Source organism: Planctomycetota bacterium (assembly GCA_035574235.1).
Classification (GTDB): domain Bacteria; phylum Planctomycetota; class MHYJ01; order MHYJ01; family JACPRB01; genus DATLZA01.
The window spans coordinates 1-55,656 of the sequence record DATLZA010000075.1; the positions used below are offsets into that span (position 1 = coordinate 1).

The 55,656-nt window shown below is 69.3% G+C and carries 51 protein-coding genes (1 of these 51 only partly in view); 31 read left to right on the forward strand and 20 right to left on the reverse strand.

Going from position 1 to position 55,656, the window contains the following annotated elements:
* Window positions 1-326: 2-C-methyl-D-erythritol 4-phosphate cytidylyltransferase (locus tag VNO22_06050; protein HXG60912.1), on the reverse strand; the 326-nt coding region annotated here is incomplete at its 3' end.
* Window positions 327-399: 73 nt separating this feature from the next.
* Here VNO22_06050 and VNO22_06055 point away from each other — a divergent pair.
* The gene (locus tag VNO22_06055; protein ID HXG60913.1) at window positions 400-1,290 is read left to right on the forward strand and encodes an MBL fold metallo-hydrolase; all 891 of its coding nucleotides are present in this window, start codon (window positions 400-402) and stop codon (window positions 1,288-1,290) included.
* Between the two features lies 1 nt (window position 1,291).
* Here the strand turns inward: VNO22_06055 and gspK are convergent, their stop codons facing one another.
* Window positions 1,292-2,293, reverse strand: coding sequence for a type II secretion system minor pseudopilin GspK (gene gspK / locus VNO22_06060; GenBank protein HXG60914.1), 1,002 nt, complete (start codon window positions 2,291-2,293; stop codon window positions 1,292-1,294).
* 94 nt (window positions 2,294-2,387) lie between these two features.
* Here gspK and VNO22_06065 point away from each other — a divergent pair, with 94 nt between their 5' ends.
* Complete coding sequence (locus tag VNO22_06065) at window positions 2,388-3,194, forward strand: hypothetical protein (GenBank protein ID HXG60915.1); 807 nt, start codon at window positions 2,388-2,390, stop codon at window positions 3,192-3,194.
* A gap of 27 nt (window positions 3,195-3,221) precedes the next feature.
* Window positions 3,222-4,178, forward strand: a complete 957-nt coding sequence (locus tag VNO22_06070; GenBank protein HXG60916.1) for a metallophosphoesterase — start codon at window positions 3,222-3,224, stop codon at window positions 4,176-4,178.
* Here VNO22_06070 and VNO22_06075 read toward each other — a convergent pair.
* Entirely contained in the window at window positions 4,175-4,597 is a 423-nt protein-coding gene (locus tag VNO22_06075) for a hypothetical protein (protein ID HXG60917.1), read from the reverse strand. The genes VNO22_06070 and VNO22_06075 overlap by 4 nt on opposite strands.
* Window positions 4,594-5,349 (reverse strand): nucleotidyltransferase family protein, encoded by a 756-nt coding sequence (locus VNO22_06080; GenBank protein ID HXG60918.1) that lies wholly within the window; start codon window positions 5,347-5,349, stop codon window positions 4,594-4,596. Before VNO22_06080 ends, VNO22_06075 begins: the two co-directional genes overlap by 4 nt.
* A 90-nt stretch (window positions 5,350-5,439) precedes the next feature.
* On the opposite strand from VNO22_06080, the gene VNO22_06085 reads away from it, so the two are divergent.
* Genes VNO22_06085 through VNO22_06105 form a run of 5 tightly spaced genes read left to right on the forward strand, consistent with a single transcriptional unit; the run spans window position 5,440 to window position 10,864 of the window.
* Window positions 5,440-5,844, forward strand: a complete 405-nt coding sequence (locus VNO22_06085) for a PEGA domain-containing protein (protein HXG60919.1) — start codon at window positions 5,440-5,442, stop codon at window positions 5,842-5,844.
* A 4-nt stretch (window positions 5,845-5,848) separates the two neighbouring features.
* Window positions 5,849-7,249 carry a UDP-N-acetylmuramoyl-L-alanine--D-glutamate ligase gene (gene murD / locus VNO22_06090; GenBank protein ID HXG60920.1) on the forward strand — a complete coding sequence of 467 codons (1,401 nt, stop codon included), beginning with the start codon at window positions 5,849-5,851 and terminating at the stop codon, window positions 7,247-7,249.
* Window positions 7,250-7,272: 23 nt separating this feature from the next.
* Window positions 7,273-9,270 carry an NAD-dependent DNA ligase LigA gene (ligA, locus tag VNO22_06095; GenBank protein HXG60921.1) on the forward strand — a complete coding sequence of 666 codons (1,998 nt, stop codon included), beginning with the start codon at window positions 7,273-7,275 and terminating at the stop codon, window positions 9,268-9,270.
* Window positions 9,271-9,307: 37 nt separating this feature from the next.
* A complete protein-coding gene (locus VNO22_06100; protein HXG60922.1) occupies window positions 9,308-10,270 on the forward strand; it encodes a branched-chain amino acid transaminase in 963 nt (320 codons plus the stop codon).
* Window positions 10,271-10,324: 54 nt separating this feature from the next.
* Window positions 10,325-10,864, forward strand: coding sequence for a Uma2 family endonuclease (locus tag VNO22_06105; GenBank protein ID HXG60923.1), 540 nt, complete (start codon window positions 10,325-10,327; stop codon window positions 10,862-10,864).
* 11 nt (window positions 10,865-10,875) lie between these two features.
* Here the strand turns inward: VNO22_06105 and VNO22_06110 are convergent, their stop codons facing one another.
* The 3 genes from VNO22_06110 to VNO22_06120 are packed head-to-tail and all read right to left on the reverse strand — an operon-like array spanning window position 10,876 to window position 14,582.
* On the reverse strand, window positions 10,876-11,502 hold the full coding sequence (locus tag VNO22_06110) for an ABC transporter ATP-binding protein (protein ID HXG60924.1): 627 nt from the start codon (window positions 11,500-11,502) through the stop codon (window positions 10,876-10,878).
* Window positions 11,499-12,635 carry an FtsX-like permease family protein gene (locus VNO22_06115; protein ID HXG60925.1) on the reverse strand — a complete coding sequence of 379 codons (1,137 nt, stop codon included), beginning with the start codon at window positions 12,633-12,635 and terminating at the stop codon, window positions 11,499-11,501. The genes VNO22_06110 and VNO22_06115 overlap by 4 nt, the downstream gene beginning before the upstream one ends.
* A gap of 15 nt (window positions 12,636-12,650) precedes the next feature.
* Complete coding sequence (locus VNO22_06120) at window positions 12,651-14,582, reverse strand: HEAT repeat domain-containing protein (protein HXG60926.1); 1,932 nt, start codon at window positions 14,580-14,582, stop codon at window positions 12,651-12,653.
* Window positions 14,583-14,650: 68 nt separating this feature from the next.
* Here VNO22_06120 and VNO22_06125 point away from each other — a divergent pair, with 68 nt between their 5' ends.
* Complete coding sequence (locus tag VNO22_06125; protein HXG60927.1) at window positions 14,651-16,204, forward strand: VCBS repeat-containing protein; 1,554 nt, start codon at window positions 14,651-14,653, stop codon at window positions 16,202-16,204.
* A 72-nt stretch (window positions 16,205-16,276) separates the two neighbouring features.
* On the opposite strand, the gene VNO22_06130 is transcribed toward VNO22_06125, so the two are convergent.
* Window positions 16,277-16,771 carry a bifunctional nuclease family protein gene (locus VNO22_06130; GenBank protein HXG60928.1) on the reverse strand — a complete coding sequence of 165 codons (495 nt, stop codon included), beginning with the start codon at window positions 16,769-16,771 and terminating at the stop codon, window positions 16,277-16,279.
* Between the two features lie 127 nt (window positions 16,772-16,898).
* On the opposite strand from VNO22_06130, the gene VNO22_06135 reads away from it, so the two are divergent.
* The 3 genes from VNO22_06135 to VNO22_06145 all read left to right on the forward strand — a co-directional run bounded on the left by VNO22_06135 (window position 16,899) and on the right by VNO22_06145 (window position 20,506).
* Window positions 16,899-18,482 carry a hypothetical protein gene (locus VNO22_06135; GenBank protein ID HXG60929.1) on the forward strand — a complete coding sequence of 528 codons (1,584 nt, stop codon included), beginning with the start codon at window positions 16,899-16,901 and terminating at the stop codon, window positions 18,480-18,482.
* Between the two features lie 70 nt (window positions 18,483-18,552).
* The gene (locus tag VNO22_06140) at window positions 18,553-19,800 is read left to right on the forward strand and encodes a serine/threonine-protein kinase (GenBank protein ID HXG60930.1); all 1,248 of its coding nucleotides are present in this window, start codon (window positions 18,553-18,555) and stop codon (window positions 19,798-19,800) included.
* A 13-nt stretch (window positions 19,801-19,813) separates the two neighbouring features.
* Window positions 19,814-20,506 (forward strand): hypothetical protein, encoded by a 693-nt coding sequence (locus VNO22_06145; protein ID HXG60931.1) that lies wholly within the window; start codon window positions 19,814-19,816, stop codon window positions 20,504-20,506.
* A 5-nt stretch (window positions 20,507-20,511) separates the two neighbouring features.
* Here VNO22_06145 and queA read toward each other — a convergent pair whose 3' ends face one another.
* Window positions 20,512-21,462, reverse strand: a complete 951-nt coding sequence (gene queA, locus VNO22_06150; protein ID HXG60932.1) for a tRNA preQ1(34) S-adenosylmethionine ribosyltransferase-isomerase QueA — start codon at window positions 21,460-21,462, stop codon at window positions 20,512-20,514.
* 53 nt (window positions 21,463-21,515) lie between these two features.
* Here queA and VNO22_06155 point away from each other — a divergent pair, with 53 nt between their 5' ends.
* Window positions 21,516-22,304, forward strand: coding sequence for a hypothetical protein (locus VNO22_06155; GenBank protein HXG60933.1), 789 nt, complete (start codon window positions 21,516-21,518; stop codon window positions 22,302-22,304).
* A gap of 14 nt (window positions 22,305-22,318) precedes the next feature.
* Here the strand turns inward: VNO22_06155 and alr are convergent, their stop codons facing one another.
* Both alr and tsaB read right to left on the reverse strand, forming a co-directional pair.
* Window positions 22,319-23,458, reverse strand: coding sequence for an alanine racemase (gene alr, locus VNO22_06160; GenBank protein HXG60934.1), 1,140 nt, complete (start codon window positions 23,456-23,458; stop codon window positions 22,319-22,321).
* Between the two features lie 129 nt (window positions 23,459-23,587).
* On the reverse strand, window positions 23,588-24,286 hold the full coding sequence (tsaB, locus tag VNO22_06165; protein HXG60935.1) for a tRNA (adenosine(37)-N6)-threonylcarbamoyltransferase complex dimerization subunit type 1 TsaB: 699 nt from the start codon (window positions 24,284-24,286) through the stop codon (window positions 23,588-23,590).
* Between the two features lie 138 nt (window positions 24,287-24,424).
* On the opposite strand from tsaB, the gene VNO22_06170 reads away from it, so the two are divergent.
* The 3 genes from VNO22_06170 to VNO22_06180 are packed head-to-tail and all read left to right on the forward strand — an operon-like array spanning window position 24,425 to window position 26,803.
* Window positions 24,425-25,051 (forward strand): isoprenylcysteine carboxylmethyltransferase family protein, encoded by a 627-nt coding sequence (locus VNO22_06170; protein ID HXG60936.1) that lies wholly within the window; start codon window positions 24,425-24,427, stop codon window positions 25,049-25,051.
* Window positions 25,015-25,641: an RIO1 family regulatory kinase/ATPase gene (locus VNO22_06175; GenBank protein ID HXG60937.1), complete on the forward strand. Its 627-nt coding sequence runs from the start codon at window positions 25,015-25,017 to the stop codon at window positions 25,639-25,641. Before VNO22_06170 ends, VNO22_06175 begins: the two co-directional genes overlap by 37 nt.
* 22 nt (window positions 25,642-25,663) lie before the next feature.
* Window positions 25,664-26,803, forward strand: a complete 1,140-nt coding sequence (locus VNO22_06180; GenBank protein HXG60938.1) for a transcription antitermination factor NusB — start codon at window positions 25,664-25,666, stop codon at window positions 26,801-26,803.
* Here the strand turns inward: VNO22_06180 and VNO22_06185 are convergent.
* Complete coding sequence (locus VNO22_06185; GenBank protein ID HXG60939.1) at window positions 26,800-27,486, reverse strand: hypothetical protein; 687 nt, start codon at window positions 27,484-27,486, stop codon at window positions 26,800-26,802. The genes VNO22_06180 and VNO22_06185 overlap by 4 nt on opposite strands.
* A gap of 33 nt (window positions 27,487-27,519) precedes the next feature.
* Window positions 27,520-28,773, reverse strand: coding sequence for a PHB depolymerase family esterase (locus tag VNO22_06190; GenBank protein HXG60940.1), 1,254 nt, complete (start codon window positions 28,771-28,773; stop codon window positions 27,520-27,522).
* A gap of 59 nt (window positions 28,774-28,832) precedes the next feature.
* On the opposite strand from VNO22_06190, the gene VNO22_06195 reads away from it, so the two are divergent.
* Both VNO22_06195 and VNO22_06200 read left to right on the forward strand, forming a co-directional pair.
* Window positions 28,833-29,705 carry a DUF58 domain-containing protein gene (locus VNO22_06195; protein HXG60941.1) on the forward strand — a complete coding sequence of 291 codons (873 nt, stop codon included), beginning with the start codon at window positions 28,833-28,835 and terminating at the stop codon, window positions 29,703-29,705.
* Window positions 29,702-31,519 carry a VWA domain-containing protein gene (locus VNO22_06200; GenBank protein ID HXG60942.1) on the forward strand — a complete coding sequence of 606 codons (1,818 nt, stop codon included), beginning with the start codon at window positions 29,702-29,704 and terminating at the stop codon, window positions 31,517-31,519. Before VNO22_06195 ends, VNO22_06200 begins: the two co-directional genes overlap by 4 nt.
* Window positions 31,520-31,535: 16 nt before the next feature.
* On the opposite strand, the gene VNO22_06205 is transcribed toward VNO22_06200, so the two are convergent.
* From VNO22_06205 to VNO22_06220, 4 genes are all read right to left on the reverse strand, one after another.
* Window positions 31,536-32,462 (reverse strand): carbon-nitrogen hydrolase family protein, encoded by a 927-nt coding sequence (locus VNO22_06205; protein HXG60943.1) that lies wholly within the window; start codon window positions 32,460-32,462, stop codon window positions 31,536-31,538.
* A 23-nt stretch (window positions 32,463-32,485) separates the two neighbouring features.
* Window positions 32,486-33,913, reverse strand: a complete 1,428-nt coding sequence (locus tag VNO22_06210; GenBank protein HXG60944.1) for an MFS transporter — start codon at window positions 33,911-33,913, stop codon at window positions 32,486-32,488.
* Between the two features lie 84 nt (window positions 33,914-33,997).
* Window positions 33,998-34,960, reverse strand: coding sequence for a hypothetical protein (locus VNO22_06215; GenBank protein HXG60945.1), 963 nt, complete (start codon window positions 34,958-34,960; stop codon window positions 33,998-34,000).
* 58 nt (window positions 34,961-35,018) lie between these two features.
* Window positions 35,019-35,816: a dienelactone hydrolase family protein gene (locus VNO22_06220; GenBank protein HXG60946.1), complete on the reverse strand. Its 798-nt coding sequence runs from the start codon at window positions 35,814-35,816 to the stop codon at window positions 35,019-35,021.
* Between the two features lie 152 nt (window positions 35,817-35,968).
* On the opposite strand from VNO22_06220, the gene VNO22_06225 reads away from it, so the two are divergent.
* From VNO22_06225 to VNO22_06285, 13 genes are all read left to right on the forward strand, one after another.
* Window positions 35,969-37,321, forward strand: a complete 1,353-nt coding sequence (locus VNO22_06225) for an orotidine 5'-phosphate decarboxylase / HUMPS family protein (GenBank protein HXG60947.1) — start codon at window positions 35,969-35,971, stop codon at window positions 37,319-37,321.
* A 12-nt stretch (window positions 37,322-37,333) separates the two neighbouring features.
* Entirely contained in the window at window positions 37,334-37,825 is a 492-nt protein-coding gene (locus VNO22_06230; protein HXG60948.1) for a UvrB/UvrC motif-containing protein, read from the forward strand.
* A complete protein-coding gene (locus tag VNO22_06235) occupies window positions 37,822-38,874 on the forward strand; it encodes a protein arginine kinase (protein ID HXG60949.1) in 1,053 nt (350 codons plus the stop codon). Before VNO22_06230 ends, VNO22_06235 begins: the two co-directional genes overlap by 4 nt.
* Before the next feature lie 63 nt (window positions 38,875-38,937).
* Entirely contained in the window at window positions 38,938-42,573 is a 3,636-nt protein-coding gene (locus VNO22_06240; GenBank protein HXG60950.1) for a hypothetical protein, read from the forward strand.
* Window positions 42,570-43,208, forward strand: coding sequence for a hypothetical protein (locus tag VNO22_06245; GenBank protein ID HXG60951.1), 639 nt, complete (start codon window positions 42,570-42,572; stop codon window positions 43,206-43,208). The genes VNO22_06240 and VNO22_06245 overlap by 4 nt, the downstream gene beginning before the upstream one ends.
* Window positions 43,205-44,251: a hypothetical protein gene (locus VNO22_06250; protein HXG60952.1), complete on the forward strand. Its 1,047-nt coding sequence runs from the start codon at window positions 43,205-43,207 to the stop codon at window positions 44,249-44,251. Before VNO22_06245 ends, VNO22_06250 begins: the two co-directional genes overlap by 4 nt.
* 242 nt (window positions 44,252-44,493) lie before the next feature.
* Complete coding sequence (locus VNO22_06255; GenBank protein HXG60953.1) at window positions 44,494-45,552, forward strand: YdjY domain-containing protein; 1,059 nt, start codon at window positions 44,494-44,496, stop codon at window positions 45,550-45,552.
* A gap of 3 nt (window positions 45,553-45,555) precedes the next feature.
* Window positions 45,556-46,497: a hypothetical protein gene (locus VNO22_06260; protein HXG60954.1), complete on the forward strand. Its 942-nt coding sequence runs from the start codon at window positions 45,556-45,558 to the stop codon at window positions 46,495-46,497.
* Window positions 46,494-47,699, forward strand: a complete 1,206-nt coding sequence (locus VNO22_06265) for a prenyltransferase/squalene oxidase repeat-containing protein (protein HXG60955.1) — start codon at window positions 46,494-46,496, stop codon at window positions 47,697-47,699. The genes VNO22_06260 and VNO22_06265 overlap by 4 nt, the downstream gene beginning before the upstream one ends.
* Before the next feature lie 71 nt (window positions 47,700-47,770).
* Window positions 47,771-49,000: an inositol-3-phosphate synthase gene (locus VNO22_06270; GenBank protein HXG60956.1), complete on the forward strand. Its 1,230-nt coding sequence runs from the start codon at window positions 47,771-47,773 to the stop codon at window positions 48,998-49,000.
* 90 nt (window positions 49,001-49,090) lie between these two features.
* Window positions 49,091-50,335 carry a formylglycine-generating enzyme family protein gene (locus VNO22_06275; GenBank protein HXG60957.1) on the forward strand — a complete coding sequence of 415 codons (1,245 nt, stop codon included), beginning with the start codon at window positions 49,091-49,093 and terminating at the stop codon, window positions 50,333-50,335.
* On the forward strand, window positions 50,332-51,585 hold the full coding sequence (locus tag VNO22_06280) for an SUMF1/EgtB/PvdO family nonheme iron enzyme (protein ID HXG60958.1): 1,254 nt from the start codon (window positions 50,332-50,334) through the stop codon (window positions 51,583-51,585). The genes VNO22_06275 and VNO22_06280 overlap by 4 nt, the downstream gene beginning before the upstream one ends.
* A gap of 20 nt (window positions 51,586-51,605) precedes the next feature.
* On the forward strand, window positions 51,606-52,820 hold the full coding sequence (locus tag VNO22_06285; protein ID HXG60959.1) for a PQQ-binding-like beta-propeller repeat protein: 1,215 nt from the start codon (window positions 51,606-51,608) through the stop codon (window positions 52,818-52,820).
* A 10-nt stretch (window positions 52,821-52,830) separates the two neighbouring features.
* On the opposite strand, the gene VNO22_06290 is transcribed toward VNO22_06285, so the two are convergent.
* The 3 genes in view from VNO22_06290 to VNO22_06300 are tightly spaced (at most 50 nt apart) and all read right to left on the reverse strand, a layout consistent with a single transcriptional unit that may run on beyond the window.
* On the reverse strand, window positions 52,831-52,989 hold the full coding sequence (locus VNO22_06290; GenBank protein HXG60960.1) for a hypothetical protein: 159 nt from the start codon (window positions 52,987-52,989) through the stop codon (window positions 52,831-52,833).
* Window positions 52,990-53,020: 31 nt separating this feature from the next.
* A complete protein-coding gene (locus VNO22_06295) occupies window positions 53,021-54,802 on the reverse strand; it encodes a hypothetical protein (GenBank protein HXG60961.1) in 1,782 nt (593 codons plus the stop codon).
* A gap of 50 nt (window positions 54,803-54,852) precedes the next feature.
* A protein-coding gene (locus VNO22_06300; GenBank protein ID HXG60962.1) for a cell division protein FtsA crosses the window boundary here: on the reverse strand, window positions 54,853-55,656 show its 3' portion. The gene runs 204 nt beyond the window's last position; only the last 804 of its 1,008 coding nucleotides appear in the window; the start codon falls outside the window, past its right edge — the gene reads right to left on this strand; its stop codon occupies window positions 54,853-54,855.

A 55,656-nucleotide genomic window follows, 5' to 3' on the forward strand; every position in this document is an offset into this window, starting at 1 on the left:
GCCGCGTCGTGCACGAGCACCAGCGGACACGCCGCCGCCGCCAGCCCCGCCCGCACCGAATCCTGCCGCCGCCGCCCTCCCGCCACGATCCGCGTCACCTTGCGACGGCGCAACCGCGCCCCCCACAGGCGCTCCACACGCGCCCTCCAGCCGGGCGGAACCACGAGCACGATCTCCCGCACGAACGGCAGCGACGCGAACGTCTCCACGCTGTGCTCGAACATCGGCCGCCCCGCCAGGGAGACGAGCGCCTTGGGCACGCGCGCGCCCAGACGCTCCCCCCGGCCCGCCGCCGCCAGGATCACGCTCGCCGCCGGAATCCGCATCCGCCCCATTTAGGCTCCCGCCGCGTCCCTTGACAACCGTTTTTCCGGTGGAGTATCCTTCGCCTACCCTTCCATGAAACTCAAATTCTGGGGCGTCCGCGGATCCATTCCGTGCCCCGGCCCCGCCACCGCCCGCTTCGGCGGCAACACCTCCTGCATCCAGGTCCTCGGGGGCCCCGACGTCGTCATCCTCGACGCCGGCACCGGCATCCGGGAACTGGGCCAGGAACTCGTGGCCCAGAAACGGCCCCTTCGCATTCACCTTTTCCTCAGCCATACCCACTGGGACCATATCCAGGGCTTCCCCTTCTTCGCCCCCATCTATGTTCCCGGCAACGAACTTTTCGTCTACGGCCCCCGCGCCCTGGAAAAATCCCTCGAGGACGCCCTCATGTTCCAGATGCAGTACAGCTACTTCCCCGTCCGGGGCGTGGAGCTGGCCGCGCGCGTCAAGTTCACCGAGCTCGAGGAAGAGACCTTCCGCATCGGCGACTTCGAAGTCTCCACGAAGTCCATGAACCACCCGATCCGCGTCCTGGCCTACCGGTTTTCGCGCGGCGGAAAGTCCGCGATCTACACCGGCGACAACGAACCCTACTACGACGTGCCGGCCGACCGCCCCGGCGGCCGCGAAACGTCCGTCCGCCGCCGCGCCGACTTCATCCAGGAATGCAACCGCAAGGTCGTGGACTTCTGCCGCGACGTGGACGTCCTCGTGGCCGACGCGCAGTATACGGACGAAGAATACGAGTCCAAGCGCGGCTGGGGCCACAGCTCGATCTCCCACGTTCTCGCCCTGGCCCGCGAGAGCGCCGCGCGCACGCTGGTGCTCTTCCACCACGAGCCGACCCACGACGACAAGACCCTGGCCGCCCTCGAGCGGGAAGCCCGCCGCCGCGCCGTCCGCGACCGGATCCGCGCCAAGGTCGTCATGGCCCGCGAAGGGATGACCCTGGAGGTGTGAGCTACCGCTCCTCGGGCGGCCGCGCGGTCACCAGATCGTTCATCCGCCGCGACGCCAGGAGCTTCAGCGACCCCGGCCGCTGCCCCTGCCCCGCCGCTCTCTGCACGACGTAGAGCCACGCCTTCTCCACCCGACCCACCCGGCTGCGCGCGCGCACCTCGAAGACGGACGAGCGTACCGCGAGGAACCCCTGAAGGGACGAGAAGATCTCGTCGGTCATCCCCGAAACCTGCTTGAGGTCCTCGACCCGGCGGAATTCCTGGGGGCGCCCGTCCGCGCCCCGACCCGTCCGCCACGCCGCGATCGCCGCCGCGACCGGAGCGGTCATCTCGTCCGACAGCGCCCGCAGCACCTCCGGCGGGGCGGTGTTGACGTTTACGCTCCAGGTTCCCTGCGCGGGCCACACCGTGACGAACTCGAGAAGCCCCCGGGGGGCGTCTTCCTTCTCGGGAACGCCGTAGAGCACTTCGGGGCCGAGCCCCTCGATCCGGAGCAGCTCGTCCACGTCCATGAGGCGCCGGTTGCGCGCCCGCGTTTCGAACCCGCCGCGGCCGTCCGCGTCCACATAGTCCACGATCCGGTCGGCCACGTCCGCCGGATGCCCCAGAAGCTCCACCAGCCGCCGCAGGGCCGCGACGACGGGGGCGTTGGGCTCCCCCTTGTCGTTGACCAGAGCCGAGAGGTTGAGCGCCCGCTCGGCGTCGCGGATCGACACCTCCACCTGCGCCCGCCCGACTTCGATCGAAAGCGGCGCCGCCCATCGCTCGTGTAAAGTGTCCGCCTCCGCTCCTTCCTCGAGGTCCGCCTCGAGCAGGAGCCGCGCGTGGGCGTACCCCGAGCGCGTCCCGTAGGTGTTCTGGAGATCCGCCAGGTGATTCTCCGACACGGTCCGGTTGTGCACCGAGGTGGCGCTCATCTGGGTCACGACGAGGGCCAGGACGATGAGGACCAAAAGGGCCAGGATGAGGGCGATCGCGCCCTCGTCGCGGCGGCGCCGGTGCATGGAGTTTAAACGTCCTGGCCGGGGGGCGGTTTGGACGTTGACAACCCGTCCCGGTGTGTTAGAGTTATCTCGCATACTCGTCTAGGGAGGGACTATGATCCGGTCCGGCGTTCGGCGGTGGGGGGTGTTGGCGCTGTGCTCGGCCCTGGGGGCCTGCACCTACTGGCACGGCGACCTCGAACGCCTGGCCGACCAGAGCGGCCGCAACTTCAAGATCGCTCCGGACAAGGTCTACAAGCACACGACCCTCGGGGCGATCGCGGCTCATCCCTCCAGTTTCAAGCTCATGGACGTGGAATTCGACGCCGTCGTGAACCGCCTGGACGAACAGATCTTCGTCTCGTTCTACAGCACGTTCCGTCCGGAAGACTACTTCGGTTTCTCGGCATGGCCGGCGGAGGCGGAGCTGTGGGTCCCGGAACAGCGGCTGCGTTCGGTGCCCACCCTCTATATGAACAAGGACAACCAGGACATGGAGGAGCTGCTCTCGCTGCGTCGCTTCGCGCTGGTGCGGCTGCGCGGCCGCGTCATGGGGGACTTCGAGCAGCGTCCCTTCGTGGAGGTTCATTACGTGGACGTCCTCCATCCGGCCGCCTACAGCGAGGCGACCCTGGCGGACGTGGGCGCGGGCTTCGCGGCCGTCTCGGACGGGAAATCCGACGAGGCGATCGCGCGCCTGGAGCGCGCCCTGGAGGGTCTGCTCCACGGTCCCGTGCGCGGCCGGGCCAACCTGGAACTCGCGCGCCTCTACGAGGCCCGCGGCGACTATGGCCGCGCGGCCGCCCGCTACGAGGACGTCCTCTGGACGGACCCGTACAACGACGAGGCTTGGGAGGGCTGGACCCGCTGCACGGAGGCCGCCGAGCGTCAGCGCCGCGAAGCGGCCGCCCAGCAGCCCTAGGCCCGAAGTCCGGCCGTAGATGCGGTGGTGCCCCTCGACGCGGCGATCCTGCTGTGCTTTCTCGTCGCCGCCCCGCTGGCGGCCGTTGTCGTTCTGGCGACCTTCCTCTTTCGCGCCTTGGCCCGACGCCGGGGGTGGATTCCCGCGGACCTGAGATCCTGGATCGACCGTCCGGCCGCCTGGATCTCGTCGGCGGCGACCCTCCTGGTTTTTGCGGGTGCGACGGCATACGGGGCGGCGATCGAGCGCGATTGGGTCGAGACCACCCGCACGGAGATCCGGGCGGGCCGCGCCGTCCTCGGGCACGAGCGGTTCCGGATCGTCCACCTCTCGGACCTGCACCTGGAGCGCCTGGGGCGTCGTGAAGAGCGCGCCGTCGAAGCGGTCCGGGCGGCCCGACCTCACCTCGTCCTTCTGACCGGCGACTGCATGAACGTCCGAGAGGCGGGTGGGGAACTGCGGACGTTTCTGGAGCTCCTGAAGGCGGAGGCTCCGTTCGGGGTCCTCGGAGTTCCGGGTCACCGGGACTTGAAGTTTCCGGTGCGGGATCTCTTCGGGCGGGCGGGCGCCCGGCTGCTGGAGGACGACACGCATCTTCTGACGGGGAAGGGACGGCCGCTGCGGCTCGTGGGGCAGTCCGTCTACCCGGGCAAGAGGCTTCGCGAGCTTCTGGCGGGCCTCGAGGACGACGCCTTCACGATTTACCTCCATCACTCTCCCGACGGCGCCGATGAGCTGGCGCTGCGGGACCCGGGCCAGCGGGTGGATCTCTTTCTGTGCGGCCACACGCACGGGGGGCAGATCGGCCTCCCCTTTTGGGGGGCGATTCTGACGTTCTCCCGGCACCACAAGCGGTACGAGCGGGGGCTCTACCGGGTCGGGGACGTGCCCATGTATGTCAACCGCGGGCTCGGCACGGAGGGAATTCCGGTGCGGTTTCTGGCGCGCCCGGAAGTGGCGGTGATCGATCTCGTGGCCGATTAGCCCGCTCCGCGGGCCGCGCGCTCGTCCGCCAGCCGCAGCCGCAGCCGGTCCACGTAAAGCCGCCAGGCGGTTTCCCGAAGCTGCTCCCGGACAGCCGGTTCGGGGCGCCGGGAGAGTTCCGCCAGGCGCGCCTCCAGCGCGGCGATCCGCTCCCGCAGCCCGGCGCGCAGGCGCTCCAGGGTTTCGCCGTCGGCATGGCTCAGGACCGTGTCCCTCCAGGCCTCGACCTCCGGGGGCGTGAGCGCCGCGGGCTCGTGGCGGGGCGGGTGGAAGACCTCCGAGAGCTCCAGGCGCCAATCCTCGTAGGTCTTTTCCTGAAGCGCTTCTTCCTGGCCGCTCGTGTCCCACGGATTGGGGCGGTCGTAATAGCAGCCGCCGAGCGCGGCGGCCAGGAGGATCGGCGCGGCGGTCGTTCTCATGACGGCCCCCGGGTCAGCATCATTTCGTTGGCGGCGTTGTAGGAATCGATGTCGCCGATATCGAACCAGCTTCCTTCCACCACATATCCATAGACGGGGATCCGCGGGTGGAGCCATTGCAGATAATAGCCGGGAGCGTCCTTTCCTTTGCCCTCGTCGAGGAACTCCTGGAAGAGCGGAAGGTGGATTTTGGGGAAGTAGTAGACGCCGATCGAGATCAGGGTCGTCCGGGGCTTCGGGGGCTTTTCCTCGAAGCCGACGATTCTCCCGTTTTTGTCGATTTCCACGGCGCCGTAGAGAGAAACTTTCTCCTTGCGCCCCAGATCCTTCAGGCACACCGCGGCCCCCCGCGACCGGCCGAACGCCGCGAAGTCCTGAAGCGAGAACTCGAAGAGGTTGTCTCCGGCGATCACGAGGAGGTCGTCTTCGACTTTGGCGTTGCGGATCACGAACTGGATGTCCCCGATGGCGCCGAGGCGGTCGTCGGGGCTTTGGGTGAGGTCGTCGTAGATCTCGACGGGCACGGGGAAGGCGCGCTGCTCCTGGTAATCCCGGAGCCAGCCGTAGTAATGCGCCGCGAACCGGTGGTTGGAGACGACGTAGATCCGGTCCAGATCCTTGACTTTGAAGACCTGCTCGCAGATCCGGGTGAGGATCGGCACGCCGGCCACGGGGAGCAGAGGCTTCGGGCGGTCCTTCGTCAGAGGATAGAGGCGGGTGGCGTATCCTGCGCCAAGGAGGAGGGCTTTCATAAACTCAATTATCGCACCCCGTCTTGGGAGGCGTCAACATCGCGCGCGGCCGGTTGCGCCGGCCGCCGGTTTCTGGTTCAATCGGGGCCCATGGCCCGCCGCTCCTGGACGCCGGTGGCGTTCGTTCTTCTCTGCGGCTGCGTGGAGCGCACGATCTACGTCCGCAGCGACCCCCCGGGGGCGGTGGTGTATCTGGACGACCAGCGGATGGGCGTGACGCCCTGCGAGATCCCCTACGTCTGGTACGGCAAGCGCGAGATCGTCCTGGAGCTTCAGAAGTACCGCCTGGTCCGCGAGATCGTGACGCTCAACCCCCCCTGGTGGCAGTATTTCCCCCTGGACTTCATCACGGACGTCCTGGTGCCCTTCACGATCCGGGACCGGACGGAGCTGTCGTACGTTCTGGAGCCGGCGGCGCCCACCGCCGAAGAGCGCGAGGAGATCCGCGCGCGCGCCCGGGAGATGCGCGAGAAGGCGGGGGTTTCGCCCCGGTAGCCCGATGGCGCTTGCGTTCATTCCGGATATTCCGCCCCTGGAGGGCCGGCGCGTCACCGTCATGGGGCTGGGCCTCTTCGGCGGCGGCGTGGGCGTGGCCCGCTTCCTGGTCCGCCGCGGCGCGCGGGTCACCGTGACGGACCTCAAGACCGAGCACGAGCTGCGCGAGTCGGTGGCGGAGCTGCGGGACCTTCCGGTGCGCCTGCGTCTCGGGGGGCACGACGAAGCCGATTTCCGTGACGCGGACCTCGTGGTCGTCAATCCCGCCGTTCCCGAAAGCTCGCCGTGGCTGCGCCTGGCGCGGGCGCTCGAGACGGAGATGAATCTCTTCTTCAAGCTCTGCCGGGCGCGCACCGTGGTGGGGGTCACGGGTTCCAACGGCAAGACCACGACGACGACGCTCCTCGGAGAGATCCTGCGGCGGGGCCTGCCGCGCGTGTGGGTGGGCGGGAACATCGGCGGATCGCTCCTGGAGCACGTGGACGAGATCGGGCCGGACGACCGGGTGGTTCTGGAGCTTTCGAGTTTCCAGCTCGAGAACCTCGGCGTTCTGCGCCGGAGTCCTTCGGTGGGAGCGGTTCTCAATCTCTCGCCCAACCACCTGGACCGCCACGGGACGATGGAAAACTACGCGGCTGCCAAGCGGCAGATCGTGGCCCACCAGCGGGAAGGGGACGCCAAAGTCCTCAACGCGGACGATCCGCTCGTGAGGGAATTCCGTTCCGCCTCCCCCTCCCGCACGTACTTTTTCAGCCGCCGCGAGCGGCCCGCCCGCGGGGCGTTCGTTCAGGGGGACCAGATCCTCTTTTACACCACGGGCGCGCGGTTCGCGATCGACGTCTCGCGGCGCCGCCTTCCGGGCGCCTTCAATCTCGACAACATGGCGGCCGCGGCGGCCGCCTCCTTCGCCGCCGCGGGCGGGCGCTGGGAGGGCTGGCGCGAGGCGTGCGAGGAGGTTTTCTCGACCTTCCCGGGGGTGGAGCACCGGCTGGAATTCGTGGCCGAAAAGCGCGGCGTGCGCTACTACAACGATTCCAAGGCCACCGACCCGGAGGCGACGGTGGCGGCGCTGGAAACCCTGCCGGGACCGTTCGTCCTCATCCTGGGCGGATACGACAAGAAGACGCCGTTCGACGCGCTGGCCCGCGCCGTGGCGGAGCGGCCGGTGCGCGCCTGCGTCCTGATCGGCCAGACCGCGCCCGCCCTGGAAGCCGCTCTCCGGGCCCAGGCGCGCGTTCCGGAGATCGTCCGGGCGGAATCCCTGGAGGAGGCGGTCCGGGTTCCGGCCCGTCCGGGAGAGACGGTGCTGCTCTCTCCCGCCTGCGCCAGCTGGGACATGTTCCGCAACTTCGCGGAGCGCGGGCGGGCGTTCAAGGCGCTGGTGGCGGCGCTGCCGGACGGATGAGTCCAGCGAGATCGAGGATATCCATGCCGGACCTTCCCCCCGACCTCCGGGCGCGCTATGACGATCTGCGCCGCCGGATCGAGCACCATAACTATCGTTACTATGTCCTTTCCGATCCGGAGATCTCCGACGCCGAGTACGACCGCCTGTACGACGAACTGCGCGCGCTCGAGGAGCGGCACCCGGAGCTGAGGACGCCGGACTCGCCCACTCAGAAGGTGGGAGGCAGGCCGCTCGAGAAGTTCGAGAAGGTGGAGCATCGGCTTCCCCTGCTTTCCCTCGAGAAGGCCTACACGGTCGAGGACGTGCGCGCCTGGATTCAGCAGATGGAGCGGGAGCTCGGAGGGGCGCCGGGCGCCTGGCGTTTTACGGCGGAACACAAGATCGACGGCGATTCGCTCTCGCTCGTCTACGAGCGGGGCGTCCTGGTGACGGCGGCCACGCGGGGGGACGGCCGCGTGGGGGAGAACGTCACCCACACGGTGCGCACGATCCGCTCGGTTCCGCTGCGGCTCGAGGGGGCGCCGGAGCTTCTCGAGGTGCGCGGCGAGGCGTACATCCGGATTTCCGACTTCAAGGAGCTCAACCGCCGGCAGGTCGAGAAGGGCCTGCCGCCCTTCGCCAACCCCCGGAATCTCGCGGCGGGTTCGATCAAGCAGCTCGATCCGGCGGTGACGGCGTCCCGGCCCCTGCGGTTCATGGCCCACGGGGTCGGCGCCGTGCGCGGGGTCCGTTTCCGCGATCACGGGGAGGCGATGGAGCGCCTGCGGTCGCTGCGCTTTCCGGTCGTGCCCTTCGAAGTGACGGATTCCGTGGAGGGCCTGGAGGCCTACTGGAAGCGGACGCTGGCGGAGCGCGACGCGCTCGATTACGAGATCGACGGCGTGGTCGTGAAGGTTTTCGATTACGGCCTGCGGGAGGCGCTCGGGGTACGCTCCAAGAGTCCCCGCTGGGCGGTGGCCTGGAAGTTTCCCGCGCGCGAGGAGACCACGCAGGTCCTGGCGGTGGACTGGCAGGTGGGCCGGACGGGGAAGCTCACGCCGGTCGCGCGCCTGCGGCCCGTGCCGATCGGGGGGGTCACCGTGGCCAACGCCACGCTCCACAACCCCGCGCAGATCGAGAAGCTGGACGTGCGGATCGGCGATACGGTGCTCGTCACCCGTTCGGGGGACGTCATTCCGTACGTCGTCAAGGTGATCCCCGCCCGCCGGCCGCCGGACGCGCGGCCGATCGAGGCCCCGAAGGCCTGTCCCGTCTGCGGCGGCCGCACGGTGCGCACGGAGGCGGACGTCTTCTGCTCGAACTCCTTCGCCTGTCCGGCGCAGCTCAAGGGGGCGATCGACCACTTCTGCTCGCGTGCGGCGATGGACATCCCGGGCCTGGGTCCGGAATGGATCGACCAGTTCGTGGACCGGGGCCTGGTGCGGTCGCTGCCCGATCTCTACGAGCTGACGCGCGAGAAGCTCCTGGGGCTGGAGCGCATGGGGGAGAAGCTCGCCGGCAACATGCTCGAGGCGATCGCGCGTTCCAAGAAGACGACGCTGGCGCGGTTTCTGAACGCGCTCGGGATCAAGCACGTGGGCGAAGCCACCGCGCGGGCGCTGGCGGATCATTTCGGCTCGCTCGAGAAGCTCATGGAGGCTTCGGAGGAGGACCTCCAGGGGGTTCCGGACGTGGGGCCCAAGGTGGCCGAATCGATCCGCGACTTCTTCGCGGACGCCCGGAACCGCGAGGTGATCCGGCGGCTTCGGGCGCACGGGATCGAGTTCGAGCGGCCGCGCCCCAAGAGCGATCGCCTGGCCGGGGAAGTGGTGGTGTTTACCGGCGGGCTCGAAACGCTGACGCGCGACGAGGCCAAGCGGCTCGTCCTGGAGCACGGCGGGCGGGTGGCCGACAGCGTCTCCAAAAGCGCCACGCTCGTGGTGGCCGGGGAGGGGGCGGGGGCCAAACTTGACAAGGCGCGCAAACTTGGTATAAGGGTGGTGGACGAACCGGCCTTCCTGAAGCTCGTGGGGAGATGATTCCAGGGAAGGCCTTTTTTTGTCGGCGGAGACGGCCGTGGTCCAGAAGCTGAGCGTCATCTGGATGGACGGGAAGCTCGTGCCCTGGGACGAAGCGCGCGTCCATGTGCTGACCCACAGCCTGCATTACGGCCTGGCGGCCTTCGAAGGAATCCGCTCCTACGAGACCCACGACGGCCGCTCGGCGGTCTTCCGGCTGGCCGACCACCTGCGACGCCTGGCCGACTCGTGCCACATCGGCCAGATGAAGCTGCCCTATACGCTCGACGAGCTGGCGGCCGCCTGCAAGGAGACGCTGGCGGCCAACGGACTGCGGGCCGGATACATCCGGCCCGTGGCCTACATCGGAGAGGGCGTCATGGGGGTCCATCCCCAGGACAATCCGATCCGGGTCTTCATCGCCACCTGGTCGTGGGGCGCCTATCTGGGCGAAGAGGCGCTCAAGAAAGGCATCCGCGCGAAGATCTCCTCCTACACCCGCTTCCAGCCCAACACGATCATGACCCGCGCCAAGCTCACCGGCAACTACGCCACCGGCATCCTGGCCAAGCGGGAGGCCAAGGCTCTGGGCTTCGACGAGGCGATCATGCTGGACACCGAGGGCTATTGCGCCGAAGGGTCCGGCGAGAATCTCTTCATCGTGCGGGACGGCCGGGTGAAGACCGCGCCGCTGACGTGCGTGCTCCCGGGGATCACGCGGGACACGATCCTGCGCCTGGCCGCCGACGAGGGGATCGAAGTCGTCGAGCAGCGCTTCAGCCGCGACGAGCTGTACATCGCCGACGAGGCCTTCTTCACGGGCACGGCCGCGGAGGTCACCCCCATCCGCGAAGTGGACGGGCGGACGATCGGCTCCGGCGCGCCGGGTCCCGTCACCCGCCGCCTCCAGGAACGCTTCTTCGACGTGGTTCTGGGGCGTCACCCCAAGTACGCCGGTTGGCTCGACTACTACGAAGTCGGCCCTTCCGCGCGGAAGTCCGCGGCCAAGGCCCGGGCGTAAGGGCGGTCCCCGGCCGCTTTGACACCGCGCCGCCCGTTCGCTTATCATGGGACCATGACGGCCGCCGTCCGCAAGCTCACCTACGAGGACTTCGCCCGGATCCCGGACGACGGGTTCCGCCACGAGATCATCGAGGGGGAAGAGTTCATGACGCCGGCTCCCACGCCCGAGCACCAAACGGTGCTTCTGAACGTCCTCGATCTGGTGAGGAGCCACGTCAAGGCCCGCAACCTGGGAAAAGTTTTCGTGGCCCCGACGGACGTGGTCCTTTCCGAGCACGACATCGTGGAGCCCGATCTTCTGTTCATTGCGAGCCACCGCCTTTCGATCGTGGGGTCCCGGAACATTCAGGGGGCTCCGGATCTGGTGGTGGAGGTGACGTCGCCTTCGACGGCGGCGCTCGATCGGGGTCCGAAACTGGAGCTTTATCGGCGCTCGGGAATCCGGGAGTACTGGATCGTGGATCCCGCGCCGCGCACGGTGGAGATTCACGAATTCGGCAGCCCTCGCCGCACCCGGGTGTACCGGGAGGATCAGTCGTTCGCCTCCGAGATCCTTCCGGGACTCACCGTGCGCGTCGCGGACTTCTTCTGACGCGTCCCCGTTCAGACCAGCCGCCCCGCCTCCATCCGCAGGATCCGGGAGGCTCCCCGAAGGATCGCTTCATCGTGGGTAACGACGAAAAGCGCGCCTCCGCGGGCCGCCCGCCGAAGGCACTCCATGACCCGCTCGGCGTTCGCCCGGTCGAGGGCCGCCGTGGGCTCGTCGGCGAACACCACGGCGGGCCCGTGCACCACGGCCCGCGCGATGGAGACGCGCTGGCGTTCCCCGGCGGACATCCGCCAGGGGAACGTGTCGCGGCAATGGGCCACCCCGAGCTCCTCGAGGAGGCGCTCCGCCGGGCCCTCGCCCCCCGCGCGGACGTTCTCCAGCGCCGTCAGGTAAGGAATGAGGAAGGGGCTCTGGAAGACGAAGCCGAAGTGCGTCCGCCGGAGCGCCGCGCGGCCGTCGGCGTCGAGCGCCGCGGTGTCCATGTCGCGGAAGAGCACCCGTCCCTCCGTGGGGATCTTGAGCCCCGCCAAGAGATAGAGAAGCGAGCTTTTCCCCGAGCCGCTGGGACCGAGAATTCCCACGAACTCGCCGGCGCGCACTTCGAGCGAAACGCCGTCCACCGCGCGCACCGCGGCGCCGCCGTCGCGATAGGTCAGCCGCACCCCCTCGGCCCGGATCATGAGCCCCTCCGCTCGATGATCGTCACGGGATCGAGCTTTCTCAGGCGGCCGAAGACCGTGACTCCCGCGAAAGCCTGCGCCACCAGGGGCAGCGCCAGGGAGACGAGGACCGGCCCCGCCTGCGCCGCCGGGGGCGAGATGCCCCGCGGCAGGAGCACCGCCTGCCGGAAGGTCTCCAGGGCCGCCAGCGCCAGCGCCAGCCCCGCCGCCCAGGAGAAGGCCATCAGCCCGGCCGTTTCGGCGAGCGCCTTCCCGAGGAGGCGCCGGCGCGTGTGGCCGATCGCCAGGAGAATCGCGAACTCGTCCAGACGCTGCGCGAAGAAGATGTTGTGGAGCAGCCCCACCACGCCGGAGACCACGACGATGAGGAGCCCCGAGATGAAGTTGAAGATGAGGACAATCCGGTCGAACGCCTCGGAAACCTCCTCGACCGCGCGTTCCCGGTCCCAGGGTTTGACGTCCGGAAGCGTCCGCAGAAAGGCGTTGAGCTCCGCGAGCCGCCCCGGGCGCGCGACCACGATGAGCCGCTCCCAGAGCTTGGCGGAAAAGGGATAAAGAAGCGGGTTGTCCAGATACTCGAACGAGGCCAGCCCCAGGGGCGTCGGCCCCTCGAGAATCCCCACCACGCGGAACCGTCCGGGCATCCAGTCGTCCTCCGTCACCTCCATTCCGAACTCGGCGCCGAGGGTCCACCCGTTGGCCTTCATCAGATTCTCGTGGAGCGCCACCTCGCTCGTGCCCGGTCGCGGAAGGCTTCCTTCCTTGAGGCGGTTGCCGGCGCGGGCCAGGAGGAACTCCGCTTCCTCCCGCCGCACGGCCCGCAGGTGGTACGGGACGGGACCGATGAGCGTGCGCACCCGCGCGAAGCAGTTGCGGGAGTCGATCAGGCGCTCGACGGCCGGATGCGCCTCGAGCGCGGCGCGCGTGGAAGCGGAAATCCGCGTGTCCCGCCGGGGAAAAAGGACCGTCCAGTGATCGAACTCCCGCGTGTAGGCGAGGGCGGATTCTTTGAGGCCGCCGAGGGCGGTCAGGATCGCCACGACAAGCATGACGACGAAGGCCAGGATGATGAAAAGAGGCAGGATCCGGCGGAGGTTCCGGCGGCCGTACGTCCAGGGGGAAAGAGGATCCATGCGAATCCCGCTCCCTCAATATTTGTCGGGCGCGATCCGCCGCAGCGCCTCGAGCGCCAGAAGCCCCTCGTACCAGCTGCCCTCTTTCATGAGCGCGACGAGCGCGCCTTCGGCCTCCGGCCGCCGGAGAAATCCCAGCCCTTCCGCCGCCCGGTAACGCACGAAGAACTCCCGGTCGCGGAGGCGTTCCAGGAGCCGGGGGAGGGCCCGCGGGTCGCCCGTCTTGCCGAGCGCCGCGCAGGCCCAGAGGCGCACGCGCAGGTCGGGGTCGTCGGCCGCCCGAAGGAGCGCCTCGACGAGCGCCGCGTGTCCTTCCTTCAGCCGGAACGCGCGGTAGGCCGCCTCGTGGCGGAGGGCGGCGGAGGGATGAGCCAGCGCCTCGGCGATCCGGCCGGGGGAAGGACGGTCGCGGAGTTCCCGCAGGCGGTCCAGATCGTCCCGGGCGCGCGCGTCGCCCCACACCATGAGCCCCGCGGTCGAAAGAAGACACGCCAGGATCGCCGCGGAAGCCGCCCGGCGGCTCATCGCCCGGTACAGGATCGCGACGAACGGGCAGCACACGCCGACGAACGCGGCCGCCGCCACGAGCGGCCCCGCGTGATAGACCGCCCGCCACCCGAGTCCCGCGGCCTCCCGGAGGGTCCCGCCGCGGAACGTTTCGCGGCTCAGGCGGTCGAGCGCCTCGGCGAGCGACCGGCGGTCGGAGGCGCAGGGGACGAAGACGTCTCCGGAGCGGACCCCCTCGGGGACGGCTTCGACGTCGTACGGAACGCCCTCGGGGACGGGAACGAAGCCGAGCGTCCGAAAGGTCGGCGCGCGGGCGTCCGTCACGCGCGCCAGGCGCACGGCGCGGGCGGGCCGGGAGGGATCGAGGGAAAAGAACTCCTTGAGGGGATCGGCCGCGTAGAGCGTATGCCGGTAGTAGGCGCGGGCGAGCGCGCGGCCCGGGGCGTGGCCCAGAAGCGCGCGGTCGCGGAAGAGCGCCAGCCGGTCGAGGAGTTCCCGGGCGTCCACGGGGCGCGGGACGAGCGCGGCGGCCAGTCCGAGGGCCAGGACCGTCCCGAGGACGGCGGTGCGGCGCGGCCCGCGGGGGCCCTCGCGGACGCGCTCGCGGCGCGCGCCCCAGACGAGCGTATACCCCGCGTGCGCTCCGAGCGGAACGAGCAGCGCGAGCGGCACGGCGGCCACGGAAACGAAGGGGAAAAAGGCGGCCGAGAGAAAGATCGCCAGGAAGAGGAACGAAACCTGCGCCAGCCGCGCGGCCGCGAGCCAGATCTCGCCCGCCAGAAGCGCCGCCGCGTGGACGAGTCCGGCGAAGAAGCCGAGGGGGAATCCGAAGAGGAAGGCGACTCCGGCGAAAAAGAGCGGTCCCGCGGAGGAAAGCTCCGCCGGCGGGGGAAGAGGGATGGCGCCCACGGCTTCGAGCGCGCGCGAGCGCGCGGCGATCTCGCCGAAGGCGCGGATCGAGGGGGCCAGCGACGCCGCCGCGGCGGCCAGAAGCGCGCCGGCCAGGGCTCCCAGCCCGGAGGCCGTCGCCCAGGCGAAGCCGGCGGCGATCGCCCCGGGATCGGTTCCGAACGCGGCCAGCGGCGCGCGCAGGCGGTCGGCGTCGAAGTCCTCCGGGCGGCGTCCCCGGAGGCGCCCCGTGAGGAAGTCGGCCAGCTGTCCCTGCCGGAAGGCCACGAGCCGACCGGCCTTGCGGCGCGTCCACGGGGCCGCGATGGCCGACGGGCGCAGGGAGAGCGCGCCGTCGGGTTCCCGGGCCACGCGCACCCGCCAGGGAGCGGCGTTCGGGTTGACCGACAGGAGCGCCCCTCCCGCGACGCCCCAGGCTTTGCCTCCGGGCTCGCGGGCCGCCCCGCCGCCGACGGCGCGGGCGAATTCCCGCAGGAACCGTTCCAGTTCCTCGTCGGTGCCGCCGAATTCGATCCGGCCGGGGGCGCTCATGGAAGAGGGCGGATTATAGCAGAGCGCCCGCCCTTGAGTCATCCGGCCCGGCGGTCTATGATCGCGGCGTGGCCCCGAGAGCGGCGGTTCTGATCCTCCTGGGCGCGACGTGGCCCGCAGCCACCGGGGAAGACGCTCCGGCCGGGATCGAATTCCGGCTGCAGTACCTGCCCGTCCACGGTCGCCGCGCGGACACGCTCACGTACGACTTCGACGGAGACGGTCGCGGGGACGTCTTCAACTCGTCCGTCCACTTCGACGCCGAGCCGCCGGAGCGGTGGGCGGCGCTGCACCTTCAGCGCGAGGGCTCCTATGGGGAGACCCCGGACTTTCTCTGGCCCCTGAGCGACCGGGCGTGCGCGCTCGTTTTCGGGGACTTCCTCCCGGGGGGGGGCGTCGAGGTCGGCTTCATCGCCGAAGACGGCGTTTATGTCTACCCGTGGACACCGAAGGGGCCCGCCGAGGTTCCCCTGAAGCTTATCCACACGCGGACGTTTTACCGTTCGCCGTCGCCCCGGCAGATTTCGGTCTGGCATTGGGTCACGGACCTGGACCGGGACGGAAAACACGACCTCGTGGTGCCGGTCGAGGACGGCTATCGCGTGTACTTTCAGACGGCGCCCGGCGTTTTCGGGCGGGTGGCGAGGCTCGAGGCGGACCTGGCCGCCGGCGCGCCGCGGGCGCTGGGAACGGCCCGGTACGCGGAACGGATCGAGGTGTCGCCCTCCCTCTTCGTCGCGACGGCGGAGCTGCCCCGCCTGGAGGCGGTGGACATCAACGGGGACGGGCTGAGCGATCTCGTGCTGGTGCGGGGGGACACGATCACCTACTTCCTCCAGAAGGAACCGGGGGTGTTCCCGTCGCAGCGGCCGTACCGGATTTCCTACGCGGTGCCGACGCTCCGGGACGAGCCGCGCAAGGACAGCGTGAACCTTTCGCTCATCCGGTTCGTGGACATCGACCGGGACGGGATGGCGGACCTCGTGGTCACGAAGATTCAGGGGACGCTGGGGCTCTGGGAGAGCATCCGCACGAGCATTTATCTGCATCTCGGGACGGGGAAGGGGAACTTCCTTCCGGACCGCCGGATCGCGATCGACGGCGTCTCGATCGATCCGGAGTTCGTGGACATGGACCTGGACGGCAAGCTCGACTGCGTGACGTCGCGGCTGCGGACGGACCTCATGAAGAAGGCGGTGGAGGCGTTCGTCCTGGGGGACGTGCCGATCACGTACGAGGTGTTTCAGTTCGATCCCGAGCGGCGCTCGTTTCTGCCGGACCCGGTGTACGAGAAGCAGATCCTGGTCCGCCGCGCCGATCTCGACAAGACGGGGGCCGGGGCGGTGCCGCTGGTGTTCGTGCGCGGGGACTTGTCGGGGGACGGCCGGCCGGACATGGTGGCGGTGGATCCGAAGACGGCGGAGCTTCGGATCCATCCGGGGGTGGTGCGGGAGACTCCGGCCGGCCGGCGGATCGGATTCGACGGGACGGCTCACTGGACGATCAGCCTGGAACGCGCGCCGAAGTCGCTTCACGTCCTGGACGTCAACAGCGACGGCCTGAACGACATTCTGCTGTACCACGCGGGGGCGCTGGGGCTGGTTCTTTCGCGCCGGCGCTGAGAGAAAGGCCCCCCGGTCTTGGCCGCGGGGAACGACCGGAAACGGGGCTCGACGGGGTGGCGACGCCCGGGGCTACCGCTCTTCGGCGTCCTGCTCCCCCTCCTCTTCAGGGCCGGCGTCCGGGGATCCGCCCATGCCCGGCCCGGGCGTGACCTCTTCGAGGACCGACTCCTCCACGTAGATCGGCGCGCGCATCTGGACGGCCAGCGCGATCGCGTCGCTGGGGCGCGAATCGATCTCGACCGTCTTGCCGTTTCGCCGGAGGATGAGCTTGGCGTAGAAGGTGCGGTCCCGAAGTTCCGTGACCACGATGCGTTCGAGCTTGGAATCCAGTCCGTGGATGACGTTTTCGAGAAGGTCGTGGGTCATGGGGCGGGGGGTCTTCTTGCCTTTGAGGTTCCGATCGATGGCCACGGCCTCCCAGATTCCGATGACGATGGGAAAGGCGCGCTCTCCGTTGACCTCCTTGAGGACGATGACCTGTTCGTCGCTGGTTTCGCTGATGATGATGCGGGCCAGTTCCATCGGCACCACGGCGGCGTCCTCGCGAAAGCGGATTGACATCATTATAGCGTCCCGTCTTCTCCCGTACAGGCCCAATTTCTCCGCCGGCCGCGAACCCCGGCGGCGCCCGCGACGGTCTAAGGTGAGAGGATATTCCGGATGCGGTGTTCTCTCGGGAGGAGCCTGGCCGATGCGATGGTTGCTGGCGGCGGCGTGCTGGGGGACCGTGGGGGCGGCGACCGGGAGCGTCCAGGAACCGGCCCGCACGGATCCTTCGAAGGACGAGCTGGCCGTGGTCGGAATGCTGGCCTTGGGGATGTTCGAGGAGGCGCGCCGGGAAAACCGCGTTCCTCCGGACGTATGGGGGGCGGCGGCGGAGGCCGCAGGCGCCTTCCAGGCCGGGGACGCGGCGCGGGCGTATCGATCCGCCCTTCGCGCGGTTCACCGGCTCCGGGGGCTTCGGGTGGACGAAGCGATCGACGAAGCGATCGACCTTAACGTCGTGCTCGACCGGGCGCTGGCGGAACCGGGGGAATCCGTGCGGGTCCGTCCGGAAGGGCCGAAGATCGCCGCGACGAGCCTCGAGGTGACGCTTCTGGACGGGGCGGGCCGTGTGCTCAAGCCTCTGGGGGAACTCGGCGGGGAAGGGGCCCCGCGCCCTCGGGAACTTGCGATTCCCTGCCGTGCCCTGAAGGCGGGACTCTTCGAGGCGGCTTATCGCCTGAAGGCTCGCGACGGACGGATTCTCGCGGAGGGGCGCCGGCGGTTCCGCATCGTTCCGGGCATTGCCGAGAGGATCGGTCGGCTGCGGAAGCTCGTGGACAGGATGTCCGCTGATCCCCGGGTGTCGGCGGACGTCCGGCGGCGGACGGCGATCGAGAGCGTGACCTGGAAACTCGAGGTTCTGGAGCGCGCCCGGCGGGAGTTCGTCGGGACGCTCGTTCAATCCCTGCGGCCGATGACCGCGCTTCTGGTCCGTTGGGCGGGACAGGGAGATGTCGATTGGGAAACGGATCCGGTCGATCCCGAGCGGGATATGCCGGATCTGGAGGCGATGGCGAAGGCCCTGGAGGCGGGAAAGGATCCCCTGGCCGGGCGCGCGGGGGATTTGCGTCTGGCGTATCGGTCGCCGGTGGACGGAACGCTCCAGCCGTTTCGGGTTTTCGTTCCGTCGGGAGGCGTGTCCGGCTCTCCGCGTCCGGCCGTGGTGGCGCTTCACGGCGCCGGATGCGACGAGAACACGTATTTCGACCGGTATCCCGAGCCGCGCGGCGGGGGAAATCTTTTCAAGAAACTGGGTCAGGAGCGGGGATACGTGCTGGTTTGTCCCCGGGGGCGCGGGCCGATGGCGGGATACGAAGGAAACGGGGGAAGGGACGTCCTCGACGTCGTCGAGCGCGTGAAGCTTCTTTGGGGAGCGGCTTCGGAGCCGGTGTTCTTGACCGGACACTCGATGGGGGCGCACGGAACCTGGATCCTGGGGACGCGTCATCCGGATCTCTTCGCGGCGGCGGCGCCCGTGGCGGGGATTCCGCCGGATCCTTCGGCGGTGCCGCTGGAACGGGCGGTTTCGCTGCCGGTGCTCTTCGTCGCGGCCGCGCGGGATCGGGGGGTGCCTGTCGAACGAGCCCGAGAGTGGGCCCGCCGGGCCCAGCGGGTCCTGAAACGGCTGCGTTACGTCGAGTACCCGGACGACGACCACTATTCCATCGGCGTCAACTCCCTGCCGGCCGTTTTCGATTTTTTCGACGTGTGCCGGAAGCCGGGGAAGTAGCGGGTGGGTCTTTTTTGCGCGACGCGGCCATTGACGCCTCATGCTCCGGAGGGCTAGAATTTCCTGACGCATGTCCAACTACGAAACGGTCTTCCTGGCGATCGCCTCCAAGAACCGTTTCCTGACGCACGAAGACGCCGCCCAGTGCCTGGCCGAGTTCCGCGGGCAGGCGGAAGGGGCCCGACGGACGATCGAGGAAATCGTCTCGGAGCGGGGTCTTCTGACGGCCGAGCAGATCCGGATCCTGGGGGAGGCCGCCCGCAAGGTGACGACGCGCCGGACGGCGGCGGCGTCTCCGCCGCCCGCCTCCGCGGCGCCCCGGGATCCGCAGGAGCCGATTCCCGGCATCCGGATCACGGGCAAGCTCGGGGTCGGCGGAACCGCCACCGTTTTCCTGGCCGAGGAAGCGGCGGCCCGCCGCTCCGTGGCCCTGAAGGTCCTTCACCCCTCGCTCGCCCGGGATGAAAAGGCCGCGCGGCGTTTCCGGCGCGAGGCGGAGCTGCTCGTCGAGTTCGATCATCCCAATCTCGTCAAGGGCTACGCGCAGGGGCTCATGGGGCCGCTGCCGTACCTCGTCATGGAGTTTCTGGAGGGCGAGACGGCGCAGGAGGCGCTGGACCGCGAGAAGAAATTTTCCGAGGCGCGCGCGCTCGAGATCATTTTGGAGGCCGCGCAGGCCATCGATTACATTCAGTCGCGGGGCTACGTCCACCGGGACATCAAGCCCGGCAACATCTTTCTTTGCAAGGACGGCCGCGTGAAGGTTCTGGATCTGGGCTTCGCGCAGCCCATGGGGAGCGGCTCGGGAGGGGAGGAGGAAACCACCAGCGGCACCGTCCAGTACATGAGCCCCGAACAGGCGCGCGGGCAGAACGACCTGGACGTCCGGGCGGATATCTATTCGCTGGGAGCGACGCTGTATCACATGGTCATGGGGGAACTTCCCTTCACGGGCGCCGATTCGCTCGAGGTCATGGCCAAGCAGGTCATGGAGGCCCTCAATTCGAGCGAGATCAAGAACCGCCGTCTCTCCCGGCACATGCATTACTTCATCGAGCGGATGATGTCCAAGGACAAGGACCTGCGGTACGCCACGCCGCGGGAGCTCGTCGACGACATCCGCGAGCAGATCGAAGGCTTCCGTTCCCTCGAGTACCGGCCGGAGGAGCAGGACACCGCGGTGGGACGGTTCATGGGGCAGGATCCCGCGGGCCGTCCGCCGGCGGATCCCCATGCGACCACCCGCCGGCTGGGCCGGGTGACGACCCGCCGGATCTCGAAGCTGGACGAGATCACGCGACGATTCCGCAAGAAGTGACGGCCGGGGCGCCATGGCGGGAGCGGGATCTCAGGACAGCGCGCGCCGGGCCGGCGACACGACCCTCTTCCGGGTCGCGCGCGACGTCGGTTTCAACGCCCGGGTGGAGCCCTTCTGGCGCACGTTCGAACGCCTGAAATCGCGCATGGGATTCTTCGAGCGCCGGAGGGAGCGGCGGCGCCTCGAGCGGATCGTCGCGGGCGTCCGCCGGGGCTTGAAGGAAGCCGGGGCCGATCCCCAGGGGTGGGACGCGCGGGAGGGGGAGTGCGTGTGCAACCTGCGCGTGGCCCGCATGGGGCTCGTCAAGGAGTTCAAGACCTACGTCCGCGGGGCCGCCGAAGGCGCCCAAGCGGGAGACCCCTGGCCGCATCTTTTCGCGCTGCGGGACCGCCCGTGCCTGCTCATCCCCGTGGAATTCGCCCGTCCCCTGTCGGTCTCCCCGGGCGGGGGCGAGGAGCCGTTTCCCGTGGCCAGCTCGCTTCGCGCCCGCGCCGAGCTCGAGGAGATCAACGCGCGGCTGCGGATCGACGAGACCTTCGCGATCCGCAAGATGGTGGACTACCTGGACGCGACGGAGCGGGACATCGCGATCTACGAGTCCCGCTTCGGGACGTCGGAAGGATTCTGGCCGAAGTTCACGTTCGTGCTCCTGCGCAAGCTCTGCGAGGCGAGCGCGGCGCACCGGCTGCCGGTCCTTTTCGCCTGACGCGCTCAGAGGATCAGCATCGCGTCCCCGTAGCTGAAGAAGCGGTAGCGCTCGCGCACCGCCTCCTCGTAGGCGGCCAGGACCAGGTCGCGTCCCGCGAAGGCGCAGACGAGCATGAGCAGCGTGCTTCGGGGCAGGTGGAAGTTGGTCAGGAGCGCCTTGACCGCCTTGAACTCGAAGGGCGGGCGGATGAAGAGGTCCGTCCAGCCGGAGGTGCGGCCCGTCCGCGCCCAGGTTTCCAGGGCCCGGCAGGTGGTGGTGCCCACCGCCGCCACGGGTCCTTCGGGGGGCTCGGGGATCTCGAAGTACTCGGCTTCCATCCGATGATCCTCGATCTCTTCGACCTTGACGGGCTTGAAGGTGCCCACGCCGACGTGCAGGGTGATGCGGCGGGTCCGGAGTTGCGCGAGGATTTCGGGGGTGAAATGAAGCCCCGCGGTGGGCGCGGCGATGGAGCCTTCCTTTGTGGCGAAGACGGTCTGGTAGCGTTCCCAGTCGCGGGGTTCCGCGGCGCGCCGGATGTAGGGGGGAAGCGGCGGGCGTCCCAGCCGGGCGAGGTCCGGCTCTTCGTCGAATTCGAGGACCCAGCGGTCGCCTTCCTTTTCGGCGATCCGCGCCCAGGAGCGCTCCTCCACCCGCAGGCGCTCGCCCGGCCGGAGCTTGCCGCCCGCGTCCAGGAGCGCCGTCCAGCGCCGTTCCCCGAGGCGCCGCACCAGGAGCGCCTCGACCCGTCCTCCCGTCTCGCGCAGGAGGGGCAGGCGGGCGGGGATCACGCGGGTGTCGTTGAGGTAGACGGTTTCGTCCCTGAGGTACGAGACGATGTCGGGGAACGTCCGGTGTTCCCAGCGGCCGGCGGCGCGGTGGAGCACCATGAGCCGGGAAGCGTCCCGGCGGGGCAGGGGCTCCTGGGCGATGAGCTCCGGAGGGAGCGCGTAGGTGAAGTCGGTGACTTTCATTCCGGCCTTTCCCGGGGTATTATAGTGAGGCTCTTTCCGGAGGGAGAATCTTCATGCGCTGGGTGATCGCTTTCGCACTGGCCGCTCAGGCCGCCGCCGGGGATTCCGCCACGATCAACGTGGATTCCAACCTGGAACTCGAGGTCGTCGTGCGGGACGGGAGCGGGGAGACGACCCGTCTGCTTTCCCTGGCGCGCCGGGAGCGCTTCCGGCAGGAGGTGCTCGAGGCGGAAGGGGATCGGCCGCGCGTCGTGCGGGTGAAGGTGCTGGGCTCGACGCTGCAGCGCAGCGGCACCGACCTGCCGCTCGAGGTGAAGCCGACGAAGCTCGCCGACCGCACGTTCGTGGCCACGCGCGGGGCGCAGGGCTGGACCGCCGTGGACGTCGAGGGCGGCGCCGCTCCCCCCGAGGGGATCGCCCTGGGCGCATGGAACGAATGGCGGGCGCTTGTCCCGAAACGGGACTTCAAGGCGGGCGACCAGTGGACGCTCCGGGAGGCGGAGGTCGCGGCGGTTCTTTTCCCGGCGAATCTCCGGGAGGGAAGCGGAACGATCTCCTGCTCCTGCGAATCGCGGGAAGGCAACCGGGCGTCGATTCTTTTCCGCGGGAAGGTGAGCGGCCGGGGCAAGGACGATTCGGCCGTGACGCTCACGATCAACGTGGGGCGCCTGATTCTCGTGGACGGGAAGCCCTCGCTCCTTTCGGTTTCCGGCACGCTGGAGTCCACGCTCGACGTGGTGGACGTGTACCGCAAGCCCAACGAGAACGAGGAGGAGCGCCGGAAGGTGGGCGAGGTCACCGTGCGCAGCCGGAAGCTCGAGGTGACCTTCGAGTTCCAGTAAGGGCGCGCCCCCGTTCAGGCGACCACGCGGAAGGCCGCGGCGGTTTCGACGCCGGCGTTGAGGGGCACCCGTCCCACGCGCCGACCGATCCGGCAGACGAGTTCGTAGGGGATCGTCCCGGCGCGTCGGGCCACCTCTTCGGCCCGGAGTCCCGGTCCGATCAGCGTCACTTCATCTCCCACGCGGATGTCGGGGACGTCCCCCACGTCGAGCATGACGTAGTCCATCGTGACGGTTCCCACGAGGGGCACGCGCCGGCCGCGGACGAGGGCCTCCGCGCGGTTGGAAAGCGCATAGGGGAGGCCGTCGTTGTAGCCGATGGGGCAGGTGGCGATGCGGGTGGCGTGGGGGGTGCGGTGGCGGCCGTCGTAACCGACGGGGGCGCCGGCGGGCACGCCCTTGAGGTAGGCGACCTGGGTTTTCAGCGTGAGCACGGGGTCGAGGCTGAGGCCCAGGCGGGCCAGGGGTCCCGGGTCGATGCCGTAGAGGGCGATGCCGGGGCGGACCATGTCGAAATGGGACTCGGGGCAGGAAAAAAGGCCCACGGAGTTGGCCGCGTGGAGGAGGGGGGGCTCGATGCCGTCGCGGGCCAGTTCGTCGGCCACGGCGCGGAAGAGGTCGAGCTGCTCGCGCGTCACGTCGGGGTCGTGGGCGGAAGCCAGGTGCGTGGAGAGTCCTTCGAGCTGCAGAAGCGGCCGGTCGAGGATGGCGCGGGCGATGTCGAGGGCGCGGCCGGGCGAGGCGCCCAGGCGGGCCATGCCGGTATCGATCTTGAGGTGGACGCGCAGAGGGCGCCCGCGGCGTCGGGTTTCCTCGTCCAGGAGGGGCAGGAGGTCGGCGGAGTGGAGGGTGACGGAGACGTCGTGCTGGACGACCTTGGGGATTTCCTCCTCGACGATGGCGCCGAGGATGAGGATAGGGCCGGCGATGCCGGCCTCGCGGAGCTGGAGGGCTTCGGTGGAATCGCCCACGCCGATCATTTCGCAGCCGGCGTCGAGCGCGGTCCAGGCCACGGGGACGGCGCCGTGGCCGTAGGCGTCGGCCTTGAGGACGGCGAGAATGCGGGTGCGGGGGCCGACGGCGCGGCGGACGGCGGCGACGTTGCGGCGCAGCGCCGCCAGGTCGATTTCGGCCCAGGCCCGGTAGCCCTTCATGGCGTGACGCGCGCGAAGGGTCCGGCCCCGGGCGGCCGGCGGGCCGGCCGTCCGGGGCCTGCGTTCCCCTCTGTTCCGCGCCCTCTCTCCACTCCGGAGGAAAAGGGGAGGAAGGGGACCGGCGGGCGCCTATCGCCCGTTGCCTTTCCCCCTCTCGTCCTGCCCTCCCAATTTTTCGCGCGCCTTGAGCTCCGCCTCCGTGGGCCGGAGGTAAAGCGGCGCCAGGGTCGCCGCGTCGTGGCGCAGGCCGGCGGCGTACCGGCGTCTCCCGAGGAGCGCGATGCGTTCGGGCCGCGGGTCCCAGAGGTCCCGCGGGGCCCGGACCGCGTCGCGGAAGAGCGCGCCGTACGCGTCGAGCGCGTCCCCGAGGACGAAGGCCCCGGGGGGCACGCGCGCGGCGAAGACGGCGGGCTTCTCCGCGAGGTAGTCGGTGACGCGGCGGCCCTCCTCGTAGAGGGCGCCGTAGATCTGGTCCCACTTGGCGTCGAGCGCCGGGACGACGAGGCGGGCGTGTCCGAGCGCCGCGTCGGCCAGGGCGTCGAGGGACGGGACGCCGATGACGGGCCGGCCGAGCGCGAGGGCCAGGCCCTTGGCGGCGGCCAGGCCCACCCGGAGGCCCGTGTAGGATCCGGGGCCCACGTCGCAGGCGACGAGGTCGATGGCCGCGGGCGGAAGGCCCGCTTCCTCGAGGAGCGCCCGGATCGCGGGAGCGATCTCGCGGCCGTGCACCATCCCCTTTTCAAAGAGCCGGACCCCCAGGACCCGCTCCTCCTCGAGGAGGGCCACGCCCCCTCTCGTCCCGGAGCTTTCGATCCCGAGGACGCGCATCCGACATCGGGAAGTATACGCGGCGGGAGCGGGAAGGTCAAGTCATAATTTATAAATCGTAACTTACGAAATCGGTCCGCGTCCGGGGCGCACCGGGCTCTTGCCCTGCGGGCGGGGGTCTGTTATACCGGGGGCCCCATGAAGCTCTCGCGGATCCGCAAGCTCACCTGGAAACTCCTGGCCGTCTACGCCCTCGTCGTCGTCATGGTCGCCGCCGCCGATCCTTCGCCCGAAAAATGGAGGCGCTGGAATTTCGCCGTGGGCGTCGCCCTCCTGGGGGTCTGCATCTGGATCCGTCTCTGGGCCGCCGGACACCTCGTCAAGAACAAGGTCCTCACCGTCACCGGCCCCTATGCCTACGTCAAAAACCCCCTCTACATCGGAACCTTCCTCGGCATGGTCGGCTTCGCCTTCGTCGCCATGGGCGACCCTTCTCAGGAAACCTGGTATCTGCGCCATCTGAATTGGATCCTCCTGGCCGTGGGAATCGCCGTCTTCGTCGCCTACTACGTCCCCTACAAGAAGCGCCGCGAGGGCGACCGGCTCCGCGAAATCTTCGGAGAGGCCTGGGATCACTACGACCGCTCCGTTCCCGACTACATCCCGCGCCTGCGCCGCTACGAGCGCGCCGTCGACCGCCCCTGGAGCTGGCGCACCGCCTGCGAAAACAGCGAACAGTGGACCCCCCTGGCCGTGGCCGCGGGGCTCGCGGCGGTGATCTGGAACCGATGGCTGATCGACCTCTTTACGACCCTGATCGGGTGACCCCCCGCGTTCTGCGGGACAAGGGCGGGTTCCTCTCGCCCGTCGTCTCCCTCGTTTCCCACGAGGGCCGCCCCGCCGTCCTCAAGGACTACCGCGCCCGCAACCCCATCACCCGCCACGTGCTCGGACCCGTGCTCGCCCGGCGCGAGTTCGCCATCCTCCGGCACCTCGAGGGCATCCCCGGCATCCCCCGCGCCTACGCCGTGGTGGACGGCCGCGCGCTCCTCCTCGAGTACGTCCCCGGACGCACGATCAACAAGTTCCGCCCCGGGGACCTCCCGGATCTCGTCTTCGAGCGCCTCTGCGAAACCGTCCGCGCCATGCACCGCCGCGGCGTCGTCCACCTGGATCTCCGGCAGAAGAAAAACATCGTCGTCGCCGGCGACCGGCCGTACCTTCTGGACTTCGCCAACGCCGTCCGCGGCCCCGCCGCCCGGCCGCTGCGCGCGGTCGACGAAAGCGCCCTCCTCAAGTTCAAGCGCCGGAACTTCCCGCACCTCCTCACCGAAGAGGACCGCCGGCGCCTGGACGCCCATCGTTTCTGGCGCCGCCTCTGGGTTTTCTCCCCCCGGGGCCGGAGCGTCCGCTGAACCCCGCCCGGAGACCGCCGCCGTGGCCCGCAACGTCCGCGATCTGGCCGCCCGGGTCCTCGAGGAGGCCGAACGGGGCCGCGCGTTCGTGGACGATGTTCTGGCCGCCCACCGGACGGCCGGCCTGTCCCGCCGCGACCGGGCGCTGCTGACCGCCCTCGTCTACGGCGTCACCCGCCGGCGCCGGACGCTCGACTGGCTGATCGATCGCTGCGCGGCGCGCGTGGACCCCCGCGTCCGACAGCACCTCCGGGTGGCGCTCTTTCAGATCCGCTACCTCACGCGCGTGCCCCGCCATGCCGCCGTCCACGAGGCCGTGGAGCTGGCCAAAGGGTTCGGCCGCCGGGCGGCCGGATTCGTCAACGCCGTCCTGCGGCGCGCGGCGGACCTCGAACTTCCGGATCACCTGGGGGTGCGGACCTCGCATCCGGATTGGCTCCTGGAGCGCTGGCGCCGGCGATTCTCGAGGGAAGAACTCCTCCGCATCCTCGAGGCCGACAACGCCGCCCTCCCCGTCACCGCCCGCGACCGGCGGACCGGCGCCGGGGTCGAGGTCGAAGGCGATCCCACCGAGCTTCCCGGCTGGGACGAAGGCCGCTACGTGGTGCAGGACGAAACGTCGATGAAAGCCGCACCGCTTCTGGCCCCGCGTCCCGGCGAACGTGTGCTCGACCTGGCCGCCGCTCCCGGAGGGAAGACCGCCCATCTGGCCGACCTCATGGAGGGACGCGGCCTTCTCGTCGCGGTCGATCTTCCCGGCCGCATCGAACTCGTGCGGGAAACCGTCCGGCGCCTCGGGCTCTCCCACGTCCGCCTGGTGGCGGCGGACGGAACGCGGGCGGCCTTCCGGGAACCCTTCGACGCGATCCTGCTGGACGCCCCCTGCTCCAACACCGGCGTGCTCGCCCGCCGGCCCGACGTGCGCTGGCGCCTGCGGGAAGCCGACATCGCCGGCGCCGCGGCGCTCCAGCGGCGCCTCCTCGAAAACGCCGCGCGGCTTCTCAAGCCCGGCGGACGGCTGGTCTACTCCACCTGCAGTCTGGAGCCCGAAGAGAACCGCGTGGACGTTCCCGGACTCCGCGTCCTTCACGAGGAGTGGATCCTGCCGACGGAACGGGCGTCGGGCGGGTACATGGCGCTGGCCGTCCGGGAAGGGACTTAAGCGCCGCCTCCGAGCAGGTCGTGGAGGCGGAAGGCGTGGTGGACCGCCGACTCCATCTCGTCGGGCCGGTGGATGAGGTCTTCCGTCCGCAGCCGGAACAGAGCGCGGGAGTCGCCGCGCGGGGAGATCTTCAGCCGGAAGTCGCGCACGCCGGGGAGACGCGAGAGGACGACGAGGCTTTCGACCAGCGGCGAAGGGGCGGCGCTTTCGGGAGCGCCGTCCGTCAGAAGCTCCCGGATCGTCGCCGCGGCGGCCGCGTCCGCGTAGATATCCGCCGCCTCGTCGACGAGCGGCTCGGCGGACGGCACGCGTCCGAGAACGCGCCAGCCTTCCGCGGCGAACGCCCAGGGCGGGCGCACCGGGCGCCGGCTCCGGAAGATCGCCCGGACGATCGGGTCCGGCCCCGGATCCAGGCGCACGGCCACCGCGTCCTCGGCGGGGAGAAAAAGGACCGCCGGCCGTCCCTCGTGGACGAGACGCAGATGCGGCGGCCCCAGGAAGGTGGATTCCATCCTCACGGAGTCGAAGCGCCCGCGAAGCCGGTCGGCCAGATCTCTGAGGCGCCGCGTCCGGTCCCGGGACCCCCGGGTCATCTCGTAAACCACCCGCACGGGGACCGCCAGGATCACCAGTCCGATCCCCACGAGCACGAACGTCTCGATCCCGTCCGGTATTTCGGGCATCCCTTTCCTTACGATCCCTCCGGCGTCCGCCGGTTACGGAATCCGCACGCTCACGACGGCCGTGTAGAGCAGTCCGCGGTCCCGCCGAGCCGACTCCAGAAGCGTGTCGAGCGACGGCCGCGGCGTGAAACTCGAACGCGTTCCGTTGGCCGTGACGGCGAGCGGGCGGCTGAAATCGATCATTCTCTCGTGCAAGTATATCCGGAGTTCCCTGGCCCCGGAGGCGGTCACCCGGATTTCGTTGGCGTCGCGCCGAATCTCCGCGCGGACCCGGACCTCGCCCGCCAGCGCGCGCCGGGTCTCCAGAACGTCGCCCTCGAAGTCCGTGAAGCGGCGCTCCACCCGTTCCGGTTCCCGGAAGGCCTCGATTTCCAGCCAGAAGGCCCGGTTGAAGAGGCGCTCGGAGGTCGCCAGACCCGCGCGGAGCGGATAGGCGTCGCGCCGGCGGGCGGACATCCAGTCCAGGACCGCGCCGTTCTCCTGGGTGAACGCTTCGTGTCCCCCTTCCGGGTATTCGCGGTAGACGAGAGGCGCTCCGAGCTCTTCGAGCCGCGCGCGGGCCTGTTTCACCCAGGCGTAGGGGAGCTTGGGGTCGCGCGCCCCGACGATCCAGGTGACGGGCGTGGCCAGGAGGTTTTCCAATCCCTCGGCCTCGACGGGCGCGTCCGGTCCCGGCGCGGTGCGCCGGAAGGCCGGTCCGCCCGAACGGGCGCAGACGGCTGCGAAGCGGTCGGGATAGGCGCAGGCGAGCTGGAAGGCGCCGTTTCCTCCCATGGAAGCCCCGTCCAGGAACACGCGGTCGGGGTCGATCGCGAAGGACGCGGCCGTTTCGCGCAGCGCGGTGAAGACGTAGGCGTGGCCCAGGAGGGACCTTCCCCATCCGCCGCGTCCGGCCGTGGGGGCCAGGACGAACCAGTCCTCGAGCCGGGCCGACTCCGGAAGCCATCGCCGCAGCGCGTCGTCCGCGGTTCCGCTCTGGCCGTGGAGGAGGACGAGGATCGGCCACCGCCGGGAGGGCGTGTAGCGCGCGGGGACGCGAAGGAGATATTCGAAGGGCGCGGCCCGGGGATGATCGGCGACGGTCTTCCGGCGCACCGTCGCGCCGGGGGCGGCGCTTTCGGAAAAGGCGGGAATGCTTTCCCGGATCGCGCGTTCGGCCTCCGCGAGGGACATCCGGATTTCCGCGCGGATCGCGGAGCGCGTCCGGGGATCCGGTTCGCGGAGGTACCGTTCCAGGGCGGATTCCTGAAGCGCCGGCAGGAGCAGAAAAAGAAGCTTCTGCGCCATCCAGCCATTGTACGCCGCGCGGTGGCGCTCCGCGGCGGTCGCGTGCTATCATGCGCCGCATGCCGTTCGACGGCGCTTTTCTCAAGACGCTCGAGGCCCTCAATCTCCTGGCCCGCAAGACGCTCGGGGGGGACGCCCGGGCGGACCGGCAGGCGCCGCGCAAGGGGGCGTCCATCGAGTTCGCCGATTACCGTCCCTACGCGCCCGGCGACGAGATCCGCTACATCGACTGGAACGTCTATGCGCGGCACGGGAGTCTGTTCGTCAAGGAGTTCTCGGCCGAGGAGAACGTCCATGTGTCGGTGCTCCTGGATGCCTCGGGTTCCATGGAGTTCGGCGGGAAATTCGAAGCCGCGCGGGAGCTGGCCGCGGCGCTCGGTTACATCGGGCTGGCCAACTACGATACCGTAAGCCTCTACGCCTTCTCTTCGGACCTCCGGGCGCTTCAGAGTTTTCTGCGGGGCAAGGGCCGGGTGTTCGATCTCCTCGGCTCGCTCGAGGGACTGTCGCCCGGGGGCGCCACGGACATGGCGGCGGCCTTCCGCGGGAGCCTGCCGCGGCTGCGGGGGCGCTCGCTGGTTCTTCTGGTGAGCGATTTCTACGATGAAGCGGGATTCCGGGAGGCGGTCCGGGCGCTTCTGGCGCGGCGCCACGAGGTTCGCCTGATCCACCTGGTGGCTCACGAGGAAGTGGCCCCGTCGGTCCGGGGACGGTACCAGCTCCTGGATCTCGAGACCGGTCGGGCGCGGGACGTCGTGGTGGAACCCGGGACCGTGGAGGCGTACCGCCGCCGGTTTTCCCGCTTCTGCCGCGAGATCGACGAATTCAGCCGCGCCCACGAGCTTCCGTGCGCGCGCGTCCTGGCCGAGGAGCCCCTGGACCGGCGGGTCATCGAGGTCCTGCGCGCGGGCGGCATCCTGGAGCACCGATGAGGTTCGATCATCCCGCGGCGCTGGGGCTTCTGGGGCTGGCGGTCCCGCTGATCGCGCTTCATCTCTATCGGGGCCGCGTGCACCGCTGGGCGGTGCCGTCGCTGCGGTTCTGGGACGAAGGGCTCCGGGAGGACGATCGCCGCACGGGGTGGCGGCGGCTGCGGCGGTGGGCGTCGCTGGCGATGGCGCTGGCGGCCCTGATCCTTTTCACGCTGGCCCTGGCGGGGCCCTCGATTCCGGGTCTCACGCGCGAGCCCGGGCGCTACGCGATCGTTGTGGACAACAGCCCCAGCATGGCGGCGCGGGAGCCGGACGGGAGAACGCGTCTGGAGCATGCTCTCGAGCGTGCGCGCGAGTTTCTGCGCCGCCGCGGATCGGGCGACGAGGCGGCGGTCTTCGATCGGACCGGGCTGCGCCTGCCGTGGACCCGGGATCTCGAACGGGCGGCCCGCGAAATGGCGGTTCCTCCGGTGGCGGATCCGGGGAGCCGCCGCACCGGGATCCGGGCCGCGCGGGCGTCGGGGGCCGACGTGACGGTCGTCTTCTTCGGCGACGCCCCTCCCGCACCGGAGCCCCCGGGGAACGGCCCGCTGCGGTTCGTGCCGGTGGGCACTCCTTTGGAGAACTCGGGCTGGATCTCCGGGGTTCTGGAACGCCGGCCCGGGGAAAAGACGCTCAACCTCCACCTCTCGGCGGCGGCTTGGGCGGACGGCCCGGTGCGCCGCACGGCGGTCCTCTCGTTCGAAGACAGGGTTCTGGAGCGGCGGGAACTGGAGATTTCTCCAGGTCGGCCGCTGGAAGTGGCCTGGACGCTCGATCCGGCGCGTCATGCCGGCGCCGGGCTCGAGGAGGGCGGCCGGGTGCGGGTGTCCTGTGAGCCGGCGGACGCTTTTCCCCTCGACGACGAGGCCTGTTTCGTCGCGCCGCCGCTGTCGCCTCCGGGGGTGGTGGTCTTTCATGGGGGCCGGCCGGACGGGTTTCTGATGAAGGCCCTCGATTCGATGCGCGAGTCGGGACTCGTGCGCGAGGTGCTGCATGCTCCGGCGGAGCGGTACGCTCTCCTGAAGGACCGGGCGGGGGAGGGGTGGATTTTCGTTTTCGATCGCGCGGCGCCGGCGGCTTTGCCCGAACGCGGCGGCGTGCTCGTCCTGGGGGCGCCGGGGGAGCGGATCGTGGAGCGGCCGGTCGTGGTGGACTGGGACCGCGAGGCGCCGCCGAACCGGCTGGTGGACTACGGGGGATTGCTCCTGCGCCGGTCGGCGGTGCTCGGCGGGACGCCGCTTCTGAGCGCGGCGGAGGGGCCGCTGGCGACCTGGTCGGCCCGAGGCGGGCGGGCGTTGGTGGAGACGGGCTTCGCGTTCGAGGACAGCGAGCCGCGTCCCGCGCTGCCGATGATGCTTTTCAACTTCGTGGAGTGGGCCTCCTGGAGGGGCTTGCGGGCGTTCCGTCCGGTCGTTCGGGTGGGGGAGCCGCTGCGCCCGGAACGGTCTTTGTGGATCGACGAAGGGGAGCTGCGGTTCGGGCACCCGGGGGGGCCACGCCGGGTGCCGGTGCGGAACGGCCGTCCGGTCGAGGCGCCGCCGGCGGAGCCCGGGTTCACGCGCGCGCAGGCGGGGGATCGCGGCGAGTGGGTGGCGGCGAATCTGTTCGACGCGGAGGAGTCGGATCTCCGCCGCGCGGGTTCCGGGGAAGCGGCCGCTCTTCCGCCGCCGGTCCCGTGGCACGGACGCGTTCCGTTCACGCCCGTGGCGGCCGCGGCGGCGATGATTCTATTGGCGCTCGAGTGGCTGCTTTTCCAGCGCGGCGTCGTTTGAGGGAGCGGCCGCGCCTTTACTTCCTTCCGCCTCCGAGGGGGAGGTCGTACCGCAGGATGAATTCTCTGGAATCGGCGCGATTCGTGGACGGGGGCATTTCGGCCAGGACCGCGCCGTCCGGGCCGATCACCCGGGCGCCGCTGGCCCAGCGGGCGGGGGTGTCGTCCTGGGCCGGCGGATCGAATTCAGGGCTGTACCGGGCCGCATGGTTGTGCAGCGCGGCGTAGACCTTGAATTCCGCGATCCAGCCGGAGGGGCCGACCCACGCCCGGCGGAAGTTGTACCAGCCCGAGACGGTGGAGCCCGTGACGTTGGCGTGAGGGGCGTAGATGAGCTGCGCGCCGTTGTCCACGAGGGCCTTGAGGTTCTCGCGATACGAACCGTCCCCGCAGGTGGCGATGCCGACCTTGACGCCTTTGACGTCGAAGACGGCGTGGACCGTCCCGGCCTCGGTGAACCCCTTTTCCTGGGTCAGGACGATCTTGGCGTGACGGCCGACGAGCTTTCCGTCCGGTCCGAGGATGACGTGGGCGTTCCAGCGTTTCCCCGCGGCGTCCTCCTCGGCGAGTCCGGCGGCGATGTAGACGCGCTTTTCGGCCGCCTTGCGGGCCAGTTCGCCGAGTTCGGGGCCGTCGAGGCGGAGCCACGTCATGTCCTTGCTGAATCGGTATCCGTTGAGGGACAGCTCCGGGAATCCGATGAAGTCCACGCCCTCCTTGCAGATCCGGTCGATGAAATAGAGATGCCGGTCGAGGTTGAGCCGCAGGTTCTTCCGATTCGCTTCGCCGTCGGGGCCGTCGGTGAAACGACATTTCATGTTGACGAGGGCGATGCGGAGCTTGCCGGGGGCGGCATCGGCCGGATTCTCCTGGGCGCCCGCCGGGAGGTCCGGCAGAGCGGGGAGCAGGAGCGCGGCCAGGACGGCGCGGAAAGCGGGTCGCATCGAACGTCCTCCCGGGAGGGGCGTCAGGCCTCCTTGGGCCCCTCCGCGTCGAAGAATTTCCGGGGCGAGGCCGGCGGCGCCGGCGCCGGGTCGAAATCGGCGTCCTCGGGAAGAGGCTTTCCTTTGGTTTCGGGGCCCATCCAGGTTCCGATGAAGCCCAGGATGTAGACGCAGACGACGACGCTGGCCGCCTGGGGCCAGCCCCATTCCTTCTTTAGGAACCCGAGCGCGAACGGGGCGGCCGCCGCGAGGATTCGGGCCGCGTTGTAGGCGAACCCGCAGCCCGTCGTGCGCAGCCGGGTCGGAAAAAGCTCGGGGAAATAGATCGTGAAGCCGGAGAAGGGGCCCAGGGTGAAGAACCCCATGATCGGCGCCAGGACCAGGGCGTATCCTTTGGCGTCCGCTCCCTGGCCGGACACCGTCCAGAAGAACAGGAGGACCGAGGCCCACGCCAGGGCGTAGGACGTGAAGAAGGCGATCCGGCGGTTGGAGCGCTCGGAGAAGATCGCCCACATATAGATGCCGAAGAAGGAGCCCAGGTTCTGAAGCAGGAACATGACGTTCTTGACCTGGTTGCGCTCGTCCACTCCGACGCCGCCCTTTTCGAGCTCGACGAGGACAAGGTCCGTGCTGAAAAACCCGACGCCCCACAGGGCGCCCACGCCGGCCGTGCCCATGAGAACGGCCGCGATCAGGTTGCGGCGCAGCACGGGATGCCGGAAGAGCTCTCCGATCTTGCCCAGCTCGCGGCCCACCGTGGCGCGCTCCTTGGCATGGACCCACTGCTCGGGCTCCTTGACCGAGCGGCGGATCCAGAGGACCAGGAGCGCCGGGGCCGCGCCCACGAAGTACACGAACCGCCAGTCCATGCCGGCCCCTTCGATGAGCCAGGTGATGGCCGCCGCGGTCATGTTGCCCACGGCGGAAAGGGCCTGGAGAAGCCCCAGCGCCATCGGCCGGGAGCGCTGAGGGAAGGTTTCGGCCACGAGGGCGGCGCCGGCGGCCCATTCTCCGCCGACCCCGAGCCCCGTCATGAATCGCATGAAGGCGTACAGGACCCAGTTGTGGACCAGGCCGCTTCCGCCCGTGAAAAGCGCGTAGATCAGGATCGTGAGGATCATCGTCTTCGTGCGTCCCAGGCGGTCGCCCAGGATGCCGAAGATGAATCCACCGGCGGCCCAGCCGATGAGGAACACGGCCGTCACGACGCTGCCCTTGTAGGCCACCTCGTCCTGGAACTTCTTGGCCTCCTCGGGCGTGAGCTTCTGGCGCTCCTCCCGCGACATGAGGAGGTCTTCCATGGAGGACTTGCGGACCAGATTGAAGAGGTTCTGGTCCATGGTGTCGAAGAGCCAGCCGAGGGCCGAGATGATGAGGACCACCCAGCAGTAGCGGTCCAGGCCCTGGTACCACTTCAGGGGGGCGCCGCCGGTTCGGTTCGTGTCGTTCACGGTTTGTCTCCGTAACCGTTGGTCTCCGCCCCCCGTGAAGGCGCGATCTTACCGGATCCCGGCGGCTTCCGGAAGGAAAACGGGCTATCCGCCGAAGAAGAAATGAAGTCCGACCCCCAGGTTCCACTGGAAGGCGTTTTCCAGATCTTCCTCGTCCACCTCGTCGATCGTGTGATCTTCCACGAAAAGGACGCCTCCTCCGAGGGTCAGCGTGAACCCTCCGCCGAGCTTCGCGTACACGGAGGCCTCGAATCCGAAGCGGAAGTGCGCCTCCTCGATCGCTTCGCTTCCGCTCTCCTCCGTCACGTCTTCGCCCACGAAGAAGAAGAGCGCCCGCGTGTCCAGGCGCATCGTCGGCGAGAGGTGCCATTCCGCTCCCGCCAGGATCGTCCACAGGTCCGCCCGCTCCTCATCCACATCGTTGCGCTCGCGTTCGCCGCCCCAGAGGTACGAGACGACGAGATACGGCTCGACGAGCCCCAGGTTCTTGCTGATGCCGGCGAGGCCTCCGAACTTCCACACTCCCTGGCCGATGCCGCCCTCTTCCCCCTCGGACACCGAACTTCCCCCGACTTCAAGCTCCGGGTCTCCCCGCTTGTCGTTGCCCGTGGGGGCCACCGCGATCGCGCCCACGATGAGCTGCGGCGACGAGGCGTCCTCCCGGAGGAGGCGCAACACGGGCGAGATCTGGAGATCTCCGAATCCCAGAGATTCCTCCTCGCTCTCGAAGGAGACTCCAAGGGCCTCTCCATCCCCTTCCAGGGTCCCCCGGAAGCGGTAGGGAATCGAAAGCTCTACCTCCAGGCCCGCCCCGATTCCTACGGCGACCCCGAGCAGCGCCTCGAAGGTCTGTTCCTCGAAGTCCGCTTCGAACACGGGGTCGTTGCGGACGTCTCCCTGGCCGCTCAGGAACTGAAGGCGCGCCGTGGCGGAGAACTGGCCGGCCTCGAGAACGTCGGTGGGGGTCAGGGCGTCGTCCTGCGCCCATGCCGCCGGGACGCCGGCCAGGAGGAAGCCGAGAACGGCCAAACCGCGCGTGCGAGTCATGTCCTGTCCCTCCCCAAGAGTAAAGCGTTCGCAGCTCAGGCGGCGGACTCCGTTTCCGTCAGAGTTTGCGCAGCAGCTCCTTCCAGCGGGCCCAGGCCTCCTGGCGGGCTTTTCGGTCGCCCTCGCGGCCGTCGGGTCCTTCGCCGGATCGCATGAAGCCGTGGCCGGCTCCGGGGTAGATCACGGCTTCGTAGGTCTTGCCGAGTTCGCGCATCGCCGCGCGGGTCTTCTCGATGCCCGCGTTGATGCGCGCGTCGTTTTCGCCGTAGAAGCCGTACACGGGGGCGTCGATGCGGCGGAGGGCTTCACGATCCTCGGGCGCGGGGCCGTAGAAGACGAACGCGGCCGCCAGCCCTGGCCGGTTCGTGGCGAACCGGAACGCCTGCCCGCCGCCCCAGCAGAATCCCGCCACGGCCACCTTGCCGTTGGAGGCGGGGAGCTTGGCCACGTAGTCGGCCGCCGCCTTGAGATCGGCGGTCACCTGGTCCGGAGGGAGCTTATAGAGCGCCTCCCGGGCGGCGTCCTGGCTCGGGAAGTCCGAGGTCTTGCCGCCCCCGGGACCCATCCCCGAAAGGAGATCCGGCGCCAGGGCGATGTATCCCGCTTCCGCCAGCTGGTCGGCCACGCCGCGGACCCAGTCGGTCAGGCCGCGGTTCTCGTGGATGACGACGACCGCCGTCGCCTTCTCTTTGACTTCAGGAAAGACGAGAAAGCCGTGCAGCGTGCGGCCGCCGTGCTCGATCCGCACCCACTCGTGATGCCGGGGGGATTTTTCCAGACGCTCGGCCGGGGGTTCCTGGCCGGCCGCCGGAAGGATCCCCCAGAGCAGAAGGCACGCCGTTCCGTATGCGCGCATGGGCGACCTCCTTCAAACACCGCCGATCATAACCCCGGACGCCGGAGTTGCAAAACCTTTCCCCCTCTGCCCATGGAACGTCTTCCGTTTCCCCGCGGGTGCAGGAGGGCTCCTTGTCGGCCGCCCCGGAGGGTGGTAAGATGACCGCGCCTATGGAACCCGTCCTCCAGGTGGCCCTCGATTTTCTCGAGCTTTCGCGCGCTCTGGGAGTGGCCCGCGAGGCGTGGAAGGGCGGGGCGACGTGGCTGGAGGCCGGCACGCCCCTCATCAAGAGCGAGGGGCTGGAGGCCATCCGGGCGCTGCGGCGCGAGTTCCCGCGGGCCTACCTCATCGCGGACCTCAAGACCCTGGACGCCGGGCGGGCGGAGTTCGAGGCGGCCGCCAAGGCGGGAGCCAATTGCGCCACCGTCTGCGTCACCGACAGCGACGCCACGGTCCTCGAGTGCATCGAGGCCGGGCGCAACTACGGCATCGACGTCTGCGTGGATCTCTTGGCGCTGCGGGCCCGGGAGGCGGTGGAGCTGTGCCGCAAGCTCGAGGAATGGGGGGCTCATCACGTCTGCCTGCACCTTCCGATCGACGACCAGATGCGCGGGCGGGCGGTCACCGGGGAGCTGCGCGCGCTGCGACCCCACGTGCGGATTCCCATCGCGGTGGCCGGCGGGATCAACAGCGAAACGGCGGCGGAGGTCGTCAAGGCCGGGGCGGACATCGTCATCGTCGGCGGCGCGATCACCAAGAGCGCCGACGCGGAAGGGGCCACCCGGACCCTGCTTCGGGCCATGCGGGAAGGGATCTCGATCGCCACGGATCTCTACAAGCGCGGGGGAACCGAGGAGGAAATCCGCCGCATCCTCGAGAAGGTTTCCACGCCCAACCTTTCGGACGCCATGCACCGCTCCGGAGATCTTCCGGGGCTTCAGTGCATCACCCCCGGCAAGAAGCTTGTGGGTCCGGCCGTGACCGTGCGGGCCTACCCGGGGGACTGGGCCAAGCCCGTCGAGGCCATCGACCAGGCCCGGCCCGGGGACGTCATCGTGATCGACGCCGGCGGCGTGGGCCCGGCGCTCTGGGGGGAGCTCGCCAGCGAGTCCTGCCTTCAGCGCAAGGTGGCCGGGGTGGTCATCGACGGGGCGATTCGGGACGTCGATTCGATCCGCGCGATCGGCTTTCCGGCCCACGCGAAGCTCGTCACGCCCACCGCGGGCGAGCCCCGGGGGTTTGGGGAGATCAACGTGACGATCAAGGTCGGCGGCGTGCCCGTCTCGCCCGGGGACTGGATCGTGGGGGACGAGTCGGGGGTGGTGCGGATTCCCCGGGCCCGCGCGGTGGAAGTGGCCAACCGGGCGATGGACGTCCTGGAGCACGAAAACCGCCTGCGCGAGGAGATCCGGCGCAAGGCGACGCTCGGGAGCGTCGCGGAGCTTCACCGGTGGGAGAAGCAAATCGTGGAGTCCCTGGGCGGCGCTCAAAACGTCGATGAAAAGGGCCCGGGGAGGCGTTAAAATAGAGAGCGTATGACCTGCGAGAAATGCCATAAGAATCACGCCACCTACCATCTCACGGCCAAGGAGAACGGCGTGATGCGGGAGGCGCACCTGTGCGAGGAGTGCGCCCGGCAGGCGGGCGTCAACCTCAAGTTCAATTTCACGATCGGGGAGCTTCTCGGGAACCTCATGGAGCCCAAGGTTCCCAAGGCGCACCAGGTTCGCTGCCCCGAATGCGGCATCTCCTACGCGGAATTCAAGACCAAGGCCCGCCTGGGCTGCGCCCACGATTACGACGTCTTCCGGGCGGAGCTCCTGCGCCTCCTGGAGAAGATCCACGGGTCCACCACCCACGCCGGCAAGACGCCGCAGACCGTGGACGCCCAGGTGCGCCTGGAGAACGAGCTTATGCGCCTGAAGAAGGACCTCGAGTCGGTGGTCAAGAGCGAGGACTTCGAGAAGGCCGCGCAGATCCGCGACCGCATCAAGTCCCTGGAAACGGAACTCAACAAGAACCGATGAAAGTCGAGGACCTCCTGAGCCAGGCGGGGGAATGGCTCAAGGGGACGGGGCCGGAGGGCGACGTCGTGATCTCCAGCCGCGTCCGGCTCGCCCGCAATCTTCGCCGCTTTCCCTTCCTCACCGTGGCCTCGCCCGCCGTGCGGGCGGAGATCGAGCGGTTCGTCCGGCCGCGCCTCGAGAATGCGAAGCTCCCGCGGCGGCTGGCCTACTGGTCGCTCGAGGAACTTTCGCCCGTGGAGCGCCTGCTGCTCATGGAGCGGCATCTGATCAGCCGGGAACTGGCTCAGGGGGAGGGCGACCGCGGCGTGGCCGTGGGGCCGGACGAGTCGATCTCCATCATGGTCAACGAGGAGGACCACCTGCGCCTCCAGGTCATCCGGTCCGGCCTCCAGCTCGACGAGGCCTACGAGGAGATCGACCGGATGGACACCGCCCTGGAAGGCTCGCTCAACTTCGCCTTCAGCCCCCGGTTCGGCTACCTTACCGCGTGCCCCACCAACGTGGGCACCGGCCTGCGCATTTCGGTGATGCTGCACCTGCCGGCGGCGGTGCTCTCCAAACAGATGGACAAGGTCCTCCAGTCCCTCCAGCGCCTCAATTACACCGTCCGCGGCTTCTACGGAGAAGGGACCTCCCCGCTCGGGGATTTCTACCAGGTTTCCAACCAGATCACGCTGGGGAAGTCCGAACGGGACATCATCGCCGAAATGAAGAAGGTGGTCCCGGAGATCCTCAAGTTCGAGCGCGCGTGGCGCCAGCAGCTTCTGGGCAGCGAGCCCAAGCGTCTGGAAGACCGCGTGTGGCGCGCCTACGGGATCCTCAAGAACGCGCGGCGCATCTCTTCGGAAGAGGCCACCGAGCTTCTTTCCGCCCTGCGCCTGGGCGTCATCCTCAACGTGATCACCGGCATCCCCCTCAAGCTCGTCAACGAGCTGTTCGTCTTTACCCAGCCCGGCCACCTTCAGAAGGTCGAGCGCAAGATCCTCGAGCCCGACGAGCGGGACGTCGTCCGCGCCGAATTCATCCGGCGCCGCCTCGAAGGGTTCTGATCGCCGCGGCTTTTTCTCCGTCGATTCCTCGCCTCCGGCGCACACTTTCCGCGCGGAGGTTCGATGGAAGGCTCGGGCCGTCGCGGCGTGGCGCTCCTGGCGGTCCTGGGGGCGCTGGCGGTTCTGGCCCTCCTGGCGGTCGCCTTCACGACCCTCGCGGCGACGGACGCGCTCGTTTCCCAAAACGCCCTGGATGCCGCGCGCGCCCGGCTGCTCGCCGACGCGGGCGTGGAAGCCGCGGTGGCCCGGCTGCGCGGGCTCCTCGAACGCGGGGAACTGCCCGGCGAACCCGCGGTCCCTTCGTCGGGCCGGCGCCGCCTGCGCATCGAGGGACAGGAAATCGAGGTCGAAGGCCCTTCCGGACCGGGCACCTACGCGCGAAACGGAGATCTCTACGTCGTCCGCGTGCGCGACGCCCAGGGGCAGATCCACGTGAACGACGGCCTGGCGTGGGGCCCCGATCATGCGGTCAGCCGGAATCTGCGGAGAATCCTCAACGTCCTCGGCGCCCAGCCGTCCGTCCGCGTTCCCGGGCTCGGGGACAGGATCCTCGCGGCGCGGCCCGCTTCCGGATACGTCCACAAGGCGGATCTCCTGCGGGCCCTGGACGGCGACGCGGAAGCGTTCCGCCGCGTGCGCGACTTTCTCACGGTACGCGCGTGGTCCGATCCCGACGTGGTCCATCCCATCCCCCTCTCCGCCGAGGCGGTCCGTAGCTCCGGGTCTCCCGTGAGCTACGGCCGCCCCTCCGGCGGAGGCCGGCCGCTCTACCGCTACGGGCACCAGAAGAATTACCGCGGCGATGCCGTTCCGGGACCGCTCCTCTTCTTCGATCCCGGCCGCCCGGACCCGGCGCACAACGCGATCTGGGGCCGGGATTCCCTCAATCCTCAGTGGATCGAGGTCGTTTCGCGTTCTCCGGTTCATGTGAACGCCGCGCCGCGGGAAGTGCTCCTGGCGCTCCTGACGGATCTCGAAGGCGTCTTCCTCATCGAGCGCCGCCGCGCCGCCCCGGGGCCGATTCGGGGAGCCGGCGCGTCTCCCTGCCGCAGTCCGGGCGGAGCGTACGATTGGACCGCGCTTCGCTACACCTACGACGGTTCCGGCGAGGAGGGCGACGAGTGCGGGTTTCTTTACCGGACCGTTCCCTTCGTCGGTCCGGGAGGGCGTCACCGCGAAGGCATTTCCGCCGAGAAGGTCGTCGAAGAAATCCTGGCCTGCCGCGAGCGGCGCGCCTCTCCCGGGATTCCGGGTCTCCATTACGCGCAGGCTCCCTTCGGGGGGCCGTTCCGCACCTGGGCCCAGTTTCATCTTTTCGTCGACGAACTGGTTCGCGCCGGGCTGATCGCCGACCGCCGGGAGTCCTTCTTCTGGGATTACGGGCCGCGCGGCGAGCGGATCTTCGGTCCGCCGGCTCAGCTCCGCCTGGCTTCCCAGGCCGCCGGCGACGTCCTCAAGGCCAACTTCAACCCCAATCTCCACCTCAACGAGCTCAATCCCGACCGGCCTCTCTTTGCGCACGTGGATAAGACCGACCTCGTCGTGCATTCCACCGAGTTCTGCCTGACCCCGATGGGGTATTTTGAAATCGAATCCACGGGGCTCGTGCTCCGCCCGCGCGACGGGAGCGACGACGCGCTGGCGGCGTCCGACAACGAGCGGGTCGCGCGCGCCACGGTTACGGTTCAGGTGCGCCTCTTCGACGCCCTCCGGCAGACGACCCAGGGACAATTCGCGCGCGGGGAGCTTGCGCCTCGGCGCCGCGGGCCGGAAACGAACAACAACCGCGCGATCGAGATCGGGCCGGAGCCCGACAACGGACCCGCTCCGCTCGAGAACCGCTACGAGGGATATCTTCAGCTTCCGACGCTCGGATCGAACCTCCTCGGCGCGGCGGTGAAGCCGCCGGGCGCCCTCTGGACGACGCTGTCGGATCCCTCGTTTTACCCCGGGGCGCAGCCGCAGGCGCCGGGCGGACCCCATCTCGGCTCGGTGATCCATGCCCATTTTCAGCTGGATCACGCGGCGCACCATCACGCGGGGCGCGACGGGGATCCGGATCGAGCCCCGTGGGACGGGTTCCGCCTTCCCCAGGGAGCCTGGCAGACCGTCTTCGGCCGCCGCTGCTGTCTGAACCGCAACTGGGAGGATCGTACCGAGGAGTTTCCGGGGCCCTATTCGCCGGTGGAGGGCGCCCGCGCCGGGCGGTCGCGGGATCATCGTCTGGCTCGATCGTTCCGCCCGCCGCCGCCCGAGGGGGTGGAGGAGGTCGCTCCCAGCGACCTGCGGATCGACGGAGCTTACGTGGAGCGCGGATCGGCCTTCGGATACTGGATCGACGAGAGCGAAAGCTTCAACTTCAACGAGGGAACGGCCGCGTTCTGGTTCAAGCCGGCCTTCTTTCCGGAGGCCGCCGGGAAACGGCGGACGCTTCTTTCCGCCAGCCGCTACCACGCGCACGCTCCGGAGTTCATGAACCCTTCGCCCTTCGCGCTCTTCCTGACCCCTTCCCGCCCGGAAGCGGAGGATCGACCGCCGCTCTACACCGGCGGCGTGGATCGTTTCCGCCCCGCTTCGCTCCTTTTCGGCTTCGGATTCTCGACGCACACGGGCTACAACTGGGAGCTCTTGGGCCGCCAGGGACCGGAGGCGCACGCCACGGGTCACGCCTTCGTCTCCACGCCGCGCCTGGCGGCGGACGATTCCGACGCGCGCGCCGGCTTGCTCCGCGCGCATTCGTGGGTCCACATCGCGGTGACCTGGAGCATCCCGCGCCGGCGGCGGCTCGACGCGGACAGCGCCCGCATCTACGTCAATGGACGGCGCCTTCCCGGATCTGCGGGGATGGCGCATCCCTACGGAGATCCGGCGGAAGGCCAACCCTTCGAACGCACGCCGCGCTGGACGACCCATTCGCTCCAGGCGATCGTCCCCGGATCGGCGGGTCCCAAGTGGTGCAAGAACACCATCCGATTGGGCGGGGAACCCTCCGTGCTGGTCGAGCTTCCCCGAGATTCGGGGCTCTTTCCGGGAAACTACACGGCCGACGGAACGTTCGACGAGTTCTACCTCTGGATGGACCGGTCCCCCGCGTTCGGAGGCGGCCTCTGGGGGGCCCTCACGCTCTGGGCGCGGGGACGCTATTACCGGCCGGACGATGCCGACCCGGAGGATGCGCGGTTCGTCTCCGCGCCGATCGATCTGGGAGCGGTCTCGCGCCGCCGACCCCCTCCGCCGTCCGGGTCCGCCCAGGCGCGCGAATCGCCGCCGCCGGGCCGCCGGAAGCGCCTCCTGGCCGTGGCCTGGACGGAGTGGGCCGAGGACTACGACCGCGCGGGCGGCGTCCGGATGCGGCCCAGGATGTACGACCACGCCCAGGATCCTCCGGCGGAACTCCGGCCGGAGTCCGGCGCGGACGTCAACGGCCGCTCCGTCGCGTCCATGGCGGATCTGTTCGTCGAGCTGGACGGCTCCTGGAGGGGACCGTTCCGGGATCCGGCCTGGAGCCCGGTGCGCGGGACCGGAGGGAGGCCCCCGTCGATTGCCGATCCCGGCCGGGTGAGGTATGCGGTCAAGCTCAAGGCGGGCGCCGGCGCCTCGACGGGGGCGGTGCTTCTGGCTTCTCCGGTCGTGGACGACGTGACGCTTTATTTCGACGAAGAGGAACCGGAGTTCCTGAGCTGGACGAGGGAGCCATGATGCTTGCGGCGATCGCGGGGTGGCTGGCGGTGCAGGAGGCGTCCGGGGAAGCGCGCAGCGTTCTGGAAGCCCCGCTGCGCGTGGAGGAGTCCGTGGCTGGGAGCGACGCGATCAAGGTCGCTGCCGGGCTTCTCCGGATTCTTCCGAAAGGCGGGGTCGAGGCGGATTTTGCGGCGGCAGGGTCCGGCGGCCGGCGCGTCGTTTGGCGTTCGGGCGCGGCGCGGGATCCGATCTCGGCGGCCTTGGAGCTGTGGGGGATGAGGCCGGAAGAATATGAGCGCCGCTTTGCGGTGACGGTGGAATCGGAGGGGGAAGGCGGGTCGGGTGTGGTGGACGGAGAAGGGCGCCCTCGGGCTCCGGTGCACGTGCGCTGGCCGCGCGGCGTCCGCCCGGCGGTCGGGCCGGCGGATCCGGTTGCGGAATGTCTTGTCCTGCGGCTGGTGCCGCGCGAGGAGGCGTTGCGGTCGAAGGTGCGGTGCCTGCGCGCGTGGGTGGACCCGGCGACGCGGCGCCCCCGGAGAGTGGCGGTCGAGGAAGAGGGGCGCCGTCGGGTGTTCGTGGCGGGCGATTGGCGGGCCGTTCCGCCGTCGGTGGGCGGGGCGGACGAGACGGATTCCAGGAAGGAGGCGCGATGACGTACGCACTGTGGATCGTGGCGGCGTGGGCGGCGTCCGTTCAGGATCCCGAATGGACGCTGGGCGCGAGGGCGCGCAAGACCGCGGAGGGATTCGAGCTTCTGATTCGGGGATCGGGGGCGGTCGTTCGGGGAGCGGAGTCGGCGGAAGTTCGGATCCGCCGGCAGGTTCACCGCTACGACGAGGAGGCCGGAGTGCTGCGGACGGAATCGGCGGAGGAGGCGCGCGGCGGGGCGGTTTGCGCGCAGGACGGAGCCTTCGCGTATCGGGAGGCGTTCGAGGCGCCCATGGAAGTCGAGGTCGAGGCCGTCGTGAGGACGCCGGACGGCGGCGTGGCGCGGCGCGCTTCGGTTCTCGCCTGGACGGCGCCGGCGTACGCCGTGGCGGCGGCGCTTGAGGCGGACGCGCGCCGGGCGGAAGCCGCGATGGGAGGCATCGAGGGACTCCTGGACGAGCTTGAGGCGCTGGAGCCGGCGGGACCTTCGCGGGCCGCTGCGGCGCGCCGGCTGCGCGTGAAGATCGAGCGCCGCCGCGCCGAGTGGACGCCCGAGGTTTCACGGAACCTCCTTTCGGCCACCGCGGCGCTGGTGGACGGACTCATCGAAGATCTGCACACGGCGGCGGAGTCGGCGTCGGTCGGGCGACCCGCGGGCGGATTCCTCGCCCGGACGTCGGGGCGTCCGTTCTCGATCGAGGAGGCGCGGCGGCGGATCGAGCGGATCCGGGCCGTGCGCGTTCGCGAGCGGATGCTTGTCCTGGTGCGGGCGACGGCGGCGTTGCGGGAAGAGATCCGGGCCGGAGCGGCCACGGGGTGTCCCTTCCGCTGGTCGCGGATCGAGGAGGACGTGGAGCGTTCCCTTGAAGCGGCGGCGCAGGCGGATTCGGAAGGACACCTGGAGGGGCTCCTGGCGGCCACCCGGGATTTCCTGGCCGAAGCGGGCGGCGGAGGATGTCCCGAGTCGAAGAGCCCCGGAGCGGCGGAGCGGAGGCTGATCGAGCACGCGGAGGAACTGGAACGTCGATACCGCGCCGTCGGACCGTAGGCGCACCGGACTTGGTACAGTCGGCAGGGGATGGCCGGGAGCGAAACCTCGGCCATCCCCGTCTTTTTATGGCAGCGGAATCCTGAGCGTCTACTGGATCGCCGGAAGATGTATAGAAATTAGTCATGACAAGGGGCTTGGAAAATTCGTTTGTGCAAAACTTTATGGGGCAGCGTGTTACAATTGGGGCCGTGGCAAGGGGTTTGCAAGTAAACCTCTGGGAAACTCTGTAGAGGAATCGCATGCAGAGAGCGCCGATCATTTTGGCGGTGGGGGCGATCTTGCTTGTGGCGGCGGGGGCAACGCTCCTGATGCGCATGCCGGGCGGCTCTGTTCCGGAGGGAGCCAAGTCGGATCCGGTGGCTGCAACGCCGAGCGCTGCGACGTCCCCGCAGGAGCGCGCGTCCGCGCCGACGGCTCCCTCCGCGCCGGCGGCGTCTCCGGAGGCTGCGTCGGCCGCGCCCTCGAAGCCTCAGGAGGCCGCGCCCGATCCCGAAGTGGGAGACAAGCCCGATCCGCGTCTCGTCGTGCCGCCGGTCGTGGAGCCTGAGTTCGAGGTGGGGTCCAAAGCGGAGGAGCGTCCGGACTTTGTGGCCGCGCTTCAGGGGGGCGGTTACATCTTCGAGCGTTCGGGGTCGGACGGCAAGCGGGTGACCGGCGTGGTCGTGCCCGGGACGATCCTGGTGACGCGCGGTCTGGTGGAACTTTTCGGCTGCGGTCAAAGCGGCAAGGAGCACGAGACGGTGCTGCGGCTGGAGTGTGACGCCCAGTCCCTCGACCTGGCTTTGACGTCGGCGGGATTCACGCGCGGGCGGCTGCCGACGGCGCTGGGGATCGAGGATCCCGGGCAGGGCTCGCGGGTGATCGTTCTGGTGCAGTGGAAGGACAAGGATGGAAAGCTGGTAACTCACCGGTCGGAAGACTTGATCATCAGCATCCGGCGGAATGCTCCCATGCCGCGGGTGGGCTGGACCTACGTGGCCCAGTGGGCGGAAGTGCAGGATCCGACGCATCCGAAGGGAGAGAAGACGCACAAGGTCCTGGCGGCGGCCAACAGCCGGTCGTTCGTGACGACGTTCCGCGACAAGACGGCCTTGCTGGACAATCCGCTCGAAGAAGCGGTGGACGACACGCTCTTTGCCGCCAATTACATGCTTCTGCCGCCGTCGGGGACGCCGGTGAGGGTGATCTTCCGTCCGCCCACGGATGAGGAGCGTCGGGAGATCGCCGCGCTGGAGAAGGAGCTGGCCAAACAGGCCAAGGATTTCCGGCCCGACGACCGGGAGGAGAAGGAGAAGTAGGGCATGGAGGCCCTGCTGGCGACGCTGGCGGTGCATCGCCGCCGTCTGCGGGCGGCCCGGGCGCTGGACGCCGGGCTGAAGGGGGCCTTTTACGCATCTTTGGCGGCGGCGGCGGGAGTGGCCGCGGCGAGGGCGACTTCGATCGGCGTGCCGCCGGCGGCGCTCCTGGCGGTCGCGGCGGTTCCCCTGGCCTTGGCGGCGTGGGCGGCGGCGCGGACTTTTTCCCTTCGGGACTGCGCGATCGAGCTGGACCGGCGGCTGGGCTTGGAGGAGCGGCTGGCGACGGCGGTCGAGGGGGCGGGTCCGTTTCGCGAACTGCAGGGCGCGGACGCCGCGGCGGCGTTCGCGCGGGCGAAGTTTCCTCCGCGCCGGCTTCCTCGGGAGGCGCGCTTTCTGGCGGGAAGCGCGCTACTTCTGGCGGCGCTCTGGGCGATGCCCGCGGCGGGATCGGGGGGAGACGGGGCGGCGGACGACGAGGCGCTGCAACCGGTGCTCGCGGCGGAGGCCGCGCGGCTGGAGGCGATCGCGGAAGGCGGTCCGATCGAGTTCCGCGAGGTGACGGAGCTTCTGCGGCGCGGAGAGGCCCGGGCGGCCCTCGAGCGGCTGGAAGCGCTGCGCGAAAAGCTGGAGGCGCGTCTTCTGACCGAATCGGGGGGGCCCGGTCGCGAGGAGGCGCTGCGGCTCCGGGATGCGGCGGGAGCGGCGGCGGAGGCGTTGGCGGCGCGGTTGGGCCGGCTGGGACGGCGCCCGCGGGCGGCCCGGACGCCCGAGGCGGCGGCGGCGAAGCTGGAGCGTCAGCGGGTCCGCCCGGAAGGCGCCCCGACGGAGGAGGACGGCCCGGGGGCGGCCGGCGCGGCCCCCGGCCCGGCGGTTCGCATGGACAAACCGGACTGGGATCCGAAGTACGACGCGGTGATTAAGCGCTATTTCAGGAGCGTGCCATGAAGATGTGCGTGCTGGCGATCGCGGCGCTCTGCGGCGCGCCGCAGGAAAGCGAACTCGGTAAGAAGCTTCTGGAGATCTACGCGAACGCGGCGGACTGGCTGGTGAGCCAGCAGGATCCGCACGGGGCCTGGCACATGGGGCCTCCCGGGAAATCCATGCCCAGCCCGGCCTACACGGGGCTCATTCTGCACGGTCTGGCCAACGCGCCGCAGGCCCTGCGGGCCAAGTACCGTCCGGCCGTGGACCGGGCCACGGAGTTTCTGCTCTCCAAGCGGAACGCGGACGGGTCGTTCGGCGAAGGACCGACGGGCTCGTTCATGAAGACCTACACCACGGCGGTGTGCATGATGGCGCTCGCGTCGGTGGAGCGGACGGACCGCGTCGCCGACGCGCTCCGCGGCGCTCAGGCCTACCTTCGGCAGAACCAGCTCAAGGAGGGCATCCACCGCGGAGGGCTGGGCTACGGCGACGAATCGCCCGTCGTGGTCGGCGGTCAGGTGACCACCAAGAAATCGATCGCGAACCTCTCGATCACCGGCTTTGCGGCCGAGGGGATGATCATGGCCGAGCGCGCGGGGCTGCCCCGGGACGAGGAGTTCTGGAAGCTCGTCGTGGAGTTCGTGCGCAAGTGTCAGAACAACACCGAGGTGAACAACGACCCCGAGTTCGTCGCAGCTCTCAAGAAAGCGGGTCTTTCGGTGGGGGACGACGGGGGCCTCTACTACGCCCCGGTGGCCGACGGCTCGATCCAGAAGGCCGGCACCCGCAAGATCGCCGACCGGGAGGTGATTCAGAGCTACGGCTCGATGACCTACGACGGCATCAAGACGTATCTTTACGCCGGGCTTCGGAAGGACTCCCCCGAGGTGAAAGCCGCGATCGACTGGGTGCGGAAGAACTACTCGATCGAGAGCCACCCCGGCTTCGCCTTCGACGCGACGCAGCGCCACCACCTGCGCGGGCTCTATTACTACTATCTGGTCATGGCGCGCGCGCTGGACGCCTACGGGGAGCGTCCCTTCGAGACCTTCGACGGGCGCAAGCGGGACTGGCCGGTGGAGCTGGCAGAACAGCTTCTGAAGACCGTGCGGGAGTCGAAGATGTGGAAGAACGACAACCCCGGCTGGTACGAAGGCGATCCCGTGCTGACGACGAGCTACGTCCTTTCGACGCTCGACATTCTTTTCAAGCACATCAAGTAAGGGGGGCGCACGTAGAGTATCGGGGTGGGAAAGCCCTCCGCCGGGCGGGGGGCGCATTCACGAGAGGCACCATGGAGCGCAAAGTCGGGGTATGGATTGTCGGCGCGTGCGGGAGCGTGGCCACCTGCGCCGTGGCCGGCGCCGAGGCCGTCCGGTCCGGCGCCATCGGAACCGCGGGGCTCGTGAGCGAGCTTCCGGAGTTCCGTGATCTCGATCTGCCGCGGTTCGACCAGTTCGTCTTCGGGGGCCACGAGATCCGGCCCGTGGACTGGGTGGCCGCCGCCGAGGAGTACGCGCGCGAGAACGGCGTCCTGACCCCGGCCGTTCTCGAGGCGGTGCGGCCCGCTTTGGCGCGGTGGAGCGAGAATCTCCGCCCCGGCGTCACGCTCAACAGCGGCGGGGGCGTCCGCTCGATCGCCCCGGAGGCGGGGGATCGCCCGCTTCCCCTGCGCGAGATCGTCCGCCTGATCCGCTCGGACCTCGAAGCCTTCCGGGCGCGTCACGGCCTGGACGAGGTCGTGGTGGTGCACCTCACCTCGGCGGAGCCGCACTTCGTTCCCCCGCGGGAGTTCCATTATCTCGAATCGTTCGAAGCGCTTCTGGAGGCGGACCGCCGGGACCTCTTTCCGGCCAGCGTCCTTTACGCCACGGCGGCGATCGAGGCGGGGTTCCCGTACGTCAACTTCACGACGTGCATCGGCTCGAGCTTCCCGGCGCTCGACGAACTGGCGCGGCGCCGCGGGGTGCCCCATGCGGGGCGCGACGGGAAGACGGGCGAAACGCTGCTCAAGACGACGCTGGCGCCCATGTTCGTGGCGCGGAACCTGCGCGTGCTCTCGTGGGAAGGCTACAACATGCTCGGCAACCGCGACGGGCGCGTCCTCGACGAGCCGGACGCCAACCGCGCCAAGACGCGCGACAAGGATCAGTGCCTCCGGGACATCCTCAAGGACGAGTCGGTGCACTCCCGCGTCCGGATCGACTATGTGCCCTCGCTGGGGGACTGGAAGACGGCGTGGGACTTCGTTCATTTCACGGGATTCCTGGGCGCCCGGATGTCGCTTCAGTTCACCTGGCAGGGGTGCGACTCCGCGCTGGCGGCGCCCCTGGTCCTGGACCTGGTTCGGTTCGTGGACTTCGCGCACCGCCGCAACGAGTCGGGCGTCCTGCGGCACCTGGGATGCTTCTTCAAGGCTCCCTACGGGGTCGAGGAGCACGGATTCTTCCGCCAGCACGAGGCGCTTCTGGCGTACGCGGCGGCCCACCGGCCGGCCGGGGGTCGGGTGCTTTCGGGCCGCTGAACGGGGCGGCGCGGCCTCCTTCCTTTTTCCGGCGCCGCTTGAGGTCGGGCGTCGTGATCTCTATAATCGGGCCGCGCAAGGAGACCTTTCATGAATCTTCTTTCCCGGCCTTGGGTCGGCGTCGTTTGGGCGTCGCTGGCGCTGGGCGGCGCGGCCGCGGCCCAGGAACCTCCTCCCAGGGAAACGGTGGCGATTCCCGGTACGGGCGTGCGGTTCGAACTGGTGCGCGTGCCCGGCGGACGGGCCGTCGTGGGCAGCCCCGAGGGTGAGCCCGGCCGGCAGCCGGACGAAGGCCCCGTGCGGGAGATCCCGCTGGGATCCTTCTGGATCGGGGCGCGGGAGGTGACGTGGGAGGAGTACTCCCTCTACTATGAGAGCTACCGGCAGGAGAAGGCGGACGGGGTGACCCGTCCGTCGCAGCCGGACGTGGTGGATCCCAAGGAGCCGTTTCCCAACGGCGCCGAGCAGACCCCGCGCCATCCGGCGCTTTCGATCGGCTGGTACGGCGCGGTCGGCTACTGCGAGTGGCTTTCCCGCAAGACCGGTCAGCGCTACCGCCTGCCGACCGAGGCGGAATGGGAATATGCCTGCCGGGCGGGCCTGGCGGGACCCGCTCCGCAACCCCTGGCCGAGTACGCCTGGTTCAAGGACAACAGCGGCGACCAGACCCACCCCGTGGGGCAAAAGAAGCCCAACCCTTGGGGGCTGTACGACATGTTCGGGAACGCCTGGGAACTTTGCCTGGAACCCTACGCGCCGCCGGCCTTCGGCCCCGTGGTGCGGGGAGGGGCCTGGAACAGCCCGGCTTCCGAAGTGCGCGCCGCGAACCGTCAGACCATTCCCGAGGAGTGGGCGGAGCGGGATCCCAAGCGGCCGCTGCGTCTCTGGTGGCTGACGGACGGGCCGTTTGTGGGGTTCCGCGTCGTGCGCGTCGAGGGCGGCGATCCGGAAGCCGAACGCCGCGCCGCCGCCCAGGTGGAGTTCCGCAACGTCCGTATCGTCCGGCCGGGCAAGCGGCCGGATTACCTCGACCGCGTGGAGGGCGAGCTCGTCTATAAGGGCGAGCTTCCGGTGCGCGAGCTTGAGGTCATGGTCGTCTTTCTCGACGAGGACGGGAAGCCCATGCGGAAGGATCCGAAGGAGAAACCCGCCTTCAACGTGTGCCATCCGGTGCTGGTTCACAGCGCGCATGAGGGGGAGCACCGCAAGCCGCTCCGGCCGGGCGAATCGCGGACGTTCGCCCTGGATGTTCCGCATCCGTTCATCGAGGCGGGGCCGCTGGATCTCCATCAGGTGACCGCGGTGGTTTCGAGAATTCATCTGGTCCGCGAGTGATCCCGGAGGTGTCCGTGCGCGTCGGTATCGCAGCGTTTCTTGGCTGGGCGGCCGCGGCCGGCCCGGCGCTCGCTCAGGAAATCCGCGAGGAGAAGATTCCGGTCCCCGGCACGTCCCTGACCGTGACGGTCGTCCGCGTTCCGGGGGGACGGGTGACGGTGGGGGCCAACGGGGGGAGCCGGCGGGAAGTGGAACTTCGTCCCTTCTGGATGGGGAAGTTCGAAGTCACCTGGGGGGAGTTCGACGCCTTCTTCGAGAGCGAGCAGAGCAACGTCGAGCGCCTGAAGGTCGACGGCATCACGCGGCCGACGAAGGCCAAGAGCTATTTCGGCCAGGTGGGGCTGCCGAATCACTTCCTGGAGGCGCGGCGTCCGGTGATCAACGTCCGCTGGCACGGCGCGGCGGCGTTCTGCGACTGGCTGGCGCGCCTGACGGGGCGGCGCTTCCGCCTGCCGACCGAGGCCGAATGGGAACACGCCTGCCGCGCCGGCCTGGGGGGCGATCTCGATTCCCAGGCGTGGCACGCGGGCAACAGCGGCGAGCGCAGTCACGCGGTGGGCGAGAAGAAGGCCAATGCGATCGGCCTGCATGACCTTCTCGGCAACGTGTGGGAATATTGCCTGGAGCCGATGAATCCGCCCGAGTACGGTCCCGTGCTTCGCGGCGGAGCCTGGAACACGCCCGCGTCGGAACTCGGGCCGGCGCTCCGGCACGGGGTGCCCAAGGAGTGGTACGAGGCCGATCCCAACCGGCCCCGGAGCAGCTGGTGGCTGACGAACGTGCACACGCAGGGATTCCGCGTGGTCCTCGTGGACGAGGGGGCCGAACGGTCGGCGGTTCAGGAATACGCCCGGAAGATCGACGTGAAGGTGCTGGGGTTCGAGGACGTGCCGCAGTCCAAGCGTCCGGCGCTGGGTTCTCACGCGGTCCGGGTCTGGGGCGAGGTCCGCAACACGGGGGATCGTTCGCTCGACGAGCTGGATTTGACGGTGTACTATCTTGATCCGAAAGGGCAGCCGCACCTTCTGGACGTGATCGGGGCCGACAAGGAAGGGCGGGCCACGTTCGGCCGTTGCTGGCCGGTGCTCGTTTCGAGCGCCCACGACGGCCCGCAGGCCAGGCCGCTCAAGCCGGGCGAGACGCGTGCGTTCGCGGTGGAGTTCCCGCAGAGCTCCGATCCCGAGGACTACGTGGCCTACGACAAGTTCGGCGCGCGGGTCGGCGGCCTGCGGTTCTCGCCCGCCCCGTAAGGGGGCAAGGAGGTGCGTTCATGCGGGGCGCGGCGCTCGCCGTCCTGGCGCTGGCGGGGATCGCCCGGGCGCAGGACTGGCCGGCTTGGCGCGGACCCAAGGGGGACGGGACCTCCGCCGAAACCGGCTTTCCTCTTCGCTGGAGCGCGACCGAGGGGGTTCTCTGGAAGGTCCCGGTGCCGGGCTGGGGCCATTCCTCGCCCGTGCTGGCCGGGGACCGCCTGTTTCTGACGACGTACGTCGAGAGCACCGACGAGCGCAAGCTGCTTTGCCTGGATGCGCGGAACGGACGTCTCCTCTGGGAGCGGACGGTCCTCGTGGCCCCCAAGGAGCGCAAGCATCGCCTCAACAGTTACGCCAGTTCCACGCCCGCGACCGACGGCCGGTACATCTTCACGGCGTTCCTGGACCGGACGGATTTCGCGGTCTTCTGTTACGACCTGGAGGGGAACCTCGTCTGGAAGCGCGTCCCCGGGAGCTTCTATTCCCCCCACGGCTTCTGCTCGTCGCCGGCGCTCTACAAGGATCTCGTGATCTTCAACGGGGACCAGGACGCGGACGCCTGGATCGTGGCGCTCGAGAGAGCCACGGGGCGGGAGCGCTGGCGCGCGGACCGGCCCAACAAGACGCGTTCGTACGTGCCTCCGGTCGTGATCGAAGCGGCCGGGCGCGCGCAGCTCGTGCTGAGCGGGAGCAAGTGCGTGGCCTCCTACGATCCGGACACCGGCCGGCTGCTGTGGATTGTGGACGGTCCCACGGAACAGTACGTGGCCAGCCTCGTGTACGCGGACGGCGTTCTCTTCGTCACGGGGGGCTACCCGGACCGGTATCTCACGGGGATCCGGCCGGACGGGGAGGGGAACGTCACGCGGACCCATGTGTTGTGGCAGCACGAACGGGAGGGGGTGTCGTACGTCCCTTCGCCGGTGGCCTGGGAGTCCCGATTTTTCGTGGTTTCGGACGACGGTCTGGCCAGCGCGCTGGAGGCGAAGACGGGGCGGCGGCTTTGGAAGGAGCGCCTGGGGCCGCACCACAGCGCTTCGCCCGTGGCGGCGGGCGGGTATCTGTATTTCACGGACGATCGGGGGACGACGCACGTGCTCAAGGCCGGTCCGACCTTCGAGCGCGTGGCCCGCAACGAGCTGGGGGAGGAATGTTACGCCTCTCCGGCCCTTTCGCGGGGCCGGATTTATCTGCGAACCGCCCGGCATCTCTGGTGCCTTGGAGAGCGGTAGGCCGAGGGCGCTACGGTCCGCCCGCTCTCCGGCGGGCGGCCTCCTGAGCGCGGCGTTCGGCGGCGCGCTTTTCGTAGCGGCGCTTGGCCAGGGCGATCTGGACGAGGAAGGACAGCGCCGTCAGAAGTCCGACGAGAAGGGCCAGTTCGGGACCGCTCAGCGAGCGCATGCTGGTATAACGGTTTTCCGGCCCGGGAAGTTCAGCTGATGAGCGGAATGTCTCCGGCGCCCGGCCGGGGTTCGCCGTCCAGCTCTTCGACCTTGAGTTCCTCGAGCTCCACGACCTCTTCCAGGGCGGGGGCCTGTTCCTTGGGAGCGGAGGGCTTGGAAGGGGGCGGCGTCTTGGCGGGGGTCTTCTCGACCTTGGAGGGAGCGGCCCGTTCGGGGGCCGGCGTGGGGGGCGGCGTGGGGGCCAGGCGCCGGCGCGTCCCCGCGTCGGCCTTTTCGGCCTTGGAGACGGCGGAGCGCTCCAGGGCCGCGGGGGCGATCTGGATCTGGGCTTCCTGGAGGGCGCGCTGTTCCTCCATGGCGGCCACCAGGCACCCGTGGGCGATCGCCCGCAGCGGATCGCGGGCCAGGCGGATCTCGTTCACCTCGAGAGGGAAGTTGACCTTTTCGAATTCGTCCCGGAACACTTCGATGAAGCCTTTGATGAGCGAGGTGCCGCCCGCGCAGACGACGTCGATCGGGCGGGTGAACGTAGGCATGTTCTGGGCGGTCTCGAGCTTCTGCTTGATCGTTTCCAGGGTGTACTGGATGAGGTTGCGGTAATAGATGACGATGGCGTCCTGCACGCGGTCCTTGGGGTTGAGGAGGTCCACGCCGCTTTCCTTGACGGCGCAGACCATGGGGGCGGGCATGCCGATGGCTTGAGCGACGTTGTTGTCGATCCAGTCCCCGCCGCGGGACGTCGAGAAGGTGAGGGCCGGGACGCTCTTGTAGGCGATGCAGACGTTGAACATGCCGCCGCCGCAGGAGATGCCGATGCCGGTGTAGTCCTGCGCCGCCAGTTCGGAGAAGACGACGGAGTGGCCCTCCAGCATCGGTTTCGGGGTGTAGCCCAGCTTGCGCAGGACCGCCTCGAGCGCCCCCCGATGGTAGATGACGTTGCGCTCGACGTCGATCGGGTCGGCCGGGACGGAGAAGGCGCAGACTTCGCCCACCTGCTTGGGGTGGCCCAGGAGCTGGGCGATGATGAGGCTGACGATGAGCAGGGCTTCGGGCTCGATGGGCGAGATCATGCCGTCCTTCATGGGCCGGCGCGTGTTTTTCTCGAAGATGTTGGCCAGCTCGAAGGCCGGATCGCCGAGGACGTAGCCCTTGTCCCCCTGGACGATGTAGTCGATGCCCAGCTTCATCAGCATCTTCTTCGTGAAGGCGTCGGAGCGCACGTCCAGGAAGGCGTTGCGCTGGATGTTGTAGGCGACCTCGCCGGTGTCTCGGCGGCGGGCGGCGGCGCAGATGTTGACGGTGCCCACGTCGAGGCCCCGCCCCAGATCGAGGTCGAGCTTGTTGAAGCTGACGATGCGCCGCTCGCCGTCGTCGGCGACCTCGACGCGGCCCTCTCGGGAGGCGGGCTTCTCGACGGAGAAGTTCTTGATGATCTGCATGATGGGCCGCGTGGGGCCCTCCTTCTCGATCATCTCCTTGATCTCGAAGAAGAAGTCCCAGTAGCGGTTGGCCTCGGCGTCGGTGCGGGCCTTTTCGGCGGAGCGGATGATCTTGGTGAGCTCCTTGACCCAGGTGGCCGGGAGATTCTTCTCGACCGCCAGTTCCGCCAGCTGCTTCTGCCGGGCGGCGGAGTTGATCTTGGAGATCTCCAGGAGCTGGGCGTCTCCGAGGAGCCCCTTGGAACCGAGCTCGGCGACCTCGGGGTCCAGGCGCTGGAGGGCCAGGACCTTGTCCACCTGATACTTGGACAGGCCCTTGCGCTGGAGCCGGGAGTACAGCTGCTCCCCGAACGCCTTGGCCTCTTCGCCCATGGCTCTCGCTACGCGCCTCCTACCCGCGTGTCGCCGCCGTCCCGCGGCCCTCAGGCGGCCTGGCTGGCCATTTCCAGCTGGGCGGCCACGAGCGCGCCCTTGGCCGTGGCGTTGAACGGGTCCCTCGCCATCCGGATGTCCTTGACGGGGATCGGGAAGTCGAGCTCCTTGAAGACGGCCTTGACGAGCTCGATGAAGTTCCCCGCCATGGCCGTTCCGCCCGAGAAGACGATCGAAATCGGATCCGGGAAGCTCGGCATGTTCTCGGCGGCCCGGAACCGCTCGGCGATGTTGGTCAGGTTGTACTTGATGAGGTTCCGGTAGTAGATCGAGATCGCGTCCTCCTCGCGGTTCCTGGGCTTGAGGAGATCGACGCCCTTTTCCTTGAGAAGAGCCGCTTTGGCCGGCTTGATTCCGAGCGCGTTGGCCACGTTCAGGTCCACCCAGTCGCCCGAACGGGCCGTCGAGAAGTAAAGCGCCGGCATGGATTTATACGCCACGCAGATGTTGAACATGCCGCCGCCGCAGGAGATGCCGATCCCGGTGAAGTCCTCCTCCGCCAGCTCCGCGAAGACGACGGCGTGACCCTCGATGATGTGGCTGGGCTTGTATCCCAGCGACTTGAGCACCGCGTCGAAAAGGTCGCGGTGGTAGGCCACCGAAAGATCCGAATCGATCGGGTCGCCCGGCACGGAGTAATAGCAGACCTCGTTCGGAACGCGGGGCTGGCCGAGGATCGAGCCGATGAGAAGCTTCATGACCGGCAGGGCGTCCTGCTCCTTGGGGGAGATGAGGCCGTCCTTCATGGGCCGGCGCGTGTTGCGGTTGAGGACGTTCGCCAGCTCGAACGCCGG

What these genes read in the sequence shown, in the direction of transcription:
- VNO22_06055 (HXG60913.1), top strand. Translation starts at nt 400, where the DNA reads ATGAAACTCAAATTCTGGGGCGTCCGCGGATCCATTCCGTGCCCCGGC.
- gspK (HXG60914.1), bottom strand. Translation starts at nt 2,293, where the DNA reads ATGCACCGGCGCCGCCGCGACGAGGGCGCGATCGCCCTCATCCTGGCC.
- VNO22_06065 (HXG60915.1), top strand. Translation starts at nt 2,388, where the DNA reads ATGATCCGGTCCGGCGTTCGGCGGTGGGGGGTGTTGGCGCTGTGCTCG.
- VNO22_06075 (HXG60917.1), bottom strand. Translation starts at nt 4,597, where the DNA reads ATGAGAACGACCGCCGCGCCGATCCTCCTGGCCGCCGCGCTCGGCGGC.
- VNO22_06080 (HXG60918.1), bottom strand. Translation starts at nt 5,349, where the DNA reads ATGAAAGCCCTCCTCCTTGGCGCAGGATACGCCACCCGCCTCTATCCT.
- VNO22_06085 (HXG60919.1), top strand. Translation starts at nt 5,440, where the DNA reads ATGGCCCGCCGCTCCTGGACGCCGGTGGCGTTCGTTCTTCTCTGCGGC.
- murD (HXG60920.1), top strand. Translation starts at nt 5,849, where the DNA reads ATGGCGCTTGCGTTCATTCCGGATATTCCGCCCCTGGAGGGCCGGCGC.
- ligA (HXG60921.1), top strand. Translation starts at nt 7,273, where the DNA reads ATGCCGGACCTTCCCCCCGACCTCCGGGCGCGCTATGACGATCTGCGC.
- VNO22_06105 (HXG60923.1), top strand. Translation starts at nt 10,325, where the DNA reads ATGACGGCCGCCGTCCGCAAGCTCACCTACGAGGACTTCGCCCGGATC.
- VNO22_06110 (HXG60924.1), bottom strand. Translation starts at nt 11,502, where the DNA reads ATGATCCGGGCCGAGGGGGTGCGGCTGACCTATCGCGACGGCGGCGCC.
- VNO22_06115 (HXG60925.1), bottom strand. Translation starts at nt 12,635, where the DNA reads ATGGATCCTCTTTCCCCCTGGACGTACGGCCGCCGGAACCTCCGCCGG.
- VNO22_06120 (HXG60926.1), bottom strand. Translation starts at nt 14,582, where the DNA reads ATGAGCGCCCCCGGCCGGATCGAATTCGGCGGCACCGACGAGGAACTG.
- VNO22_06130 (HXG60928.1), bottom strand. Translation starts at nt 16,771, where the DNA reads ATGATGTCAATCCGCTTTCGCGAGGACGCCGCCGTGGTGCCGATGGAA.
- VNO22_06135 (HXG60929.1), top strand. Translation starts at nt 16,899, where the DNA reads ATGCGATGGTTGCTGGCGGCGGCGTGCTGGGGGACCGTGGGGGCGGCG.
- VNO22_06140 (HXG60930.1), top strand. Translation starts at nt 18,553, where the DNA reads ATGTCCAACTACGAAACGGTCTTCCTGGCGATCGCCTCCAAGAACCGT.
- VNO22_06145 (HXG60931.1), top strand. Translation starts at nt 19,814, where the DNA reads ATGGCGGGAGCGGGATCTCAGGACAGCGCGCGCCGGGCCGGCGACACG.
- queA (HXG60932.1), bottom strand. Translation starts at nt 21,462, where the DNA reads ATGAAAGTCACCGACTTCACCTACGCGCTCCCTCCGGAGCTCATCGCC.
- VNO22_06155 (HXG60933.1), top strand. Translation starts at nt 21,516, where the DNA reads ATGCGCTGGGTGATCGCTTTCGCACTGGCCGCTCAGGCCGCCGCCGGG.
- alr (HXG60934.1), bottom strand. Translation starts at nt 23,458, where the DNA reads ATGAAGGGCTACCGGGCCTGGGCCGAAATCGACCTGGCGGCGCTGCGC.
- tsaB (HXG60935.1), bottom strand. Translation starts at nt 24,286, where the DNA reads ATGCGCGTCCTCGGGATCGAAAGCTCCGGGACGAGAGGGGGCGTGGCC.
- VNO22_06170 (HXG60936.1), top strand. Translation starts at nt 24,425, where the DNA reads ATGAAGCTCTCGCGGATCCGCAAGCTCACCTGGAAACTCCTGGCCGTC.
- VNO22_06175 (HXG60937.1), top strand. Translation starts at nt 25,015, where the DNA reads ATGGCTGATCGACCTCTTTACGACCCTGATCGGGTGACCCCCCGCGTT.
- VNO22_06185 (HXG60939.1), bottom strand. Translation starts at nt 27,486, where the DNA reads ATGCCCGAAATACCGGACGGGATCGAGACGTTCGTGCTCGTGGGGATC.
- VNO22_06190 (HXG60940.1), bottom strand. Translation starts at nt 28,773, where the DNA reads ATGGCGCAGAAGCTTCTTTTTCTGCTCCTGCCGGCGCTTCAGGAATCC.
- VNO22_06195 (HXG60941.1), top strand. Translation starts at nt 28,833, where the DNA reads ATGCCGTTCGACGGCGCTTTTCTCAAGACGCTCGAGGCCCTCAATCTC.
- VNO22_06200 (HXG60942.1), top strand. Translation starts at nt 29,702, where the DNA reads ATGAGGTTCGATCATCCCGCGGCGCTGGGGCTTCTGGGGCTGGCGGTC.
- VNO22_06205 (HXG60943.1), bottom strand. Translation starts at nt 32,462, where the DNA reads ATGCGACCCGCTTTCCGCGCCGTCCTGGCCGCGCTCCTGCTCCCCGCT.
- VNO22_06215 (HXG60945.1), bottom strand. Translation starts at nt 34,960, where the DNA reads ATGACTCGCACGCGCGGTTTGGCCGTTCTCGGCTTCCTCCTGGCCGGC.
- VNO22_06220 (HXG60946.1), bottom strand. Translation starts at nt 35,816, where the DNA reads ATGCGCGCATACGGAACGGCGTGCCTTCTGCTCTGGGGGATCCTTCCG.
- VNO22_06225 (HXG60947.1), top strand. Translation starts at nt 35,969, where the DNA reads ATGGAACCCGTCCTCCAGGTGGCCCTCGATTTTCTCGAGCTTTCGCGC.
- VNO22_06230 (HXG60948.1), top strand. Translation starts at nt 37,334, where the DNA reads ATGACCTGCGAGAAATGCCATAAGAATCACGCCACCTACCATCTCACG.
- VNO22_06235 (HXG60949.1), top strand. Translation starts at nt 37,822, where the DNA reads ATGAAAGTCGAGGACCTCCTGAGCCAGGCGGGGGAATGGCTCAAGGGG.
- VNO22_06240 (HXG60950.1), top strand. Translation starts at nt 38,938, where the DNA reads ATGGAAGGCTCGGGCCGTCGCGGCGTGGCGCTCCTGGCGGTCCTGGGG.
- VNO22_06245 (HXG60951.1), top strand. Translation starts at nt 42,570, where the DNA reads ATGATGCTTGCGGCGATCGCGGGGTGGCTGGCGGTGCAGGAGGCGTCC.
- VNO22_06250 (HXG60952.1), top strand. Translation starts at nt 43,205, where the DNA reads ATGACGTACGCACTGTGGATCGTGGCGGCGTGGGCGGCGTCCGTTCAG.
- VNO22_06255 (HXG60953.1), top strand. Translation starts at nt 44,494, where the DNA reads ATGCAGAGAGCGCCGATCATTTTGGCGGTGGGGGCGATCTTGCTTGTG.
- VNO22_06260 (HXG60954.1), top strand. Translation starts at nt 45,556, where the DNA reads ATGGAGGCCCTGCTGGCGACGCTGGCGGTGCATCGCCGCCGTCTGCGG.
- VNO22_06265 (HXG60955.1), top strand. Translation starts at nt 46,494, where the DNA reads ATGAAGATGTGCGTGCTGGCGATCGCGGCGCTCTGCGGCGCGCCGCAG.
- VNO22_06270 (HXG60956.1), top strand. Translation starts at nt 47,771, where the DNA reads ATGGAGCGCAAAGTCGGGGTATGGATTGTCGGCGCGTGCGGGAGCGTG.
- VNO22_06275 (HXG60957.1), top strand. Translation starts at nt 49,091, where the DNA reads ATGAATCTTCTTTCCCGGCCTTGGGTCGGCGTCGTTTGGGCGTCGCTG.
- VNO22_06285 (HXG60959.1), top strand. Translation starts at nt 51,606, where the DNA reads ATGCGGGGCGCGGCGCTCGCCGTCCTGGCGCTGGCGGGGATCGCCCGG.
- VNO22_06290 (HXG60960.1), bottom strand. Translation starts at nt 52,989, where the DNA reads ATGCGCTCGCTGAGCGGTCCCGAACTGGCCCTTCTCGTCGGACTTCTG.
- VNO22_06295 (HXG60961.1), bottom strand. Translation starts at nt 54,802, where the DNA reads ATGGGCGAAGAGGCCAAGGCGTTCGGGGAGCAGCTGTACTCCCGGCTC.